We start from the raw sequence: 56098 nt of genomic DNA on the forward strand, positions 1-56098 counted from the left end.
CATAATCACGGGTGCCGCGCCGTCAAGAACGGGACCTCAAAACGAAACAGCCCGGGATCTCCCTTTCCTCTGCTGCTGGCGCCTCTCTCCGTACGACGCAGGTCAGGCAGCCGAGTTTGACAGGGCCAGGTTGCGGCCCAGGAACTCCACCTGTTCAGGCAGCACCGACCGCCAGAAACGGTTGGTGTGGCCGCCGGCCGAGGTGCCGAACGCGGCCGGCGGGCGCAACTGCGACGCCCACTGGCGGGTGTAGGTGTAGAACTGGTCGGCCGAGCCGATGGAGATCATCACCGGGATCTTGGCGAATCGGTCCTGCTGACCGAACAGCGAGTTGGCCGTGTAGTCGTCGTGGGAGTCGAAGGCCCGCGGCGGATAGGCGGCCGGATCGGCCCAGAGCGCGGGGGAACTGACGGCGATCGCGGCGACCCGCGGTGCGCCGACCAGGGAACCGATGCGCAGCGCGCCGTAGCCGCCCATCGACCAGCCGAACAGCCCGAAACGGTCGGTGCGCAGATCCAGTTCCTCGTTGCCGGCCAGCATCGGCAGGAACTCGTCCAGGATCATTGCGGCGCCGTCGGCCCCGTCGGTGCGGCGATGGAAGTAGTTGCGTCCCACGTCGACGCTGGCGATCGCGTACGGAGTGCCACCGCCGTCGACGTACTCCTGCAGCACTCCCTGCATGTTCAGGGCTTTGCCGAAGATCGACCGCTCATCGGTGTTGAGAGCGTGCGCGACGACGACCACCGGCAGGGTGCCGACGACGTCGTTGGGCCGGGCCAGCGCCCAGCGGGTGGGGCGCCCGGCCATCCGCGACGACGTGAACGATCCGGTGACCACCGCAGGTCCGCCCGGTGCCTCGGGTACCTGACTCTGGACGGGCAGCTCGTCGTCGCCGCCGACCAGGTCCCGGCCGTACGGGTCGGTGGCGGTGTGCGCGACGCCGCAGGCGGTCAGCCCGGTCAGCGATGCGATTCCGGCGGCGCCGAGGAGGAGGCGCCGCCGGCTCAGAGCTCCGAGATTCGCGCGGTCAACTGTCATATCGCAGGACAGTTTAGCGCGCTGAACCCCCGGTCGACGAAGCGTGATCGCTACAGGGAGTCGATCATCGCCTGCAGTAGGCCGGCCACCTCGTCGGCGACCTCGGCCAGACCGGGATTGTCCGGGACCACGGTGGTCATCAGCCGCGGATTCATTGCCTCCACCAGCACGGTGTCGGCCGCGGTCGGGTCACGGCGGACCACCACGTTGCACGGGAGTAGCAGGCCGATCTGCTTCTCGGCGGTCACCGCGCGGTGGGCTGCGGGCGGGTTGCAGGCGCCGAGGATCACGTAGTCCTCCATGTCGACGCCGATCTTGGATTTGAGCGTCGCCGCCATGTCGATCTCGGTGAGGACGCCGAAGCCGTGCTCGGCGAGGGCGGTGCGCACGCGTTCGGCGACCTCGGGGACGTCGCCGGTCACTGTGGTGGCCAATGCGAGTTGCATGATCTCTCCTAGGGGTCGATGTCGGATGGGCAGGTCAGGCGAGGGCCAGGAACAGCTTCTCCAGTTGTTCCACGTCGAGGCTTTCGTTGCCGGTCTTCGCGTCCTCGTCCAGGCATTCGCGCAGCCCGGTCGCGACGATCTTGAAGCCGGCGCGGTCCAGGGCGCGCGACACCGCGGCCAGCTGGGTCACCACGTCCTTGCAGTCGCGGCCGTCCTCGATCATGCCGATGACCCCGGCGAGCTGACCGTGGGCGCGTCGCAGTCTGTTCAGGATGGTGCCGATGGCTTCTTCGTCGCCGATCATGGGAGACGTCCTTTCGTGCGGTTACCGTCATTGTATACCCATCGGGGTATTAATCGGCGTCTGCTGATCAGTGTTTGAAGCTGATCTCGGGCAGCATTCGGTCGAGCCAGCCGGGGCTCCACCAGGCGCGGGAACCGGAGATCCGCAGGATCGCCGGCAGCAGCACGAGGCGGATCAGAACGGCGTCGAGCAGCACCGCGACACCCAGGATGATTCCCATCTCCTTCGGCGGGAGCGGCTCGGCCAGGGCGAAGGTGAAGAACACCGCGACCATGACCGCTGCCGCGGCGAAGATGATGCGGCCCGAGTGGGCCATCGCATCCACCTGTGCCTGACGTGGATCCGCGTGGTGCTCGTAGTGCTCCTTGGCGGTGGCCAGCAGGAACACGGTGTAGTCCATGGCGATGGCGAAGATCATCGCGAAGAAGAACACCGGGCCCCAACCGTTCAGGAAACCCTGCGGCTCGAAGGCGAGCAGGCTCGAGCCGTGGCCGTCCTGGAAGATCAGTTTGGCCACGCCGAATGCCGCGGCGGTCGACAGCAGACTGACGACGGTGCCCAGTAGGGCGATCACCGGAGCGCGCAGGGCGATCAGGAGCAGCGCGAATCCGAGGACCAGGATGGTCACAGCCACCCGCGGAAACCACGTGTTCAGGGCGTCCTGCAGGTCCACGTTCTCGGCGGCCGCACCGCCCACCAGGGCGGGCCGGGGCAGGTCTGCGCGCAGTTGTGCCAGGGCGTCGGCCGTCTGCTCGTCGGAGGGATCGGCCTTCGGCATCGCCTGGATCAGTATCCAGTCGGAATCGTCGGCCGCGGCCTGCGGCGGCATCACAGCGGCGATGTTCGGATTCGCTGCGGCGATGGCAGCGGCCTCGTCCGCGGTGGTCTCGGTGGTGACGATGGCGATCATGCCGGGGGCGCCGTCGCCGAACTGTTCGGCGACCACCTCGTAGCCCTGCCGGACGGGGGCATCGTCGGGGACGACGGCGATGGACGGCATGGCGACCTTGAGCCCGAAGACCGGGAGGGCCAGGGCGATCAGGATGCCGAGGGAGACGATGGCCGGGACCCACGGGTGACGGTTCAGGAACGAACCCCACTTCCCGAACAGCGGCGAGGCACCGTGCTTGCCCTTGGCCCACGGCAGTGAGCCGGCGTTGATCCTGCTGCCCAGGCCGGCCATGACCGCCGGGAGCAGCGTCAGGCTGGCGGCCAGTACGAAGGTGACGGCGAGCATGATCCCGATGGCCATGGTGCGCACTGCGGGCGCCGGCACCATCAGGACCGCGGACAGGCTGATCAGCACGGTCAGTCCGGACAGCAGGATGGCCTTGCCCGCGGTGTCCATGGTTTCGGCGGCCGCTTCGTGGCGGATCCGGTGCGAGTTCTGGTCGGCGGGCGGCAGGCCCCGGTTCTTGGTCGCGATGGCGGTCCGGAACCGGGACACCATGAACAGCGCGTAGTCGATGCCCAGGGCGAGCGCGAACATCATGGCGAAGTTCATCGCCCATACCGAGATCGGAGTGATCTGATTCAGGATCACCAGGCCGCCGGCGGAGGCGACGAGGCCGGCCAGCGTCAGCAGCAGCGGCAGGCCGGCGGCGACGACGGACCCGAAGGCGACGATCATGATGGCCAGGGTGATCGGCCAGGAGATCATCTCGGCCTTGATCATGGCGTCGTGATTGGCCGCGTTGAAGTCGCTCCACAATGCCGATGAGCCGGTGGGGAAGACGTCGTACCGGTCGGTGGACAGCGCGGTCAGTTCGGCCTTGTGGTCGTCGACGGCCTTGACCATGTCGTCGGTGCTCGCGTCGGCGCCGATGATCGCGATGGCCGTGGTGGCGTCCCGGCTGATCGTGGTGCCCGGAACCGGCGCGATGATCCGGTTGTTCAGCCGGGTGTCGGCGGCGGTGATCTCGCCGACCCGATGCACGACGCCGTCGATGGCCTCCTGGCTCAGCGGCCCGCTCCTGGAGTCGATGACCACCTGGATCGCGGCCGACGAGTTGCCGCCGAAGTGCTCTTGGGTGATCTCGCGAACCTGCACCGATTCGGTGCCGTCGGCCTGCCAGCCGGCGCCGGCGAGGGAGTTGAAGACAGCCGGTGCGGCCAGGCCGAAGCCGACGACGATGATCGCCCAGATCCCGTAGACCCAGCGGCGGTGAACGGCGGTCCAGGTGCCGAGTCGGGCCATCGGCCCGGGGCGGGACGGGGCGTCGACCGGTGCCGGAGTCGGTGGCCGCGGTGGAACGTCAAGACTCATGCGAAGCACCTTTCTAGATACCCATGGGGGTATATTTCGTTTGCAACGGAAGATACCTGCGGGGGTATCTTGATGCAAGACCGTGAACGATTGGCACTAGACTTTGGGCCGTGGGAAAATCTGCCATCAGCAACGTCCTGGCCAGCCGCTACGCCTCCGCCGATCTCGCCGAGATCTGGTCGCCGCGGAACAAGATCATTCTGGAGCGCCGACTCTGGATCGCGGTGCTGAAGGCGCAGCGTGAGCTGGGCATCGACGTGCCCGAAGAGGCGATCTCCGACTACGAGCGGGTGATCGACGACGTCGACCTGGACGCGATCGCCGAGCGTGAGCGGATCACCCGGCACGACGTGAAGGCGCGCATCGAGGAGTTCAGCGACCTCGCCGGCCACGAGCAGATCCACAAGGGCATGACCAGCCGCGATCTGACCGAGAACGTCGAACAGCTGCAGCTCCTCAGCTCACTCCAGTACATCCGGCGGCACGGCATCGCTCTGCTCGCGCGGATCACCGAGCGCGCCGCCCAGTACTCGACCACGGTCATGGCCGGGCGCAGCCACAACGTCGCCGCGCAGGCCACCACCCTGGGCAAGAGGTTCGCGTCGGCGGCCGACGAGCTGATGATCGCGCTCACCCGCCTCGACGAACTGATCGCGCGCTACCCACTGCGCGGCATCAAGGGGCCGATGGGCACCAGCCAGGACATGCTCGATCTGCTCGACGGCGACGCCGCCAAGCTCGACGCCCTCGAGACGAAGGTGGCCGATCACCTCGGTTTCGCGAACGCCCTGACCTCGGTCGGCCAGGTGTATCCGCGCTCGCTCGACTACGACGTGGTCTCGGCGCTGGTCCAGCTCGCCGCCGGCCCGAGCTCGCTGGCCACCACCATCCGTCTGATGGCCGGGCACGAACTGGTGACCGAGGGCTTCCAGCCCGGCCAGGTCGGCAGCTCGGCCATGCCGCACAAGATGAACACCCGCAGCTGCGAGCGCGTGAACGGCCTGGCCGTGATCCTGCGCGGCTACGCCTCGATGACCGGCGAACTGGCCGGCGCCCAATGGAACGAGGGCGACGTCTTCTGCTCGGTGGTGCGCCGCGTGGCCTTGCCGGACGCCTTCTTCGCGATCGACGGCCTGATCGAGACCTTCCTGACCGTGCTCGACGAGTTCGGCGCCTACCCGGCGGTGATCGCCAACGAGCTGGACCGGTATCTGCCGTTCCTGGCCACCACCAAGGTGCTGATGGCCGCCGTGCGCGCCGGGGTCGGCCGCGAGACCGCGCACGAGGCCATCAAGGAGAACGCCGTCGCCGTCGCCCTGGCCATGCGCGAGGAGGGCCGCGAGCCCGATCTGCTCGACCGCCTGGCCGCCGACGACCGCCTCCCGCTGGACCGCGGCGCCCTCGACGCACTGATCGCCGACGAGTCGGCGTTCGCCGGTGCCGCCGAAGCGCAGGTCGCCGCCGTGATCGCCGCCGCCGCCGCGTGGATCGAGACCGATCCGGAGGCCGCCGCCTACAGTCCGGCCCCGATTCTCTGAGACACCGGTTCGGCGACGGCCGTCGCATCGTCGTCGACCGGGCGTGGCGCGGCTAGGGTGAGCGGTTCGGTGGACGCGGTCGGCACTACAGTCGACAACATGCGTCCAGCACTTTCCGACTACCGGCATGTCGCGTCCGGCAAGGTCCGCGACATCTACGCGATCGACGACGAGACCCTGCTCCTGGTCACCTCCGACCGGATCTCGGCCTACGACTTCGTCCTCGATACCCCGATCCCGGACAAGGGTCGGATCCTCACCGCGGCCAGCTTCTTCTGGTTCGACGAACTCGGGGTGCCCAACCACCTGGCCGGCGGTCCGGAGGACGACCGGATCCCGGCCGAGCTGGTGGGCCGCGCAATGGTGGTGCGCAAGCTGCCGATGGTCCAGGTGGAGTGCGTCGCCCGCGGCTATCTGACCGGTTCGGGGCTGGCCGACTATCGGGAGACCGGTGCGGTCTGCGGCGTGCAGTTGCCCGACGGACTGACCGAAGCCGACCGGCTGCCGAAACCGATCTTCACCCCCGCCACGAAGGCGGCGTTGGGCGATCACGACGAGAACGTGAGCTTCGAGCAGGTCGCCGCCGATGTGGGCGACGACCTGGCCCGCACCCTGCGCGACCTGACCCTGGACATCTACTCCCGGGGCGCCGACCTGGCGCGTGAGCGCGGCATCATCCTGGCCGACACCAAATTCGAGTTCGGGCGCGCCCCGGACGGTTCGCTGGTGCTGGCCGACGAGGTCCTCACCCCGGACTCCTCCCGCTACTGGGAGGCCGCCTCGTGGACGCCCGGGCGGGTGCAGCCCAGTTTCGACAAGCAGATCGTCCGCAACTGGCTCACCTCCGCCGAGTCCGGCTGGGACCGACACGGCGATGTGCCGCCACCGCCGCTGCCGGACGACGTCGTCGACCGCACCCGGGCCCGCTACATCGAGGCCTACGAACGCATCTCGGGCCGCAGCTTCGCCGATTGGCCGGGGGCCTCGGATGCCTGAAGCGCTCACGCCGCCGGTCGCCAAGAAGATCCCGGCCCCGCGGGAGTTCCACGGCGACGTCTTCGTCGACCAGTACGAGTGGATGCGCGACCGTGATGATCCCGAAGTGATCGCCTACCTGGAGGCGCAGAACGCGTACGTGGCCGCGCAGACCGCCTCGCAGGAGCAGCTGCGCACCGACATCTTCAACGAGATTCGTTCGCGCACAAAGGAAACCGATATGTCGGTGCCGGTGCGGTCGGGACGCTACTGGTATTACCTGCGCACCGAGGAGGGGAAGGCGTACGGCATCCGCTGCCGGTGCCCGATCGACGGCGACGACGACTGGACGCCACCGGAGGTCTCCGGGGATCAGTCGCTTCCCGGTGAGCAGGTCCTGCTCGACAGCAACGCCGAAGCCGAAGGGCACGACTTCTTCGCGCTCGGCGCCTACTCGATCAGTCACGACGGCCGCTGGCTGGCCTACTCCACCGACACCGTCGGCGACGAGCGGTACACGCTGCGGGTCAAGGACCTGGAGACCGGCGAGTTGCTTCCGGACGTGGTCGAGAACACCGCCGGCGGCGCCACCTGGTCTAAGGATGCGCGGCACCTGTTCTATCTGACGGTCGACGAGGCCTGGCGGCCGGACACGGTCTGGCGGCATGACATCGGCTCCACCGAGCCGGACACCCGCGTCTACACCGAGCCGGACGAGCGATTCTGGGTCGGCTTCGGTGCCTCGCACAGCGACGAGTACCTGATGATCGTCGCCGGTTCCAAGGTGACCACGGAGGCCTTCGCGCTCTCCATGGACGATCCGACGGGGGAGTTCACCTCGATCGCCGGCCGCACCGACGGGGTCGAGTACTCGGTCGAGCACGCGCGGCTGGCCGGTAGCGACTATTTCGTGATCGTTCACAACGGCGACACCGGTGATGGCCGGGCCGTGAACTTCGCGGTGGACGCGATGCCGGTCGACGATCCTTCGGCGCGGCGCACCATCGTCGCGCATCGGCCCGAGTACCGCGTCGAGGACGTCGACTGCTTCGCCGACTACCTGGTGCTGTCGTACCGGTCGGAGGCGCTGCCCAGGATCGCCATCGCCGACCTCCGCGGTCGCACCGACCTGCCCGGCGCCGATGACTTCGTGCCGGTCGCTTTCGACCAGGAGCTGTGCTCGGTGGGTCTGGGCGCCAACCCCGAGTGGAACGCTCCGCACCTGCGGATCGGCTACACCAGTTTCGTCGACCCCACCGAGATCCTCGACTTGGACGTCAGCACCGGCGACCGCAGGCTGCTCAAGCGGGCGGTGGTGCTCGGCGACTACGACCCGGCGGACTACGTCGCCACCCGCGAGTGGGCCACCGCCGCCGACGGTACCCGGATCCCGGTATCGATCGTGCGCCGCGCCGACGCCGATCCAGCCGCCCCGATGCCGTTGCTGCTCAACGGTTACGGCGCCTACGAGATCAGCTCCGATCCCGGCTTCTCGGTGCAGGCGCTGTCGCTGCTGGACCGCGGCGTGGCCGTGGCCACCGCGCACGTCCGCGGTGGCGGTGAGATGGGCCGGGAGTGGTACGAGCAGGGGCGTCTACTCGCCAAGCGGAACACCTTCACCGACTTCATCGCGGCCGCCGAGCACCTGATCGAGGCCGGGTGGACCAGCCCGGACAAGCTGATCGCCGACGGCGGCTCGGCCGGCGGACTGCTGATGGGGGCGGTGGCCAACCTGGCACCCGAACTCTTCGGCGGCATCCTGGCCGCGGTGCCGTTCGTCGACCCGCTCACGTCGATCCTGGACCCGTCGCTGCCGCTGACGGTGATCGAATGGGACGAGTGGGGCGATCCGCTGCACCACCGGGAGATCTACTCCTACATCCGTGATTACGCCCCGTACGAGAACGTCGCTGAGCTCCCGTATCCGGCGATGCTGATCCTCACCTCGTTCCAGGACACTCGCGTGCTGTTCACCGAGGCGGCGAAATGGGCTGCGCGACTTCAGGAGTCGACCACCTCTGGCCGTCCGGTGCTGTTGAAGACGGAGATGAACGGCGGGCACGGCGGCCCGTCGGGCCGCTACCGCCAGTGGGAGGAGGCGGCCTTCGAGCTCGCCTGGATCCTGTGTCAGTCCGGGGCCGTCTCGCCGTGACGTCCGTGCGGCGTCGGTGAACGAACGGCGGCCGCGTCGTCGTCGTGGTGGTTCGTGCTCAGGATCCCAGTGACACGTACGTCAGTGCCAGGCGGTCGGCGATCCCCATCAGCGTGTCCACCATGCGGTCGGCGGTGAGGTCGAGGGTTCCGGAGCGCCACGCGACCGTCGTCTCGACGAAGCCGCCGATGCCGACGAGCAGGACCAGGCGGTACTCGGTCTCGTCGACGCCCGGCAACAGCTGTGGCCGGCTCAGTTCCACGAACAGGTCGACCACCGAGTCGATCACGGTGCGCCGCAGACTCTCGAGGGCCTCGCTGCCACCGTGGTCGCCGAAGAAGATCTGCGCGTTGCCCGGATCGTTGGCCACGAACTCGACGATCGCTTCCAGCGCGGCTCGCAGTCGGTCTCGGGGCGACTCGTCCTCGTGTGCCGCCACGGCGGCCAGGATCGTCGCGAGCGTCTGGTCGCGGACCATCTCGCCGACCGCCACCAGCAGCGCATCCCGGTCGGCGAAGTTCTCGTAGAAGTACCGATCGGTCAGGCCGGTGTGCGCACACACTCCACGCATCGTGACCGCCGCCCATCCGCGCTCGCACCACAGTTCACGTCCGGCTTCAAGCAGCGCGCGACGACGCTGAGCGCGCCGTTCGTCAGCGGAAAGGCCACGGTAAGAACGTTTGGGCGTGGCGGTTCCTGACATGGCCGCCATTCTTCCATCCCGGGGGGCATTGACAGGACGCACCGAGTGGTGAACCATCTGACGGCATGCGACTTCAGAATTGGTCGGCGCCGGGAACCTCCCTCCGCACCCGCGTGGTGATCGAGGCGCTCTCGGCTGTGTGGCGGCCGCTGTCGTCTCGCCTGCCGGTCGATCCGGGCGGCATCGCGATCGGTCGCGCGATGTTCGAGTTCGCCCTGGGGCGGGTGTCGCCACCGGTGCCCGGCGCCACCTTCGCCCCGGTCGACGACCGGGATCTGGACGGTCGGTGCGTGCGCGGCGAATGGGTTCGGGGCCCGCGTGTCAGGCAGCAACCGGGCGTGGTGCTCTTCTTCCACGGGAGCGGCTATGCGATCTGCTCGACGCGCACCCATCGGGGGCTCGCCTCACACATCTCCGACCGGAGCGGTGCGCCGGTCTTCTCCGTCGACTATCGCCTCGCTCCGGAGGCGCGGCACCCTGCCGCGCTGGAGGATGCGCGCGCCGGCTGGGACTGGTTGATCGCTCGCGGGCATGCTCCCGAGACGGTCGTCCTCGCCGGCGACTCGGCCGGCGGCCACCTCGCCCTGCTGCTGACCCTCGACCTGGCCCGCGAAGGCGCGAGTCTGCCCGCCGCGCTGGTGGGCCTGTCCCCGCTGATCGACATGGATCTCACGGCCGCTGCCGTCCGCGACCGTGTGGAACGTGATCCGTTCGCACATCCCGCTCTCGCTCGACGCGTCCTGGATCTGTACGCCGACGAGGCCGAGCGGCGGGACCTGAACGAGCGCCTGGTCTTCGAGGACCTGGATGCCTTCCCGCCGACGCTGATCCACAACGGCTCCCGAGAGATGCTGTCGGCCGATTGCACGGAACTCGCTCGGCGCATGGCGGCGGCCGGCCTACCGGTGCAGCACCGAGTCTGGCCCGGTCAGATGCACGTCTTCCACGCCCTGACGGCTCTGCTGCCCGAAAGTCACACGGCGCTCGACGAGGTCGCCGGCTTCATCGATCACCACCTGGCGGTGGCCCGTGCCCGCACGGCACCGGTCCAGGCCGGAGAGCACGGGGTGAGAACCGCATGATCGGATTCGGCAAGCGCGTGTCGCGAGAGGCGCGGGCGGTGGTCACCGGCGCCGGTAGCGGGATCGGCCGATCGTTCGCGATCGAACTCGCTGCGCGGGGAGGCAGCGTCGTCTGTTCCGACATCGACGAAGAACGGGCCCGGGAGACCGTGGCGCTGGTCGACGCGGCCGGCGGCACGGCGACGGCGGTGGTCTGCGACGTTCGCGAGTCAGACGACGTCGTGGCGCTCCGTGACCGCGCCGTGGAGTGGTTCTCCGCGCCGCCGACGCTGCTGATCAACAACGCCGGGATCGGAGCGGGCGGACACACTGTCGGGAACTTCGGCCTCGACGAGTGGGACCGCATCCTGCAGATCAACCTCTGGGGCGTCATCCACGGCTGCCACCACTTCCTGCCGCTGATGAAGGACGCCGGCGCCGGCGGCGTGATCAACGTCGCCTCGGCCGCCGGCTTCGCCGCCGGTCCTCGGATGGCGGCCTACAACGTCAGCAAGGCCGGTGTGATGAGCCTGTCCGAGACCCTCGCCGCCGAGCTCGCGGGAACCGGAGTGCGGATCTCCGTGCTGTGCCCCACCTTTGTGAAGACGAACATCTTCACCGGTGAGGACATCGAAGCCGGTGCCGCCGATGCCGCAGCCAGGCTCGCGAGGGTGGTGGGCATGTCGCCCGGCCGCGTCGCCAGGATGACCCTCGATGCGCACGATCGGGGCCGGTTGTGCGTCGTTCCACAACTCGATGCACGCGCCATCTGGCTCAGCAAACGCCTCACTCCGGCCACCCACGCACGACTGGGAGGGCTGGTGTCCCGGCTCGCCCCCTTCACCTCCGAGGATTGAGGAAGACACCATGAGCTACGACTTCGACGCGGCCCTTCAGACCATCAAAGACAAGCAATGGTCGTTGGCGGACATCGACTGGTCCGCGCCCGGCGCAGACACCATGACCCCCGAACTCAAAGCCAAGCTGACGCCCTTCATGGCCGATCTGGTGTGGATCGAACACATCGGTGCCCGCGGGTTCGCGGCTTTGGCGAAGAAGGCGCCGACCTCGACCATTCGTGAGATCTACCGTCACTTTCACGCCGAGGAACAGAAGCACGCCAACGCCGAACTGGCCCTGATGCGCCGGTGGGGCATGTTGGCGGGCGATCGCATCCCGGAGCCGAACATTCAGGTCAAACTCGCGATCAAGGTACTCGACAGCTACGGGGACGATCTTCCGCTGCACGGCCTCGCCGCGCTGATCCCGCTACTGGAGTGCGCGCTCGACGGTGCTCTGGTGAAGTTCCTCACCGACCAGGTCGAGGACCCGCTGTGCGGCGAGGTGTTCCGGCACATCAACTCCGACGAGTCTCGCCACATCACCGTGGATTTCGCGGTCCTCGAGCACATCGGAGCGAAGGGGCCCGTCACCCAGGTGATCGGCGCCGCAGAGCTCCTCGATCCGCGGGTCGTCGTCGGATTGATCGTCGTCTTCGTGCCGCTGATCAACAAGATGCGCGACAACGTGGTCGCGATGGGTTTGGACGAGGCGAAGCTGATGAATGCGGTGCGCCGCTTCGCCAAGATCGGCGATCGTGGCGAGCACACGCGACACCTGCTCGGCTACCAGGTGCTCAAACAGATGGGCGCCATGGTGGTCGACCGCGATCACGTCTACCACAGGTTGCTGGCCGATCCGATGGTTCGGATCACCAGTCGCATCCCGGCGAAAGCGCTCGGCAGACCGCAGTCGTGGGTGAACGGGCTGTCGCCGGAGGCGGTGGCATCGTGATCACGTCGCAGCAAGTCTTCCGGGGACGCCTGCTGATCGGTGCCGAATGGTTCGAGCACAGTTACACCGGCGAGCGGGTGGCCGTGCTCGCCGCGGGATCCGAAGCCGCGGCGATCCTTCCCGAGATCCTGGCCACCGCGGACGCGGTGACGGTCTTCGAGGAGTCCCCGGCATGGATCGTTCCGGTCTCCGTGCCGTCCGGTCGTCTCGCCCGACTGGCCGCCCGCTGGTACTTGCGGTCGTCCGTGCCCGACGCTTGGACCAGGCGGCAGCTGACGCCCCACGGTCGTTACGACAGCCGGCGAGTCACCGTGAATCCCAGCTATTACCAGGCGCTGCAGGACTCGCGCACGCGCCTGGTCCACTGGCCCGCGTATGCGATCGCCGAGGAGGGCGTCCGCGCCGTCGACGGCGTCGAGTACCGGGTCGACACCATCGTGGTCGGGGCGACGTCGAAGTTCGCCGGACCACTCGCCGACGGAGAGAACAGGAACCTCTGATGCCCACGACGTCATCGCAGACGGCTGCGACCGCGGACGTGGTCCGCACCCCGGACCACGAGGTCCTGATCATCGGCGGCGGACTGTCCGGCATCGGTGCCGCGATCATGCTCGATCGCGCCGGGTTCGACGACTACCTGGTGATCGAGGAGGGCGACGGGTTCGGCGGCGCATGGCACTGGAACACCTACCCGGGGGTCGGCGTGGACATCCCGTCGTTCGCGTACCAGTTCTCATTCGAGCAGGTCGCCGGGTGGTCGCGGATCTACGCGCCGGGCGACGAACTGAAGGCTTACGCCGAGCACTGCGTCGACAAGTACGACGTGCGACGCCGCAGCCGCCTCGCGACCGCGGTCGTCGGCGCCGAGTACGACGAGCGCAGCGACCTGTGGGAGATCCGGCTCTCCGACGGTGGCACGGTGACCGGACGATACGTCGTCTCCGCGACGGGGGTGCTGACCAAACCGAAGAAGCCGGACATCGACGGCGTCGACGACTTCGCGGGCACCGTCATGCACACCGCACGCTGGGACGACGACGTCGATCTGCGTGGCAAGAAGGTCGCGATCATCGGCACCGGCGCCTCGGCGGTTCAGATCATCCCGACGATCGCGCCCGAGGTCGGCCGACTCACCGTGTTCCAGCGAACCCCGATCTGGTGCCTGCCCAAACCCGATGCGGGGCTGCCCGAGTTGGTCCGCACCGGATTGCGCATGGTGCCGGGTTCGAAGGCCGCCGCCCGCCTGGCCAGCCAATCGTACGTCGAAGTCACGTTCCCGCTCGCCGCCCACTTCCACGGCTATCTGCCGACGGCCAAGGCCGGCGAGAAGCTCGGGCACCTCCATCTCAAGCGTTCGGTGCGCGATCCGGAGGTCAGGAAGAAGCTCACGCCCGAGTATTCGCTGGGCTGTAAGCGTCCCAGCTTCTCCAACACGTATCTGCGCACCTTCAACCGCGACAACGTGACCCTGGAGACGCAGTCGATCGACCGGATCACTCCGGGTGGTGTCCGGACCGTCGACGGCACCGACCACGAGGCGGACGTCCTGATCCTGGCGACGGGATTCAAGGTCTTCGAGAAGGGGAACATGCCGCCTTATCCGGTGACCGGCACCGCCGGCACCGGTCTGGAGGAGTTCTGGACCGAGAATCGTTTCCAGGCCTACCACGGAGTCAGCGTGCCGTCGTTCCCGAACATGTTCTTGATCCTCGGGCCCTACGGCTACAACGGCTCGTCCTACTTCAACTTGATCGAGACGCAGACCCACCATGTGATCCGTCTGCTGAAAGAAGCGCACAAGCGCCGGTCCACCCGGGTCGAGGTGACGGAGGAGGCGAACGCGGCCTACTTCGCGGCGGTCCTCAGGCGCCGCGGCAAGCAGGTGTTCTTCCGGGGAGACTGCGCCGGGGCGAACAGTTACTACTTCGACGACAACGGCGACGTGCCGTTGCGCCCGTCACCGACGCTCGAGACCATGTGGGACGCCAAGCACTTCCCGCTGCGCGACTACGTGTTCAGCGCGGCTGCGGCCGGGCGATGAGCGCCGACGCTCCCGCCGTCGCCTGACCGGTACGGACGCCGGTGGCGCGCCGGCCCGGTTCGTCAGCCCTCGCCGGCGAGGCAGAACAGGCCGTCGTCGGTGACGTCCACCAGCCCGTCGGTGAGCAACGAGTCCAGGGCGCGGGCGCGCTGGGCGGTGTCCCGGGTCCAGGCGACGTCGAGGGCTGCGCGCTCGACCGGAGAAGAACTGCCGCGCAGCACGTCCAGGAGCCGGCCGCGCGCCTGCCGGTCGGTGCCTTCGTACTTCTGGGTGCGGCGCGGCGGCCCGTCGTGGGCCGGGCGGCCCCGCGCCAGCCAGAGGCAGTCGCCGGCCAGCGGGCATTCGCCGCACCGGGGATTGCGTGCGGTGCAGACCAGTGCTCCGAGCTCCATCAGGGCGGCGGAGAACTCGGGGGCCTCCGGTGCCGGCCGCCCGTCGCCGTCGCGGGGCAGCAGTGCCTCGGCGTCGGCCAGGTCGGCCTTCGACGGATTCCCCGGCTCGCGTCCGTGCACCGCGCGGGCGATCACGCGGCGCACGTTGGTGTCGACCACCGGGACCGCCTGTCCGTAGGCGAAGCAGGCGACGGCGCGCGCGGTGTAGTCGCCGATCCCCGGCAGCGCCAGCAGGGTGTCGACGTCGTCGGGGACTCGATCGCCGTGCTGTGCGGCGAGGACTTTCGCGCACTCGTGCAGCCGCAGGGCGCGGCGCGGGTACCCGAGCTTGCCCCAGGCGCGCAGTACTTCGCCGGCCGGTTCGGCCGCCATGGCCGACGGCACCGGCCAGCGCTGGACCCACGCGGTCCACGGGCCGATCACCCGCGCGACCGGAGTCTGCTGCAGCATGATCTCGCTGACCAAGATCTGCCAGCCCGAAATGTCCCGATCACGCCACGGCAGATCGCGCCGCGCGGTCGCGAACCACGAGAGAACTTCGGTATTAATACGACCCGCTCGATTCTTATCCGGTGGGGGCGGTGTAACACTAGAAGGCATGAAAGACCTCACTCCGGCCGCTGCATGGCAGATCATCAAAGAAGGCAATGAGCGCTTCGTCCGGGATGAGTCGATACATCCCAGCCAGGGTATCGCCGACCGAGCCAAGCTGATCGACGGCCAGGCGCCGCACGTGGTGCTGTTCGGCTGCGGTGACTCCCGCGTGGCCGCCGAGGTGATCTTCGACCAGGGGCTGGGCGACATGTTCGTCGTGCGTACCGCCGGCCACGTGATCGACTCGTCGGTACTCGGCTCCGTCGAGTTCGCCGTCGAGATCCTCGACGTCCCGCTGATCGTGGTGCTCGGGCACGACAGCTGCGGTGCCATCTCGGCCACCCTCCGTGCCCTCGACGAGCTCGAGCTGCCGCCGGGTTACGTGCGCAGCATCGTCGAACGCGTGATGCCCAGCGTGATCGCCGGCCGCGGCGAGGGCCTGACCCGCGTCGACGAGTTCGAGATGCGGCACGTCACAGAGACCGGAAAACTCCTGGTGGAGCGCAGCCGGATCATCGCCGATCGGGTCGCCGACGGCCGGCTCGCGGTGATCGGCATGAACTATCACCTCAACGACGGGGCGGCCACGCTGTCCAGCGCGATCGGCGACATCGGGGTGGACGCCGCCGGGGTGTGACCGTACTCCGCGGATGTGAGAAGGGCGGCAAGTCGCGACACGCCGTCGCAGGTGGACTCCGGCCCTATGGTGCACCGATACCGTGGCAGATGTGATCGAACCACAGGGACCGCTGCCTACCGAGGTGTACTGGAAGCGTCGGCTGCTCGCCGTCGGCGCCGCCGTGGTGGCTGTCGCGCTGGTGATCGCACTGATCATCTGGGCCAGCACCAGCGGCGACGACGACCCTGCTGCGACGCCCGCCGCCGCCACGTCGTCGGCCCTCGACGCCGATCCGGTCGAGGAACCGGCGGAGTCGAGTGCCGCCCCCGAGAGTGGTGAGACGCCGGTGCCGCCCAGCAGTGCACCGGAATCCGAGAGTGAAGGCGCGCCCGCGCAGACGCCGCCCTCGGAAGGTGCCGAGGCGGCCCAGTGTTCGGATCAGGCACTGTCGGTGGTGCTCTACACCGACAAGCCGACCTACACTAAGGGTGATCAGCCGGTGTTCACGGTCGTGATGACCAACGGCGGCCTGGCCCCGTGCTCGCGCGACGTGGGCAAGGCGGCGCAGAACGTGGTGGTGCGGTCGCTGGACGGCACCAGGACCCTCTGGTCGGCGCAGGACTGCGCCCCGGACAAGACGGTGAACAACCAGGTCCTGACGCCCGGCCAGCAGGTGAGCGACAACATCACGTGGTCGGGCACTACCAGCAGCCCGGGCTGCGACAAGCCGCGCGTGGCCATCCCGGTCGGCGCGTACCAGGCCATCGCGAAGGTGGGAGCCAAGGAATCGGCGCCGATCACCTTCAACGTGGTCGCCCCTGCCCAGCAGTAGTCGCGCAGTCGAGATCCCCCAGAGAAATTTGGCGCTTTGAGCGACCCTCAGGGTCGGTACGAGCACCGAAGTCGGTCCGCCCCCTCGGCGAGCCCGCCCGTCAGAGGGCGAGATCGGGGGCGGCGTGCGGAGCCAGATTCAGCGAGGCGATCTCCAGGGGGCCGGCGGGGGAGCGGACCACTCGGCTGATCGACGTGTACACGGGCTCGAAGAACACCCCGGGTTCGGCGCCGGCGAGGTCGCACAGGAAGACGTTGAGGACGCCGCCGTGGCACACCACCACGGCGGGGCGGCCGTCTGCGCCGGCGGCGATGTCGGTGAAGGCGTTCAGCACCCGCTCGCGGAACTCGTGCGGATCGAAGCGGTGACTGCCCCATTCTCCGGTGAGCAGAGCCTTCTCGACTCTGGCGATGCGGTCACCGGGCATGGCCTCGATCGGAACGTACTCGGACGCGCCGATGTCGAACTCGGCCAGCCGTGGGTCGACATCGATCCCGATTCCGCTGATCGCGGACAGCGGTTCGGCGGTCTCCCGGGCCCGGAGCATCGGGCTGCTGACGATACGGGTGGGCAGGCGGTCGGGATCGCCCGCGAACCACTCGGCCAGCGCCGCCGCCTGGCGTCGTCCGAGTTCGGTCAGGGCCGGATCGGCGCCGCCGGTACCCGCACTGATCCGGTGCGGTTGCGCATGGCGGACGACGTACAGATCCATCGCCTGAGCGATCCTCACCGAGCGGTGGCCGGTGCCGCATGCAGCTCCGCCTCGATCGCGGCCGCCGGATCCGCCCGGTCGTCCGGGGCGCCTGCGGCCGTGGCCGGTACCAGACTGAGCGTCACGTATCCCTGACGGATCAGATCGGCGTCGGTGCCGAGGCCCAGTCCCTCCGAGTTCTCGAAGCGTTCCAGAGTGATCGCCTCATCGGACCGACTCAGCTTCAAACCCATCAGTCCGCGCGGGGCCAGCCCGCAGGCGCGCACTCCTCTGAGGTCCTCCAGGTCGCTGTCGGGGACGTTGACGTTCAGGACCGTTCGCGCCGCGCTGTGCTCAACCATCCACCGCGTCGCGTGCACGGCGACGTGTGCCGCGGTGTCCACGCGGCCGGCCGGGGCGAAGCCCGCGCTGACTGCGAGACCTCGCGCGCCGAGGGCGCCGGCGGCCTGCGCCGCGCTGACGGTGCTGGACGTCATCAGCATCCGGCCGGTGTTGAAGCCGTCGTTGATCCCGCTGATCACGAGGTCCGGACGCGGACCGAACAAGCCGGTCATCGCGGCCAGAACGGCGAACACCGGGGGTGCGTCGACCGCGACGGCGGGCCGGGCGAGGCCGGGAAGACTCAGCTCCCGGCACCCGACCCGCCGCCCATGCTGGATCGATCCCAGCCCTGAGCCCGAGCCGGAGTAGTCGGCCGACGGGGCGACCACGTCGAGAGTGAAACCCGCGGCCGTGAGCGCTTGAGCCACCGCCAGCAGGCCGGGAGCATCGACTCCGTCGTCATTGGTCACCAGGATGCGCATGAGTCCTCCTAATCCTCGGACAAGTGTGACTGATAAGTCGCGTTAGTGTCCACCCTCTGACGTGTATTCGGCGAATATACGCTTGTATGAGTGTCGCACGCCTCTTGACAGATGATGTGGATCACATAAGAATGTGACTACACAATCATTTTGCCCACCCGACAACTATCCACCCGAGCACTAGGAGTCACCATGGCCACGTGGCCCATCAACGACGAGGTCTCACAGGTCTTCCCGCTGTACTCGCGGGCGAACGTCGGTGAGATCTTCCCCAACCCGATTAGCCCGCTGAACGCCTCGGCCGGCTTCCAGAAGAACCTGGAGCCGGGCTGGCGGGACGCCTTCGTGGCGTGCCGGGTCTGGGACGACGACCTCTACGACAAGTCCGGCGTGCCGATCACCGTGTTGCCCGCGTTCGGCAGCTACCTGTACATCAACATGTCGCTGATGCGGCTGTTCGGCGTGCGCGTTCCCGGGATGTCTCCGGAAGCGGTCGATCTGCAGTACTTCGGAGACATGCCCGGAATCCCCAGCTACGAAAGCGAACGGCGCGACTTCGACGAGGATCCGGCGTACGAGGAGCAGGCGGGCGCCTGGCTGATGAACGAGGTCCTCGGTGCGACGGGGCTTCCCGAGTACGACAAGGATCGCGAGGACGTGCTGAAGATCCGGCGCGACCGCCCCGACCTGACTGCGCTCAGCGATCAGGAGCTGCGTGACCGCATCACCTCCTTCGACTACATCCTCCGGCCGCTGTTCAAGCGCCACATCGAGGCCTCCCTGAAGTGCGGGGTGGGACTCGGCGGCGTCGCGCAGTTCAGCGAGGCGATCGGCCGTCCGGAACTGTCGCTGGTTCTGGTCGGCGGGCTGGGAGACGTGGATTCGGCCATCCCCTCCACGCGCATGTGGGCGCTCAGTCGGGCCGCACAGGCGCCCGCCGTCGCCGCCGCCTTCGACGCGGGAGTTCCCGGCCTGCTCGACCGCCTGCACGCCGCCGACGATCCCGCGGTGTCGGCGTTCACCGCCGACCTCGACGAGTTCCTGCGGGACTGGGACTTCCGCGGGCCTGCCGAGTGGGAGATCCGTGCCAAGACCTGGGGAACGGTGCCGGAGATCGCGCTCGGCGCGATCGACAACATGCGTCGGGTGCCCGACGCCGAGGGCCCCGACACCAAGAACGCGGCGCGTGCCGCGGAGCGTGAAGCCGCCGCCGCAGCCATCCGCGAAGCCGTCGCCGCCGACCCGGAGGCGACCGGACAGTTCGCGGCTGTGATGAACGGCGCGGCGATGTGGATGCGCGGTCGCGAGCGCGCTCGCACCACCGCCGCCATGGTGATCCACGAGATCCGGCTCCCGGCGATGGAACTGGGCCGCCGGGCCTTCGAGGCCGGTCACCTCGACTCCGCGGACCACGTCTTCATGCTGTTCGCCGAAGAACTCGACCGCTTCGTCGCCGATCCCGCTTCATTCCGCGACGTGCTGGCCGACCGGGAACGGTCCTACCTGGAGCTGTTCGACTACGTCCCACCGTTCGTGGTGGCCGGCGAAGCCCCCGACCTGTCCACGTGGGCGAGGGTCGACGCCTCCGAAGCGGTCGAACTGGCTGCAGGCGGCGAGATCCAGGGCGTGTCCGGATGCAACGGGGTGGCACGGGGCCGCGCGCGTGTACTGACCTCGCCGGACGACCCGTCAGCGCTGGAAGCCGGCGAGATCCTGATCGCTCCGATCACCGATCCGTCGTGGACTCCGCTGTTCGTCGCGGCGACCGCCGTGGTGGTCGACGTGGGTGCGCCGTTCTCCCACGCCGCGATCGTCAGCCGCGAACTCGGCATCCCGTGTGTGGTGTCGGCGACTCAGGCCACCAAACGGATCCCCGACGGCGCACTGATCGAGGTCGACGGCACATCCGGCAAGGTGACGATCCTCGAGGACGCCTCCGTCTGACGTCGGCGAGCAACACTGAGATCCAGATCCACCGGAAAGGAAATGGCGTGTATCCACCGTCGATCGCCCGAGACGCCCCCGGCGCCGTCGCCTATGTGATGGCCGGATCGGGGGAGAGTCTCACCTACGGCGACCTCGACAGCCGGTCCAACCGGCTGGCCCACTACTGGCGCTCCCGGGGCATCGTCGCCGGCGACTCGGTGGTGCTGGCGATGGAGAACAACGTGCACTGGCCGGTCGCCGTCGCGGCCGGGATGCGCAGCGGTCTCTGCGTGACTCCGGTGAACTGGCATCTCAAGCCTGGTGAGTTCGCTGCAATCGTCGCCGCAGAGAAGCCGGCGGTGATCGTCACCAGCGTCGGCATGGCCCCGCTGGTCGGTGAGGCATTGCGCTCGATGTCGCCCGGCCCGCGCCCGGTGGTCGTCACCGTCGACGGTCCTGTCGAGGGCTGCGTGCCCCTCGACGAGGCTCTCGCCGGTCAGCCGAGCGGCCCGATCGAGGGCGAACTCCTCGGGGCGCGGGTGTTGTACAGCAGTGGGACCACCGGGCGTCCCAAGCGATTCGCGCAACCTCTGCTGGGTGTTCACCCGGACCAGGCGCCGCCGCGGCATTCGGAACTGGTCTCCCGGCTCGGAATGGACGGCGACACCGTGCTGCTGTCTCCGGCCCCGAGTTATCACGCTGCGCCGTTCACGTTCCAGCTGATCGTGCTGGCCGCGGGAGGCACCGTGGTGTGCATGGAGAAGTTCGATACACGGGCGGCGCTCCAGGCGATCAACACCTATGACGTCACCCATTCGCAGTGGGTGCCGACCATGCTCAACCGTCTGCTGGCGCTGCCCGCCGATGAGCGGATCGCGCTCGCCGACCACCATCAGGTGGCGGTCACGTCCGGCGCTCCTTGCCCGGTGCACGTCAAGGAGCGCATCGCCGATTGGTGGGGGCCGGTGCTGCACGAGTACTACGGCGCCTCCGAGGGCTACGGCCACACCTACATCTCACCGGCCGAGGCGGCACAGCGGTCCGGCTCCGTCGGGCGGCCGCTCGGGGCGGCCCGGGTGCGCATCGTCGACGCGGACGGACGGGAGGTGCCTGCGGGAACCGACGGCACCGTGTGCTTCGTCTCCGGCGGAGACGTCGGCGCGCCGCTCAAGGAGATGGGCGACATCGGCCACCTGGATCAGGACGGCTACCTGTACCTGGTCGGGCGGCGTGGCTTCATGATCATCTCCGGCGGAGTCAACATCTATCCAGACGAGGTGGAGGCCGCATTGCTGGCCCACCCGGGGGTCGCCGACGCGGCGGTGATCGGTGTGCCGGATGCCGATCTCGGCGAGGCCGTCAAAGCCATCGTCTGCCTGTACCCCGGAGCCGAAGTCACCGAACGCGACATCATCGACCACGCCCGTGCCGGGCTCGCCCACTTCAAGGCGCCCCGCGCGGTCGAGTTCACCAACGATCTACCACGCCTGCCGACCGGAAAGCTCGACAAACGAAGCCTGGTAAGGCATTACCGACAGGGAGAAAGCTCATGACCACTACCGCCCCGGCAGCCCGCTTCGAGGTGCTGCACGCTCTCAAGGTCAAAGGTCTCGCTTCCGATGACGTGCTGTCGGCGATGTCGGGCCTGACCGCCGACGAACTCACCACGGTCCTGGAGTCGCTCACCGGGGACGGCCTCGCGCTGCGCCGTGACGCCGGCCGGATCTCGGGCACCATGCTGACCCCGGCGGGACGTGACGAGTACGACCGTCTCGGTGCCGGGCGGGCGGTCTCCCCGGAGGCGCAGCAGGCGGTGGCGGACTTCTACGACTCGTTCACTCCGGTCAACACCGACTTCAAGGCGGTCTGCGCGGCCTGGCAGATGCGGCCGGACGGCGCCGCGAACGATCACACCGACGCCGACTACGACGCCGGTGTGGTGAGCGACCTCGGTGCGATCCACGAGCGGATCGCCGTGCTTCTCGATCGCGTGGGGCCGGCCGTCCCGCGGCTGGGTCGCTATCGCGACCGGCTCGCCGGGGCCCTGGGGCGCGTGCAGGCCGGCGATCAGGGCGCCTTCGCGCGGCCCATGTACGACAGCTACCACGACATCTGGATGGAACTGCACCAGGATCTGCTGCTGACCGCCGGCCGCGAACGCGGCGCGGGTGACGAGTAGAACGCGGAGACGACGATCATCATGAGCACAGCACTCGGCATCGATCTGATGGATCTCGATGCCTTCGAACAGGGTCGGGACCACGAGTTGTTCGCGGCCCTGCGGGAGAACGATCCGCTGCACTGGAACGCCGAACCCGACGGCGGCCCCGGCTTCTGGTCGGTGACGCGCTACGCGGACGTGCAGGCCGTCGCCAACAACCACTCGGCCTTTACCGTGGTCGACGGAACCCAGATCCCCAGCAGGCGGGCCGAAGGCGACAGCGCGCGCAGCATCCACCACGTGGACCCGCCGGATCACGGACCGCTGCGTCGGGTGTCCACACCGCACCTCCGTCCGGTACGGGTCAAGGCCCTCGAGCCCGACATCGTCACCGTCATCGACGACCTGTTCGACCAGCACGTCGGGCAGGGGACGTTCAACTTCGTCCGCGAGGTCTCCGCACGCCTTCCCGTGGTGATGATCTCGCGCCTGCTCGGTGCACCGCTGACCGACTGCGACAAGATCATCGACTGGACCAACCGGATGTCCCCGGACGATCCGGATCACTCCCCGGGGCCCGAGGATGCGGTGGCCGCGCGCAACGAGATCTTCGAGTACTTCCGGGGACTGGAGGATCTCCGCCGGTCCGATCCGCAGGACGATCTGATCAGTGCACTGATCGCCGGCCGCGTCGACGGCGAACCGCTGACTCGCGGGCAACTCGATGCCTACTATCTGATCCTGATGGTCGCGGGGAACGAGACCACCCGCAACCTCCTCTCCGGCGGGACCTGGGCGCTGCACCAGAACCCGGCGGCCGGCGCACTCCTGCGCAGTCAGCCGGCGAAGACCCGCCTGGCCGTGGAGGAGATGATCCGGTGGGTGTCGCCCATCATCTGCATGCGGCGCAACGCCACCCGGGACCAGGATCTGCACGGCAAGACCATCCGGGCCGGCGACAAGGTCGTCATGTGGTTCACCTCCGCCAACCGCGATCCGCGGGCGTTCGACCGTGCCGACGAGTTCATCGCCGACCGCCAGCCCAACGATCACCTCGGCTTCGGATGGGGTGAACACGGCTGTCTCGGCTCCAATCTGGCGCGGCTCGAGGCCCGCCTGTTCTTCGCCCGGCTCGCCGAACGCGGCCTGGAGATCAATGTCGAGGGGGAGCCTGCCCGTTTGCGCAGCAACTTCTTCCGCGGCATCAAGCGGCTCGACGTCCGTCTGGAGAAGCGCAATGGCTGACCCGCTCGACCCGGTTGCCTGCCTGATCGACGGCGACACGCTCGTCGCCGACGGACCGCGGCACGTGATCATCGACCCTTACACCGAGCTGCCGATGGGTGCCACACCCGAGGCCGGTGCGGAACTGGTCGACCGCGCCGTGCACAGTGCGGCCCGTGCCCAGACCGATTGGGGCACAGTCCCGGTCGACGAGCGCGCCGACCTCCTCGACCGCGTAGCGGCTCGCCTCGACGACGAGGCCGAGGCGATCGCCGCCCTGGTGACCCGGGAGATGGGCATGCCCGCCGGTCTGGCCCGCGTCACGCAGGCCCAGCTGCCGGCCAACGTGCTGCGCGCGACCGCGGCCATCGCCCGTGATGGCTTCCCGTGGCGCGAGGACGGCCCCGAGGCGGTCCTGCTGCGGCGCGGAGCCGGAGTGGTCGGTGCGATCACGCCGTGGAACATGCCCGTCCACCAGATCATTGCCAAAGTCTCCGCGGCCGTCGTCGCCGGCTGCACCGTGGTGCTCAAGGCCTCCGAACAGACCCCTTACGACGCCCTGCGCGTCGCCGAGATCTTCACCGCCGCGGGCGCCCCGCCCGGAGTGCTGAACGTGGTCACCGGGACCGGCCCGCAGACCGGTGCGGCCCTGACCGGGCACCACGCACTGAGCCGGGTGTCGTTCACCGGAAGCGTGCGGGCGGGCCGGGACGTGGCCCGCCAAGCCGCGGGCGCGCTCACGCGCGCCTCCCTGGAACTCGGCGGCAAGTCACCGGCCGTGCTGCTGCCGGATGCCGACCTGGACACCGCCGTCCCGGCGGTGGTCGGCTCCGGGCTGGTCAACTCGGGCCAAGCGTGCAATGCGACGACGCGCCTGGTGGTGCCGACCGACCGCATCGACGAGGTCGCCGACCGGATCGCGGCCGCCGCAACGACATTCGTGCTGGGCGATCCGGCCGATCCCGCGACCACGCACGGACCGCTGGTCACCGCCGCCGCCCGAGACGCCGTGCTCGCTCGCATCGGGACCGCACTGGCCCAGGGGGGTCGGCTGATCACCGGCACCGGACACAAGTCCACAGTCGCCGATACGGGGTTCTTCGTCGACCCCACCGTGATAGCCGGGTTGGCCGAAGACGCCGAGGCGGTGCGCGAAGAGATCTTCGGGCCCGTCCTGGTACTCCAGGGATACTCCGGCATCGACGACGCCGCGCGGATCGCGAACGACAGCCGCTACGGGCTGTCCGCCGAAGTGTGGTCCGCAGATCCGGAAGCCGCGCAGCACTTCGGTGCGCGGCTGGAGGTGGGACAAGTGAAGATCAACGGCGTACGGACCCGGGATCGGGTGTCCGTGCCGTTCGGCGGCATGCGCGATTCCGGCTACGGCCGTGAACTCGGGCCGCTGGGGATCGAGGAGTTCACCGATGTGACGGCGGTGATGGCATGAGTACGCACGCACCCGTCGTCGTGACCGGCGCCGCCTCCGGTATCGGTGCCGCCACCGCGAGCCTGCTGCGCCATCGCGGCCACGAGGTCGTCGGTGTCGACCGCGCCGACGGGCCGGGCATCATCGGCTGTGATCTGGCCGACCCGGCCGCGATCGACGCGCTGGCACAACGGCTTCCGGCTGTTCTCGGTGGACTGGCCAACATCGCAGGTGTCCCCGGCACGGCCGACGCGTACACGGTCCTGGCCGTCAACGTGCTGGCACCGCGCCACCTGACCGCCCTGGTCCTGCCGCGGCTGGTCGCCGGTTCCGCCGTGGTCAACGTGGCGTCGGTGGCCGCCCACCGGAATACGGCCCCGCCCGCGGCGCTCGAGGAGCTGATCGCCGCCACCGGACCCGATGACGTCCGCGCGTGGCTGGCCGCCCATCCGACCGACGGTCCCGCCGCCTACGACACCTCCAAGCGGGTCCTGGTCGACTGGACCACCCGCCTCGCCGGCGCCCTGGTCTCCCGCGGGGTTCGCGCCCTGTCCGTCAGTCCCGGCCCCGTCGAGACGCCGATCCTCGGCGACTTCACCGCCAGTATGGGGGCGGAGTCGATGGACCGCTCGATCGCCACGGTCGGCCGGCACGGCAGACCGGACGAGGTCGCGGCCGTTGTCGACTTCGCGCTCTCCGAGGAAGCCTCCTGGCTCAACGGGATCGACCTGCCCGTCGAGGGTGGACTCCTGGCGGCCCGGACCGCCTCCGCATTCCCGGCAGTGCCGGTACCCGCCGGACCTGCCCTCACGGCCCAGCACAAGGAGGACCAGTCATGAATGATCATTCCACCGTCAGCGCCAACGTTCTGCTGCTCGACGGCTCGCAGCCCGGAGACCGGGAACTGCTGGGCGGCAAGGCGTACAGCGTCAACCGCATGCACGGTCTCGGACTGCCGGTCCCACTCGCCTTCGCTCTTCCCACCAGCATGTGCGGTGAATACCACCGCAACGGCCGGGCGCTGCCCGAGCCGGTGTGGCAGGAGGTTCGGGAGGCGGTGACCGCCCTCGAGACCGACACCGGCCGCACCTTCGGCTCTGGTCCTTCGCCGCTGCTGGTGTCGGTGCGCTCCGGCGCGGCGCAGAGTATGCCGGGGATGATGGACACCGTCCTGAACCTGGGCCTCACCCGAGACCTGGTGGAGGTGCTGGCCGCCGAGAGCGGCGATGAGGCCTGGGCCCGGGACACGTGGGAGCGGTTCCGCCGGTCTTATGCCGACATCGTGCTCGGGGAGGCCGGCGGGGAACCGCCCACCGACCCCTGGGCGCAGCTGCGGGCCGCCATCGGCGCGGTCTTCGACTCCTGGACCAACGACCGGGTGCGTTCCTATCGCGAGCGGCACCGTCTCGGTGACGGGGGCGGCACCGCCGTCACCGTGCAGGCGATGGTCTTCGGCAACCGCGATCAGACCTCTGGGACCGGAGTCTTGTTCAGCCGCAACCCGAACTCGGGTGAGCCCGAACTCTACGGCGAGTGGCTCACCCGCGCGCAGGGCGAAGACGTGGTGTCCGGCGAGGCCACCCCGATCCAGATCGCCGATCTGGCACGCGACCAACCGGATTTGTACGCCGAGCTGTGCCGGGTGGCGCAGACCCTCGAAGCCGAGTACCGAGACATGGTCGACATCGAGTTCACCGTGGAGAGTGGACGCCTCTACATGCTGCAGTGCCGTGCCGGAAAGCGGGCGCCGCGCGCTGCGGTCCGGATCGCCGTCGATCTGGCCGAATCCGGCCGGATCAGCGCGACCGAGGCACTGGACCGAGTCACCGTCGAACACATCGATGCGCTGGCCGGAGCGACCCGGGTGGAGCACCATGCCGACTCCCTCGCCCAGGGGGTCGGGGCCTCCCCCGGAGTGGCACACGGGCACGTCGCACGCGACTTCGACGAGGTCGCTGCGCTGACCGCAGAGGGAAAGAACGCGATCCTGGTGACCGCCTTCACCGCACCGGAAGACGTGCCGACGATGTTCGCCTCGGCAGGCGTGCTGACCGAGGTCGGCGGCGCCACCTCGCATGCCGCGCTGGTCTGCCGCGAGATCGGCTTGCCGTGCGTCGTCGGCGCGGGCGCTGGTCTCGTCGAGAGACTCGCGGGACGGGCGATCACCATCGACGGTGACACCGGCAAGGTCTACGCGGAAGGCGCCGTGGGCACCACGGCCGCGGTCGAGGACCGGAGCGTCTCCGCTTTGATCGCCTACGCCGAATCGGCCGGCGACTCCGCCCATCCCGTTCTTCGCCTGGCGCAGACGTGAGTGCCCTGGCCCGTGCCGACTACCGGAGTGATGAAATGACCAGTGATCTCACCAACCGCCGCGACTTCGATTCGCGGGACACGGCGGCGCCGCTGATGGGTGAAGTACTCACCGTCGACCGCGTCGTCGCCGAGACCGCCGAAGCGATCACCGTCGGGTTCGCGTTGCCCGACGAACTCGCCGAGGACTACCGATTCGCCCCCGGGCAATTCCTGACCCTGGCAGTTCCCAGTGACCGCACCGGGTGGGTGGCGCGCTGCTATTCGGTGTCCAGTTCGCCCGACCAGCCGGGGCTGGCGGTAACGGTGAAGCGGACGCGCGACGGGTATGCGTCGAACTGGTTGTGCGACAACATCTCTGTCGGGGACTGCCTGCGGGTGCTGGCGCCGAGCGGGTTGTTCTCGCCGCGCTCGCCGGAATCGGATCTACTGCTGTGCTCCGCCGGTTCGGGTATCACTCCCGCGATGTCGATCCTGCGCGCCACGCTGGAGTCCATCACCGGCCGGATCGCGCTGTTCTACGCCAATGTGACCGAGGAGTCGATCATCTTCCGCGACGAGCTCGCCGAACTCGGTGAGCGATACGGCGAGCGGCTGGTGGTGAAGCACTGGCTCGAAGCCGAGCGCGGACGGCCGGGCGCAGAGGATTTCTCCCGATGGGCCGCCCCGTACCGGGATCGGGAGATCTTCATCTGCGGTCCCGCACCGTTCATGCACATGGTCCGCGCGGGTGCCGCACAGGCCGGATTCGACACTTTCCGGATCCGGACCGAGGAATACCGATCACTCACCGGTGATCCCTTCGAACCGATCGCGGAGATCACCGACGAGGACCTGTCCGACGCCGCCCAGACGGAGGTGGTGATCGACGGGGAGACACATCATCTCGTCTGGCCGACGACGCACACCCTGGTCGATCTGATGGTGCTCAACGGTATCGATACGCCCTACGCCTGCCGCGAGGGAAAGTGCGGTGCGTGCACGTGCCGCCTCGCCGAGGGCGAGGTGGACCTGGGGCGCACCGATGCCCTCGAGCCCGAAGACATCGCGGATGGATACATCCTCGGGTGCCAAGCGCATCCGGCGGCGAAGGTCGTCAAGATCGAGTTCTGAGTGATCGGCCGTCGAACCTCGACGCGACAGTCGAGTCGCTAAGCTTTCAACGCGAGGGGAAGGTACATGGAGATGCAGAGCGTCGATTCTGCTGGGGCCAGCGGCTTCATCACCGAGCTGTACAGCGAAGCGGGTCTGGCCGGAGACAGCTCCACCAAACGCTCGAACAAGCGTGGGCTGCTCACCCGTGACAAACTGATCCAGGCGGCCACCGAATGCTTCTCCGAGTACGGCTACACGCGCACGCGTGTGTCCGACATCGTTCATCGCGCTGGTACCGCCCAGGGCAACTTCTACCGGCACTTCACCTCGCTCGACGACATCTTCCTCGCCGTGCTCCGGCCCGGACTCGAAGAACTGTCCGGGGCGCCGCGGAACAGTTCGTCCGGCACCGGCGACCTGGCGGGACTCGTCGCTGCCAACACCGCCTACCTGCACGTCTACGCGCGGCATCGGCACATTCTGCGGCTCCTGCGCGAAGCCGCCGCAGCCAGTCCCAACGACGGATTCCAGTCGTTGTGGTTGCGCCTGCGCGGTGACTACGTCGCCCGTACGCAGCGCTGGCTCGAACGGCTCGCCGAGTCCGGCGAGGTCGTGCCCGACGGCCTCGATCTGCTCGCCGAATCCCTCGGCTGTCTCACCGAACAGCTCGCCTACGTGCACGTCGGCCTGCCGGATCAGACGCCCCGCAGAGAGCGGATCGACGAACTCGGCCGCGCACTCGGCGAGGCCTGGTACCGGATGCTGCCCCGACGCAGCGGGACAGCCGAATCGGCGGACTAGTCGTACCGTTCCAGGCTGGCCTCGGCCAGTCGGGACAGGCCTTCACGGATGTGGCGCGCCCAGATGCTGCCGATACCCTCCACCGCCTGCAGGTCGGCGGCGCTGGACGCCAGCAGCGCCTGCAGCGAGGTGAACTCGCGGACCAGCCGGTCGATGTGACCGAACTGCAGCCGGGAGATGCGGGCCAGGAGCCGGTAGCCGCGCGGATTCATCGACAGATCCTGCGCTTCGATGGTGGTGGGGTAGCCGAAGGCCCCGGCGACCAGGGTCAGATCCAGCAGGTCGGCGTTCGACAGGTTCTCCAGGGCGTCCAGGATCTGCCGGACCTGCTCGGTGCTCGCCGCCTCCGGCGCCGAGTGGTAGTCGCGGACCAGCAGCTCGCGCATGATGTCGTTGTCGCTGATCAGCTCCTCGAGCTGCAGTGCCACCTGCCGGCCGTAGATGCCCAGTTCCAGGACGTACTCGTCGATCTCTGCGCCCACACGACGGACCATCTCCATGCGCTGAGCGGCGCTGCACGCATCGCGCAGCAACACGTAGTCTTCGATCTCTGCGCGCGACAGCTGAGCACTGACCTCGTCGAGCCGGGACTTGTAGCGTTCCAGGGTCGCCAGGGCGACGTTCGCGCGGGACAGCAGCGCATCCGGGTTCTCCACCACGCGCCGACTGCCGTCGACGTACAGGCTCACGATCGACATCGAGGCGCTCACGGTGATCACCGGTGTCCCGGTCTGGATCGCGGTGCGTTCGGCCGCGCGGTGCCGGGTGCCCGATTCTGCGGTCGGGATGGTCGGGTCCGGCACCAGCTGGACGTTGGCTCGCAGAATGCGTTTGCCGTCGTCGGTGAGCACCACGGCCCCGTCCATCTTCGCCAGTTCCCGCAGCCGGGTCGGGGCGAACTCGACGTCCAGGTGGAAACCGCCGTCGCAGATGCGCTCGGTGTTCTCGTCGTAGCCGAGGACGATCAGTGCGCCGGTGCCGCCTCGCAGGATCCGCTCCAGACCGTCGCGCAGCCGGGTTCCGGGGGCCACGCGCTGCAGGACTGCGCGCGTCTGATCGGAGGTGGGTTCGGTCATGATGATCTCTTCCGGTCGCGGCCCTTCGGCCGTGGTCGCCGGATCCAGCCTAGTTGTTCCCGGGATCACCTCCGGGCCGCGCCGGGCGCGGGCTCAGCGCAGCGAGCGCGAGATCGACGGCCAGGAGGCGTGCAGCTCGCGCTCCCAATAGCCCCAGGAGTGCGTGCCGGTCGGCCGGATGATCACCTTCGCGGGGATGTTCAGCTCGGCGAGCCGGCCCGCCATCTGCTGCGTGCACACGTTGGTGACGGCCTCGATGGCACCGCCGAGCACCACGCGGTCGGCCATGCCGAGACCTTCCTGGGCGGTGCTGCCCGCCTCGATCGACTCGTCCTGACCGGGCAGACCGCTGTTGGACGACAGGTAGATTCCGGTGCCCCGGAGCTTCGCCGCGTTGACGTAGGGATCGTTCTTCACCCAGCCCGGGCCGCCGTAGGGGCCCCACATGTTCCGCGCATCGGCCTTGCCGCGATCTTCGATCACGGTCCGGATGTAGCGTTCACCGGCCGGGTCGCTGGTGCGGGCGCAGCCGCTGTACGAGGCGGCCATCGTGTACAGCTTCGGCGCGGCGATGGCCAGATTCAGCACCGTGGTACCGGCCATCGAGATCCCCGCGACCGCGTTGCGGCCGTTGGACCCCAGGTACTCGTCGAGCACCGGCGGAAGTTCTTCGGTGAGGAAGGTCTGCCATTTCTGCACGCCGAGAACGGGATCGGTCTTGATCCAGTCGGTGTAGTACGAGAAGGCGCCGCGCAGCGGGGTCACCACGTTGACGTGCTTGTCGGCGAAGAAGTTCTGGTAATCGGTGCGGTTGGCCCAGCTCGCGCTGTCCTCGCCGCCACCGGCACCGTTGAGCAGGTAGAACACCGGGGCCGGTTTGGTCCGATCGGCGGGACGCAGGACGTCCAGTGGAATGTCGCGTCCCATCGCCGCCGAGTAGACCGTGATCAGTTCGCGCTGCGACCCGTACTCGGTGGAGGCGGTGACGCGGGACTGGCCCTGCGGGGCCGCGGTCGCGACGGCGGCCGGGGTGCCCAGACCGATGGCGACCGCAGCCACCACGGCGAACAGGCGCCGCGCCGATCGTGTGATGTTCATGAATGCGTGTCTTTCTTGCTGTGTAATGACCGGCACCGAAAGGGCGGCGCCGTTGTTCGATCTCTCCGCGATCAGGAGAAAGCGCCGCCGAGGCTGCCGAAGTCGAGGCTGCCCGCAGCGCCGCCGTCATTGCCGCCGTTGCCGCCGTTGCCGGACGAAGACACCGTGATCGACGGGCCCTTGTCCGAGTAAGTGCCCGAGCCGAGGGAACCGCCGTAATGCATCCCGGTGCCCTGTGTCTGGCCGGTGGCGCAAGCGGGCGTCACGGAGAACTCCATCGACACGGTGCGCGCCTGGCCCCAGCTGTCGCCGACCCCGGGAACGCTCCAGGAGGTGACATTCGGTGCACTGACCTTCACGTAGGCCTGATCGCCGGGCTCGGTGGCCTCGTGGGGATCCACTTTGCTGACCGGTGAACTCTGCCAGTAGCTGCTGCCGCCCTGATAGCTGAGGCAACTCGGGACCAGCACCTTGACGTCGTAGATGAACTCGACCGCCCACTTGCGCTGGAACTGCGTGGTGATGGTGACGGTATCGCCGACGGCCGGGGTGGCGTCGCTGACGGTCATCGTGAAGCGGGAGTTGCCGTCGGTCCACGTCGAGTCGGCGGACGCTGCCGAGGCGTGCGGGGCGATGGCCCCGAGCCCGGCGACGGCGAGTGCGCCTGCGCCGGCCACGGCGGCTGCACGGATGAATTTCGGGTGAGCGGTCATGAGCAGTCCTTGTCCCGATCAGCCGACGAGGCCGCTGAGGCTGCCGAAGTCGAGGCTGCCGGAACCGCCGTTGTCCCCGCCGTTGCCGTTGTCGTTGCCACCGTTGCCGTTGTCTCCGCCGTTCCCGTTGCCGTTGTCTCCGCCATCACCATCACCGTTGCCGCCGTCTCCGTTGCCGTTGTCGTTGTCGGCTTCGGCGACGGTGATGGATGGGCCCCGGTTCTGGTAGGTGCCGGACCCGAGGGAGCCGCCGTAGTGCAAGCTGGTGCCTTGCGCCTGGCCGGTGGCGCAGGCGGCGGTGACGGTGAATTGCATTGTGACGGTGCGCTTGGCGCCCCAGCCGGAGCCGAGTCCGGGGACTCGCCAGCTCGTGACGTTGGGTGCGCTGGCTTTGACGTAGGCCTGGTCGTCGGCGCCGGAGGCGTCCTCGACTTTGCTGACCGATCCGCCCTGCCATGTGCTGCTGCCGTCGACGTACTGCAGGCAGCGGGGTACCAGTGTCTTGACGTCGTAGATGTATTCATCGGCCCATTTGCGCTGGAAGTCGGTCGAGACGGTGATGGTGTCGCCGACGGCGGGGGTGGCGTTGCTGACGGTCATCGTGAACTGGGCGTTGCCGTCGGTCCAGGTGGTGTCTGCCGGTGCGGCTGCTGCGGTCGGGGAGGTGAGGGCGAGTGCCGCCAGCGCAAGCGCGCCGGCGCCCAGGCCTGCCGCTGCGCGGACACGATTCTGGTTTCCGGTCATGGGGGTTCTCCTGAGGATCATCGCGGCTGCCGGATGAACGACGCCGCTGGTCGATGGTTGGTGAGCGGCGAGTCAGCCGGCGAGGCTGCCGAAGTCGAGGCTGCCGGATCCGCCATTGCCGCCGCCGTTCCCGTTATCGCCGTTCCCGTTGCCGCCACCGTTGCCGTTGTCGCCACCGTTGTCGCCGCCGTTGCCGTTGCCGTTGTCACCGTTGCCGTTGTCGCCGCCGTTGCCGTTGCCGTTGTCACCGTTGCCGTTGTCGTCGCCGTCACCGTTGCCGTTGTCGCCACCGTCACCGTTGCCGTTGTCTCCGCCGTTGTCGCCGTTGTCTCCGCCATCACCATCACCGTTGCCGCCGTCTCCGTTGCCGTTGTCGTTGTCGGCTTCGGCGACGGTGATGGATGGGCCCCGGTTCTGGTAGGTGCCGGACCCGAGGGAGCCGCCGTAGTGCAAGCTGGTGCCTTGCGCCTGGCCGGTGGCGCAGGCGGCGGTGACGGTGAATTGCATTGTGACGGTGCGCTTGGCGCCCCAGCCGGAGCCGAGTCCGGGGACTCGCCAGCTCGTGACGTTGGGTGCGCTGGCTTTGACGTAGGCCTGGTCGTCGGCGCCGGAGGCGTCCTCGACTTTGCTGACCGATCCGCCCTGCCATGTGCTGCTGCCGTCGACGTACTGCAGGCAGCGGGGTACCAGTGTCTTGACGTCGTAGATGTATTCATCGGCCCATTTGCGCTGGAAGTCGGTCGAGACGGTGATGGTGTCGCCGACGGCGGGGGTGGCGTTGCTGACGGTCATCGTGAACTGGGCGTTGCCGTCGGTCCAGGTGGTGTCTGCCGGTGCGGCTGCTGCGGTCGGGGAGGTGATGGCGAGCGCCGCCAGCGCAAGCGCGCCGGCGCCGACGCCGGCGGCCACGCGCGCACGGGAACGGGTGTTGATCATGGGTCCTCCTGGAAGGGCGTGCTCAGCCGGTACGTAGCGGTGCCGGAAGAGGTGTGGTCGGGGAAAAGTCTTGGGGCAGAGGCGAAGTGATTGCAGTACGCGTCAGAATCCGATGCTGCCGGTGTAGACGCTGCCGGAGTCCATGGGAAGGTCGACGCTGCCGCCGCCGGGGCTGTCAGCGACGTGGACCCGTCCGGTCACCGTCACCGGATGGTCGCTGCCGATTTCGGCCTTGAGCGGGTACTCGCCCGACTTGGTGGGGACCCACGTGCACGTGGCATGCCGGTTTCCGTCGAGGGTCAGGTTTCCGCAGCCCGGCAAGGTCTTGCCGTCGGAGGTGAGGGTCACCGGAGCGCCGGGATTGCCTTCGGGGTGCTTGATGGTGATCCGCACGTCGTTGGCCACGGTCGGGTCGGTGGGCGACACCGAGATCGATGGGCGACCCGCGTTGACGGTGAGCGCCGGGCCGACGTTGGGGTTGCTGTTTCCGCTCTCGAAGGCGTAGGTCGACGACCACTCGAGGCCACCGGTGTTCAGCGTGCCGCTGGAACACTTGACCAGGTAGTCCTGTGTCCAGACCAGCGGAGCAGCCTCCCAGGAGCCGCCGGCGGCGGGCTTGATCTGCGCCCAGCCGGGACCGGCGGTCACTTCACCCGGCTTCTGGGTGCCCTCGGCGTCCGGATTGTTGGTGTAGGTCTTTCCCGACACCTTCCACGTCGAGGTGTTCGGCACCGCTTCCATGCACGTGGGATGGGTGTCCTTCACGTAGTAGATCAGCCAGCCGAGCTTGCGGCTGATCTTGTTGGTCACTGTGATCACGTCGCCCGTGGACACGGCCCCGCCGACCAGGTTGACGCCGCTGACCGACCGCTCGAACGAGGCGGCGCTGGACTGTCCTGTCACAGGGCCCACGGTGTCGGCGTGGGCGTTGGGTGCCGACACGGTTGCGCCGACGGAGAAGGCGACAGCGGCGGTACTCAGGGCGATCGCGGTACGACGGAATGTGTTCTTCACGGGGGTGGGATCTCCTGGAATGAATGATCAGAGATGAACTTTTGTCAGATTACGATTCCGCTCCCTATCTGTCTATTGATTGCTGAAAATCTGCTGAAACAATGGCTGACTAAGGGGTGGTGATAACCGTGAATTGAGGTCTGCTATCGCGTGCCCACGCGCGCGCGTAAAGGAGGTGTCGCTGAACGATTCCGCAGCCGGCGGCACCCCGCCTCGGCCAACTGTCGACTGATGGTCGAGAGTCCCTGTCCGGAGCGATGCTCGGTACCGATCGTCCGGAGTTGTAACAAGTTCTAGTTTGTGAAACTGCAGGTAACAGCAATATTTTGGGCACATCCACAGGCTGGTGTCACGAATCTGGGGGACAAAACTGTGACGTGCTTCGCAACGGGTAACGGACTGTGGTCCACGTCATCTGACACGAAGTTGTGTCCGTTGAACAGGCGATGAGCGCAGGTAGATGGATAAAGCGAACTATCAGGACACAGTCTGTGCCAGATAGGGGGAGTGGCACAAACTTGTCGTTCAGCGGGATTGTCTGCGAATTGAACCCTGAAGAATTGCTGAACTTCTGCGCGAAGTGGGTCAAGATACGCCGCATGGACTTGAACCTTTCGAAGCGCTCTATTGCGCTACGCGTCTCCGCCGTCGTATTCGCCGGCGCGGCTCTTTCCACCCTTTCCGGATTCGGTGCGGGGTCTGCACATGCCGCTCCCGGCGGCAATCTCCCGAATGACTGCCGGCAGTTCTCACAGGACGGCGGCACTACTTGGGGAAGCCAGAACGTCGTTACGTGGAGCGCGGATCGGCCGGTGCCGGGGGGCGAGGTGACGCACGCCAGGTTCCTCGTGAAGAACGTCTGCGAGGAGCCGGCGAAGCTCCAGGTCTTCCTCGGCAACTGGTCGATATCCGGCAACGGCTCGGCCAACGTCCGCGCCAACGCCGGGGCCGCTAAGAGTGTTGTGGTGCCGATGAACGGCACGCCCGGCAAGCTGGTGGTTGAGACCGGTCGGTTGACCCAGAACACCCCGGTCGCCGTGGAACTCTTCATCGGGATTCCGGCGAGTGAGACCAGGCAGGGCTTCACAATCACACCGGACTGGGGCATCGCGCTGGAAGAAGTCTCCGGTGACGCACCCGTCGATCCGGGCGATCCGGATCCCGGCAACCCCGGCAACCCCGGTGACGGCGACGGTAGCAGCGCCGGCTCTCTCGACCTCTTCGGCAGCCTGGGCGGCGCCACCGGCAGTCTCGACAGCCTGCTGGCCGCTCAGACCCTGCAAGCCCCTGCGGTCCAGGCCGCCGGGCGCTGACCCCAAGAACCAGCCGTGATCGCGGCGGGCCCCAAGAGGCCGCCGCGATCCGGCAGCAGTCTTCGGCCACCACCTCGAACTCTCAGGGGCCGTAGACGGTCGCACGTCACGTGCGACCGCCCCGCGCGGGCACCCCGCCCGCACGGACCTTCTCCCATCGCACTCCGACCGGAGTGTTCTGAACCCCAAGGGGAACAAACCACATGAATAAGAAGACCAAGGGCGCTCTCGCCGCAGCAGCCGGTGCAGCCATCCTGGTAGGCGGCGCCGGCACCATGGCCGCCTGGAACGACAATGCGAGCCTGGGCTCGGGCACCGTGTCCGCCGGCACGCTGAACATCGACCAGGTGGGGACAGGCACGTGGCACTGGGACAACCCTGACGGGGAGGTCTTCACTCCAGGCAGTGACCTGCTCGTCCCCGGCGACTCCGTCGTCTACGTCGGCAAGTACAAGATCAGCGCAGCCGGCACGAATCTCAAGGCAACGCTGACCCCGGAAATCGGCGGTGTGACCGGCAATCTCAAGGATTACCTCGAGGTGGCAGACGTCAACGATGCTCCCACCACGATCACCCCCTCGAACGATGACCAGATCCTGACGATCGGAACCAAGGTGACCTTCGATCCCGATACCGGTGGCGAGGACGGGCAGGGCGGTACGGCGAGTCTCGCCGGTGCCTCGGTCCTGCTCCAGCAGACCCTCAACTGATTTCAGAATCCAGAGGACTGACACGTGAAGGCCCAGTACAAATGGGCGCTCGCGGCGGCGGCGGTGCTGCTGGTGGGGTTCGTCTCCCTCCAGCAGACCGGCGCGCTGTGGCGCTCGGACGCCAACAACGGCGGTGGCGGCACCATCACCGCCGGCACCCTCGACATCTCGGCCGGCCAGGACGGGGTCAAAGAGTTCACGCTCGACGGCCTGACCCTGGACGACGCCGATGCCGGCGACAGCGTGCAGAAGCCGCTGCCGGTGATCAACTCCGGCAACGTGACCATGGGCTACAAGCTGAACTCCGTAGCCGTGAACGGTGACGTGCCACTGCTGCTGCGTGTGGCCGTGGTCCCGGATCAGGCGGCGTGCACGCCAACCGGTGACGTCGGTCAGCAGCTGTACAGCGGTCCGGCCGCCACCGGCTTCACCAATCCGCAGAACGTCCCCGCCGGCGCCACCCAGGTGCTGTGCCTGCGGATGACCATCGCCAGCGGTGCCGAGCAGGCAAAGGAAGCGACCGCGGCGTTCACCTTCGGCGCAGAATCGGTCGCACGGACATGACCGCCGGCCGCGGGACCCATCACGACGCAGCCGACACCCGGGTGTTCGGCAGCGGACCGCAGCACGACGGCGACGATCAGGAGTCGACCCCGGTCTCCTGGTGGATCAAGACCATCGCCTCGTGGACTCTGCTGATCGCCGCCATCGGCCTGCTTGCGCTGCTCGTGGTGGTCCCGCGGCTGACCGGTTCCACCGCCTATACGGTGCTGACCGGATCGATGGAACCGTCCTATCCGCCGGGCACGCTGATCGTGGTTCAGCCGACTCCGGGCGACCAGCTGGCCGCCGGTGACGTCATCACCTTCCAGCCCGAGTCGGGGAACCCGGCCGTGGTGACCCACCGAATCGTTAGCAGCTTCTACGACAACCAGGGGCAGCGGCGCTTCGTCACCAAGGGTGACGCCAACACGGTGAAGGACGAGACCATGCTGGTCGAAGCCCAGATCCGCGGGAAGCTGATCTATTCAGTTCCCCACGTCGGGCGCATCAACTCGGTGCTGTCCGGCTCCACCCGCAGCGTCGCAGTGTTCGTGATCGCCGGCGGACTCGGCGCCTACGCGCTCTGGATGTGGATCAGCAGCTTCCGCGACCGATCCCGCAGGGCCCCCGGAGCCGGCGCTACGGCCGATTCCGAGCCGGCCGGAGGCGTGGACACAGCGGACATCCCGCTGCAGGGCAGCCCGCTGCCACCACCGCGCCGACCCCTGGCCTACTCCCAGTGCCCGGAACCGCGGACGGCCTACTCCGACGACACCCGACCGTTTCCCACCATCGAATGACCCACCACCGAATCACAGAGGCAGAGCAGATGTCTTCACCCACTCCCACTCGTAGCCCGGTATCCCGCCTGCGCCAGCAGCTCGGCGAGACCGGCTGGACCCGCACCCGCGCAGTCCTGTCCCTCGGAATGGTCTTCGGCCTCGGCGCCGTCGGCACCATGGCCGCGTGGTCGGACACCGCCACCGCCACCACCGGCATGTTCTCCACCAGCTCGGTGAACGTGCAGATGAAGCTGAACAGTCAGCACCCCACCTACAACTTCGCCGCACTCAACAAGATCAACCTGGCGCGCGGAGCTTCGGTCGCCGGCATGCTCCCGGTCAACAACACCGGCGACGCCGACTTCGACTACACGACCAAGGTGAACACCGCCGACGCCGGCACCGCGACGTACGGCTCGGCCAATGCCGGCACCTTCGCGCAGAACCTGACCGTGAACGTGTTCGCCGGCGGCTCGTCGGACGGAACCACCTGCAGCGGAGGTCTCCAGATCGTCGATCACCCGCTCTCTCTCGGCTCGGCGAACTTGATCGACACGGCCCGGCGGGTCGCCGTCGGCAACTCCGATCCACTGTGCTTCCAGGTGACCGTGAATCCGAACGCACCGCTGGCCGCCCGCATGTCCGCGGTGAGCGTGGACTTCCAATTCGCGGCGACCCAGGCGTAGCACCGTCATGAGTCAGCACACCGATCCGCCGCGTCCGCGCCGGTCCCGCCGCGAGCTCGCGCTCAACGCCGGCGCCGTCGCCGGAGTGATCTGCTTGGTGGCCGCCTGCGCATCCCTACTGTTCGGAATCACGCCGCTGGTCTTCCGGTCCGGGTCCATGTCGCCCGACATTCCGACCGGGTCGTTGGCGCTGGCGCGTACCGCCGACGCCTCCGACCTCCGGGTCGGCGACGTGGTGAGCGTCGACAACCAGGCCGGCACCCGTATCACGCACCGGGTGGTGTCGACCGAACCCGCCGGCGATCAGGTGGTGCTGACCCTCAAGGGCGACGCGAACCCGGCCGCCGATCCGGTCACCTACACCGTCAGCGAGGCCGATCGCGTTCTGGGATCTGTTCCGCTGCTCGGCTACGTCGCCGCGTGGCTGTCGAGCAAGACGGCGATCTTCCTCGGCGGGATCGTCGCCGGAGCGCTGCTGATGCTCGCGTTCGGGCCGATCCGCCGCCCCGGCGGTGTGCAGCCCGACACCGAACCCGCAAACCCGGAGAACCTCGCCTCCACCGAGGCTCCCGCTACCCAGGACGCCGCGGCTACCCCGGCGCAGTACCAGGAGAAAACCAATGTCTGATCATCCGTCCCGCCGGTTCCGCCGGCCGTCACTGCGGGCGCTGCTCGCCCTGGGTGGAGCTGCCGCCGTGGTGGTGTCCGGTGCGATCGCCACCACCGACACCCTCGCCGCCTCCACCGACGAGGCGAACGCCCAGGTGTCTCAGATCGCGACGCAGAACTTCTTCCCGACGCCGCTCCCTGCGACGATCACCTGTAGTAATAGCGGAGTTTGGGGATCGCGCAGCGCCAACATCTCATGGACGAGTGCCGGGCCGGGGCACTCGTACCGAGTCAATGTGATGAAGGGCAACACCTCGCGGCAAGAGGACTACCTTGAAGGCACCTCGATCAGGATCAAGATCGGAAATGTCGGTGACACGCTGACCACACTCTGGGTTCAGGTGCGGACGCTCAATGCGGCAAGTAGTGCTAATCCGGCCGACCGGGTCGCCTCGTCTGGCTTTGTGAGATTCCCGATCTATGCGGGGAGCATCGCAGACACGTATTGCAATGGCAGTGCCGACTACAGCTCCCCAAATCAAACCTGGGAGAACGCCGGCTCTTGGGAACCTCAGTCGCCGCAACTGCTTGCGCGCCGCGGGCCTGCAGGACGGGCGTTGTCGCCGGAGACAACCACGGCCCCGTCCGAGGTTCCGGATGAATCAGCAGAACCTTTGACCACTTCAACACCGTCCGAGCCTCCCGCTCTGGCGGAGCCCGAGGCCACCGACGTTCCAACCACGCCGAGCAGTACCGAGCAGCCCGCACCGTCGTCGACCGAGCCGGCCGAGGACGACACGGAGGTCACCATCGGCATCGGCGTCGCCGGTGACAAGAAGGCGCTGATCGTCAGTCGCGACGGTGAAGAGGTCTGCCACACCCCGCTCGAGCCCGGCGATCAGCCCTCGATCAACGGCAACACGGTCGTGATCCAGTCCGGAGACACCGTCAAGACCGTCGACACGACCACCTGCGCGGTGTCGTAGCCGGCTACGACCCCCCGAACCGTGACGGGGCGAATCCTGCGTCACGCCAGCAGTCCCAAATCAACGCATAGTTTCATCGAACGGAGCACCACCATGTCCCCTCATCCACTGCGACACCGCGTCGTCAGCGCGGCTGCGGCCGCCGCCATGGCCGGCGTCGGTCTGGTCGGCATCAGCGCAACCACCGGTGCCGGTACCGCTTCGGCCGCCGAGTGCAAGCAGGAGTCCACGCAGAAGAAGACACTGATCGTCGACTACCTCTTCAACAAGTCCGTTCCGGCCTCGGTCGGTCAAGGTACCGAAGTGACGTACACGATCGCCGTCAGCACCACGTCGATCGGCAATCCCTACGTGCAGGGCGTCTGGGACACCCCGCCCACGGCCCTCAAGGACGTGAAGCCGACAGTCAAGGTCGAGGCATTCACCCTGGTCGGCGGCATTCTCGGCGGCGGCGGCGCTTTCGGCAAACTCCTGCAGGAGAAGGCCGTAGCCCCGGGTGAGGTCCACAAGGACGGAAGCAGTTGGCGGATCAACCACACCGGCTGGGCGATCTACTCCGGTCAGGCGTACGCCGCGAAGTACACCTACAAACTTCCGAGCAGCATTCGCCCCGGCGCTCAGCTCACCAGCGGCGGCGCGAATGTGCAGGCCACACCGAGCCCCCCGCTCGGGCGCGTCAACATGCCGAACCTGACGGCGTGCACCACCGTCCGCGCGCCGAACGCCGGTGAGGCGGTCCTCGGCAGCCTCGACTCGGCCGGTCTCGGTTCCGCCGAAGGTCAGCTGTCGAGCACCGGGTCCCTCAATGACGTGCTCCCGGGCATCATCGGCGGCGTCATCGGCGACATGGCCGGCTGACCTCCGGGTCCCGCAACCGGCCCGGTCCGCCACGTACGTGGCGAGCCGGGCCGGTCTCGTCCGCGCCCGATACCGGGCGCACCTTCCTCGCTCTCAAGGAAATCGTTACTGCCATGTCGTCTCGAATCCGGCGCCGACGCGCCCCGGCCGGACCCGCGCGCCCCCGTTCGAAACGGATCCGGGGGCTCCTCGCCGTGGCCGCGTCCCTGCTCGTGATGGGGCTCGCCGCCGTCCCCGGCCAGGCGTACGCCGCCGCCCCGACGTGCCCGGCGACCATCGAGTTCGCGGTGGGCGGTGTCGGCGACCCGCTCGGCATCCGCGTGCCCGGCACCGACGATGCCCGCGGGATCGTGTATCCCGCCTCGCTCGCCCCGGTCGGGCCGATCACCGGAGACGTTTCGGCGGTCACCGGCGAGGTCGCGGTCGAAACGACGGTGCGCAGTTTCCGGCTGCGCTGCCCGCAGACCGCGATCCACATCACGGGCTACAGCTTCGGCGCGCTGGTGGCCGGCAACATCCGAGACCGCTGGACTCACGACCCGGTGATGCGCCGCAACATGTCGTTCACCCTGATCTCTGACCCGCGCGCAGACGAGGGGGCGATGGCGCGACTGCCGTCGCTGATCCCGGGCTTCACACACTCCGGCAAGAGGCCCCGGTCGACCATCCCCACCAGCACGGTCTGCCGCAACGAGAGCGACTTCATCTGCCACACCGGCAATCCGTTGCGCCGGCCGCTGCACCTGGTCAACGGCGTCCTGGGGTATCTCCTGGGCGATCACGGTTACCGCGACGACGAGATCACGCATGAGCCGGGCGATCACCAAGTGGGTGGCATCACCCGGGTCGTCGAGCCGGAGGTGCCCGAGGCGAGCGAGCTGCCCCCAGCCGCAGCAGAGACGGCTCAGCAGCTGCGGAGCGAGGTCGACGCGGTCGCCGCCGCGGTGATCCCACCGGCCCGCCTGTCGCTGACCGAATACATACCGACCCCGCTCTGCGACTATCTGCCGCCGATTCTCGCGCCCGCCTTGCCGGACCATCTCGCGGGCATCGTCCTACCGGCGCTCCCGCCGCTCCCGCAGCTGGAACGGCCGCGCGTGGCCGCGGTCGCGACCACCGTGCTGCGCCCGGCTCCCCGGGAGCAGCACGATCAGGATGCTGCGGACAGCGAGGCCGACTCCGCCGCACCCCCGTGCGGGACCAGCCTCCCGTCCCGAGTGAAAAGCCCCGGTCGGTAGGCGCCGACCCCATCGTCTAGCGTGGTGACACGTGGAGAACGCTTTCGACCTGCCCGCCGTCTCCGATCCGATGTCCCGGCATCCGAAGATTCCCGGACCCGGTGAGCCGATCCGGCTGCACCACTCGCTCTGCTACGGCTGCGGCGACGACGCCCCGATCGGCCTTCGGCTCAAAGTGATCGCCGGTGAGGGATTCACGGTGAGCGCCCAGATGGTCGTCGAGCAGTGGATGCAGGGCGGCCCCGGAGTGATCCATGGCGGCGTCCTCACCGCCGCCTTCGACGAGATCCTGGGCACCGCGCCGCTGACGATCGGCGCTCCCGTGGTGACCGCCCATCTGGAGGTCGATTTCGCCAAGCCGATCCCGCTCGGATCCACCCTTCACCTCGATGCCGAAGTGCTCGCCAAGGAACGGCGCAAAGTGTTCGTGCGCGCCTCCGCGCACCTCGGCGACCCGGAGAATCCGGTCGCCACGGCGCACTCGATCTTCGTGGAGATCGACCTGAAGAAGCACTTCGCGGCCTACCGCGACGACGCCGCACAGTCACGCCCCTGACCGGAGCCTGCGGATCGGGACGATCGGGCCGAATCGTCTTACCTGCCCGAATCGGCTATCCGGGCCGGTCAGAGTGCGGATACTGGGGATACGTCCGATTCTGGAGGTCCCCAAATGAACAGTGTGCGCTCGCATAAGGTCTGGCTCGCGGCGCTGGCGGCGGTGGTCTTGGCGCTCAGCGGTTGTTCGGCGAGTGTGTCGCTCGGCGGCGGCGGAATCTCGCAGAGCGACTTGGAACGGGAGTCCGCCCGGCAATTGGCCCTGGATCCCGAGCGTGAACCCGAGGTGCGCTGTGACGGCGGACTGGACAACGAAGTGAACGCCACCCAGAAGTGCCAGGTGCACACCGCCGGGAATTGGGTCGACTACACGGCGACGGTCACCAGCGTCGACGGCAACAATGTGAAGTTCAACATCAAGGCCGACGATCCGGCGCAGGTGAGCGGAGACGCCGGGACCGATTCGGCTGCCGAGCCGAGCGAGGCGCCGACGGCGGAAGCCAAGAGCGCGCTCGAGCAGAACTTGAACCGCTCGCTCCAGGAGACCACGGGCAGCACCCCCGACGACCTCCGGTGCGCCGGACCTCTGGATGCGACGGTCGGCGCCGAGCAGCAGTGCGCACTGCTCGACGGGACCCGGTGGTTGCCCGTCACGGTGACGGTGACCGGCGTCCAGGGCGACGACATCGCCTTCGACTGGGAGGTCGGCACCGAAGCCATCCCCGAACCCGCCTACTAACCCTCGCAATCACTCACCGGGCCGCCGGCTGGGGAAACTCATTTCGACACGGTCTCGGCTGGCGCCTCGCCCGGCTCAATGAGCGGGTGGGTCAGTGCCTCGGCTGCGCCTCGCCCGGCTCGATGAGCGGTGGAGGTGGTTGTTCATCGCAGGCTGAGCCGGGGCCGGAGCTTGCGGAGGGTCCGTGTCGAAGCCGGGGACGTGGGTTGGGGACGCTCATTTCGACGCGGTCTCGGCTGGCGCCTCGTCCGGCTCAATGAGCGGGTGGGACAGTGCCTTGGCTGCGTCTCGTCCGGCTCGATGAGCGGTGGAGGTGGTTGTTCATCGAAGGCTGAGCCGGGGCCGGAGCTTGCGGAGGGGCCGTGTCGAAGCCGGGGTCGTGGGTTGGGGATGCTCATTTCGACGCGGTCTCGGCTGGCGCCTCGTCCGGCTCAATGAGCGGGTGGGACAGTGCCTCGGCTGCGCCTCGACCGGCTCAAGGAGTGGGGGAGTTGGAAGCGGCGAGCGTGCTTCGGCTTCAGAACGGGGCCTGCTCGTCGTCGGAGTCGCGGACATCGGTGCCGGTCGCCTCGCCCGCTTCGGCCAGGTTGGCCACCTTGGTGACCCGGATGCCGTGGGGCATCTCCTCGTCGGTGCCCGCCGGGACGACCGCGTGCGTGAATCCCAGGCGCTTGGCCTCGGCCACGCGCCGTGCGGTGGAAGGGACCCGCCGGACCTCGCCGGTCAGCCCCACCTCGCCGATCGCGACCGTGCCCGTCGGCACCGGCCGGTTGCTCTTCGACGACTTCAAGGCCAGGAAGATCGCCAGATCGGCGGCGGGCTCGGTCACCTTCATGCCGCCGACGGTGGAGACGTAGACCTCATGCTCGGCGGTCTTGACCCCCGCGTGTTTGGCGGCCACCGCGAGCATCATCGACATCCGCGCCGAGTCGAGCCCGGACGCCGCCCGCCGCGGCATGTTCGCCTGCGTCGGGTGCAGCAGCGCCTGGATCTCGCCGACCATCGCCCGACGCCCGTCCATCGCCACCAGGTTGACGCTGCCGGCGACGGCGCCGCCGCGGGAGTGCACGAAGATCCCCGAGGGATCGGCCACCTCGTGGATGCCGTCGGAGCGCTGCTCGAAGCAGCCGACCTCGTCGGAGGCGCCGAAACGGTTCTTGATGCCGCGGACCAGACGCAGCGACGAATGCCGGTCGCCTTCGAACGACAGCACCACGTCCACCAGGTGCTCCAGCGAGCGCGGACCGGCGACGTTGCCGTCCTTGGTCACATGGCCCACCAGGATCACCGCGACGCCGCTGGTCTTGGCCAGGGACACCAAGGCGGTGGTGACCGCGCGGATCTGGGTGACTCCACCGGAGACGCCGTCGGCGCCGGTGGCCGCGACTGTCTGCACCGAGTCGACGATCAGCAGCGTCGGACGCACCTGCTCGACGTGGCCGAGGATGGTCGCCAGATCGGTTTCGGCGGCCAGGAAGATGTTCTCGTGCACGGCGCCGGTGCGTTCGGCCCGCAACCGGACCTGCCCGGCGGACTCCTCGCCGGTGACGTACAGCGCGGTGCGGCCCGCCTGGGCCCACGACTTGACCGTCTCCAGCAGCAGCGTCGACTTGCCGACGCCGGGTTCGCCGGCCAGCAGGATCACCGATCCGGGGACTACACCGCGGCCGAGCACCCGGTCGAACTCGCCGATTCCGGTCGGGGTCGCACCGGCGGCATCGGCGTCGATCTCGGTGATGCGGACCGCCGGGCTGCGCGGAGCCACCGAGACCGCGCCACCCGGGACGGCCGGGGGAGCGCCTTCTTCGATGGAGCCCCATTCGCCGCAGTCCGGGCAGCGGCCCACCCACTTGGGTACTTGGTGCCCGCAGGCACCGCACCGGAAGACCGCTTTCGTTTTCGCCACGCGCTCACTCTAGTGGCGACCCCCGACGCCGGAAGTGCGGTCAGTGACCGCCTTCGCCGTGCGGCGGCTGGACGTCGCGGACCACGTCCTGGCGGCCGGCCAGGGCGGTGCCGTCGACCGGCGCGTTGATGGTGACCGACTTGGTGTCGATCGGCGCGTTGCGCGGCTGGCCGTTGGCGTTGCGTTCGAGGTCGTAGATCTCGAAGGTGAAGGTCAGTGGGGTGGTGAGCCCGGCGGCGACGGTATCGCCGGTGCCGGTCAGCTCCACGCCGATCCGCTCGATGCCGTCTTCCTTGGCCTGGGCCTCAGTCACGTTGGCCGGCACGCCGGCGTTCAGCACGCTGTTCGGCCGGATCAGGCCGGCGTTGCCGGGCGAGGCCGATCCGCTGTCGGAGTCGCCGGACGCGGAGAACTCGACCTTGCCCTGCTCGGCGGTGATGCCGGTGAGCTTGACCGTGCGGACCACGCTGTCGTTGGCGATGCTGAAGACCAGCTGGAAGGGGCCGCCGTCGCCGAAGACCTCGGCGGCCTTCTCCGACGGGTACATGATCTGCAGATTGCGGATGGCGATCGAGCCCGGCAGGACGGCCTGGTCGCCTTCCTGCTCCGGCGGATCCAGGGCGATGCTCCCGTAGGCGCCGTTGACGGCCGCGTCCTGATTGTTGGTCTGGGAGATCTTGCCCGAGCTGCACGCGGTGGAGCCCAGCGCGACCGCGATGCCGAATGCGCTGATCACGGTGCCTTTGGCGATGCGGCGGGTGGTCCGAGTGAAGACTGACACCTGAATCCTCCGAAATGTTCTCTACACGCACCCCGCGTGGTGCCGCGCGGCGCTTCACTACGCAGCGTAGTGGGCGGCGAGGGCAAAAGTCAGACGGGGTGGTCAGATTGGTCGGAAATCGGTTCCCCGCCACTCGTCTGCGGGCCGATGGCCAGGGGGGATCACCGGCTGACCGGTGCGGGCTCCGCGGGGGCGTCCCAAGGCTCTCAGTGCGCTGACCTGCACCGTCGAGAAGTTCGTCAGTGGGCGCGTGTTAGACTGGTAACACTCGAAAGGGGCAGGGAGCATTGAACTTTAAAGTTGGCGACACCGTTGTCTATCCACATCACGGTGCAGCTCGGGTTGAAGACATCGTCGTACGGACCATCAAAGGTGAAGAGGTTGAGTACCTGGTCCTGAAGGTAGCGGACGGTGACATGACAGTGCAGATCCCGTCCAGCAAGCTCGATTACGTCGGTGTGCGCGACGTCGTCGGTGCGGAGGGGCTCGACGAGGTTTTCGATGTGCTGCGTGCGCCGCACACCGAGGAGCCGACGAACTGGGCTCGCCGATTCAAGGCGAACCAGGAGAAGCTGATCTCCGGAGACATCATCAAGGTGTCCGAGATCGTGCGCGACCTCTGGCGTCGTGAGCAGGACCGCGGCCTGTCGGCGGGCGAGAAGCGCATGCTGACCCGCGCGCGGCGCGTGCTGGTCGACGAGCTGTCGCTGGCACAGGACACCGACGGCGAGCGCGCCGACATCATTCTCGATCAGATTCTGGCTGCGGCGTCCTGACCGCAGACCGCCGGGGGCGCGTCGTCGCCCTCATCCCGGCTGCGGGAATGGGTACCCGTTTGGGCCTCCCGCAGCCTAAGGCGTTCGTGGACGTAGCCGGTGCCACGCTGCTGAGCCGCAGCGTGGCGGCGGCCCGCGAGAGCGGCGTGGTGGACCAGGTGGTGGTGATCGTGCCGCCGGACCTGGTCGACGACGTGCGCGCCGACTACCCGCCCGGCGGATCGCCGGATGTGACCGTGGTGGCCGGCGGCGCCGAGCGCAGCGATTCGGTGCGCGCGGGACTGGCCGCCGCCGAAGACGGGACCGACCTGGTGCTGGTTCATGACGCCGCCCGGGCCCTGGTTCCCCCGGAACTGTTCCGCCGTGTGGTGACCGCCCTGTTGGACGGCGCCGAGGCGGTGGTGCCCGGACTGCCGGTCGCCGACACCCTCAAACGTGTGGACGGAGCCGGCCTGGTCCTCGGGACTCCGGACCGCAGTGAACTGCGGGCGGTGCAGACTCCGCAGGGCTTCTCCGCCGTTCTGCTGCGGCACGCGCACCGCGACGGCGCCGATGCCACCGACGATGCGGGCCTGATCGAGGCCCTCGGCGTCGACGTGCAGGTGGTGCCCGGCGATCATCGCGCCTTCAAGATCACCACGCCCTTCGACTTGGAGGTCGCGCGGTTGTTGCTGGGCGCCGGGAGCGAAGCGAGCGGGCCCGAGGTGCTGGGCGCCGGGAGCGAAGCGAGCGGGCCCGATGCGCTGGGCGCCGGGAGCGAAGCGAGTTCAGGAGAATCGTTGTGAGAGTGGGGATCGCCACCGACGTCCACGTGATCGAGTCCGGCCGGGACTGCTGGCTGGTCGGTCTGCTGTTCCCCGACGACGACGGGGCGGCCGGCCATTCCGACGGTGACGTCGGCATCCACGCGCTCTGCGATGCACTGCTGTCAGCGGCCGGCCTGGGCGATCTGGGGTCGGTCTTCGGGGTGGACCGCCCGGAATGGGCGGGGGTGACCGGTGCCCGCATGCTGGAGCATGTGGCGGCTCTACTCGGCGAGAACGGCTTCGCGCCGGTGAACGGCGCCGTGCAGGTGATCGGGAACCGGCCCAAGATCGGTCCGCGTCGCGCGGAGGCGCAGGAGGTGCTGTCGCAGCTGCTGGGGGCGCCGGTGTCGGTGTCGGCGACCACTACCGACGGCCTCGGGCTGACCGGCCGCGGCGAGGGCATCGCCGCGGTGGCCACGGCGCTGGTCGCGCTGAAGTAGGATCGCAGGTCGTGACTCTCCGCCTGTACGACACCGCGGCCCGCGAAATCCGCGAGTTCGTTCCGCTGCGCCCCGGCACCGCCACCGTGTACCTGTGCGGTGCCACCGTTCAGGGCATCCCGCACATCGGCCACGTGCGCAGCGGCATCGCCTTCGACGTGCTGCGCCGCTGGCTGGCCCACAGCGGGCTGGACGTGCTGTTCGTCCGCAACGTCACCGACATCGACGACAAGATCCTGCGCAAGGCCGCCGAGCACGACCGCCCCTGGTGGGAGTGGGCGGCGACGCACGAGCGCGAGTTCACCGCCGCCTACGACGCCCTCGGCGTGCTGCCGCCCTCGGCGGAGCCGCGTGCGACCGGCTTCATCACCCAGATGGTCGAGTACCTGGAGCGCCTGATCGACCGCGGGCACGCCTACACCGCCGACGGCAACATCTACTTCGACGTGCAGAGCCTGCCCGACTACGGCAGCCTCTCGCACCACAAGCTCGACGACGTCCACCAGGGCGAGAGCGCCGGTACCGGCAAGCGGGACCCGCGCGACTTCACGCTGTGGAAGGCCGCCAAGCCGGGGGAGCCGTCCTGGCCGACGCCGTGGGGCCCGGGGCGCCCGGGCTGGCACCTGGAGTGCTCGGCCATGGCCACCTCGCTGCTCGGCGGTGAGTTCGACATCCACTGCGGCGGAATGGATCTGATCTTCCCGCATCACGAGAACGAGATCGCCCAGAGTCACGGCGCCGGGGACGCCTTCGCCCGGTACTGGCTGCACAACGGCTGGGTCACCATGAGCGGCGAGAAGATGAGCAAGTCGCTGGGCAACGTGGTCTCCATCCCGGAGATGCTCAAGAAGGTCCGGCCGGTGGAGCTGCGCTACTACCTGGGCAGCGCCCACTACCGGTCCATGCTCGAGTACTCCGACGGCGCACTGGTGGAGGCCGCGGCCGGTTTTCGCCGCATCGAGTCCTTCGTGCACCGGGTCGCCGAGCGGGCCGGCGATGTCGAGGTCGGTGCGGTGACCGCGGACTTCGCGGCCGCACTCGACGACGACCTCGGTGTGCCCGCCGCCCTGGCGGTGGTGCACAACGCAGTCCGGGAAGGCAATACGGCGCTGGAAGCCGGCGACGGCGAGCGAGCCCGCGAGATCGCCGGGCAGGTGCGCGCCATGATGGGCATCCTCGGCACCGATCCGCTCGACCCGCGCTGGAACACCGCCGGCGGTGCCGGTGCCGGTGAGGCGGCGACCACAGCCCTCGATGTGCTGGTCGGTGCGGAGCTGGAGCGTCGTGCCACGGCCCGCGCGGCCAAGGACTGGGCGACCGCCGACGAGGTGCGTGACCGCCTGGCCGCGGCCGGCGTCGAAGTGACCGATACCCCCGACGGCGCCCAGTGGGCGCTGGGACAGAAGGACTCCTGATGGCCGGCAACTCCAAGCGCAAGGGCGCAGTCCGCAAAGACGGGACGAAGAAGGGCCAGGTGGTGGGCTCCGGCGGGCAGCGCCGCCGCGGCCTGGAGGCCCGCGGGGCCACCCCGAAGGCCGTCGACCGCACCTACCATCCGGCGCACAAGAAGGCGAAGGCGGCGGCCAAGTCCCGCGCGGTGGCCGGGCGCCAGCGCCGCAAGGACGACGGCCCCGAGTACGTGGTGGGCCGCAACCCCGTCGTGGAGTGCCTGCGCGCGGGCGTTCCCGCCACCGCGCTCTACGTGATGACGACGATCGACGCGGACGACCGCGTCCGCGAGGCGATCGCCGAGGCCGGTGACAAGGGCATCGCGATCCTGGAGGCGAGCAAGACCGAACTGGATCGCCTGACCGTCAACGGCCTGCACCAGGGGCTGGCGCTGCAGGTGCCCGAGTACAGCTACACCCACCCCGAGGACCTCCTCGCCGACGCGCTGGCCTCGCCGCACCCGCCGCTGCTGGTGGCGCTCGACAACATCACCGACCCGCGCAACCTGGGCGCGGTGATCCGCAGCGTCGCCGCCTTCGGCGGACAGGGCGTGCTGATCCCGCAGCGGCGCAGCGCCAGCGTCACCGCAGTGGCCTGGCGCACCAGCGCCGGCGCGGCCGCCCGGCTGCCCGTCGCGCAGGCCCCGAACCTCACCCGCACCCTGGTCGACTGGGCCAAGGCCGGCTGCCAGATCGTCGGCCTGGACGCCGACGGCGACGTGACCCTCGACGACTACGACGGCACCGGTCCCACCGTGATCGTGGTGGGCTCGGAAGGCAAGGGCCTGTCCCGGCTGGTCCGCGAGACCTGCGATTCGGTGCTGTCGATCCCGATGGCGGGCAACGTGGAGAGCCTGAACGCCTCGGTGGCCGCGGGCGTGGTGCTGGCCGACTTCGCGCGCCAGCGCCGTATCGCCGGCGTCTGACCCCGCGGGTCGCTACAGCGGCATCTCCTCCGGCGGCAGCAGTTGCGATCGCCGGGCTTTGGCGCGCGAGCGGCTGGTCAACAGGGCGTCGGTGGTGAGCACCAGCAGGGCCAGCCACACGATCCCGAAACCGATCCACCGGGCCTGTGAGACGTGCTCGCCCAGCAGCGTCACCGCGCAGACCAGCTGGATAACCGGGGTGATGAACTGGATCAGGCCGACCGTGGACAGCGGAATGCGCCGCGCGGCGGCGGCGAACAGCAGCAGCGGCACCGCCGTCGCCACACCGCTGAACACCAGCAGGCCGGTGTGCACCGGTCCCTGCGTCCCGAACGACAACCCCGTCCCGACGCCGATCACGACCAGGATCAGCGCAGCGACCGGCAGCAGGATCAGCGTCTCCAGGGTGAGACTGTGCAGGGCGGGCAGGGTGGCTCCCACCTTGTTCTTCACCAGCCCGTAGAGCGCGAACGACGTCGCCAGCGTCAGCGCGGTGAGTGGGAAGGCCCCGCCGGCGACGGACAGGTAGATCGCCGCCACCGCGCCGATGGCGACGGCCGCCCACTGCAGCGCCCGGAGGCGTTCGCGCAGCACCACCACGCCCAGCGCCACCGTCATCAGCGGGTTCAGGAAGTAGCCGAGGGCCGCGTCGCTGGTGTGCCCGGAGGTCACCGCGGCCACGTACACCACCCAGTTGATGCCGATGAGGATCGCGGCGGCGGTGACGCCCAGCATCAGCTTCTTCCGGCGGAGCAGCGGCGGCAGCCACGACCAGTCGCGGCCGATCCCCAGGATGATCAGGCACAGCACCGCCGTCCAGACGATCCGGTTGGCCAGGATCTCCCAGGGGCCGGTGGGCCGCAGAGCGTCGAAGTAGAGCGGGAACAGCCCCCAGATTCCGTACGCGCCGAAGCCCGCGGCGATCCCGCGGGCGGATTCGGCGGCGAAGCGCCGGCGGATCATCGGGCGCGCACGCTGATACCGGCGCCGGCCAGTGCCTCCCGGACCGCTCGCGCATGACCCACCGCGCCGGGGGTGTCCCCGTGCAGACAGATCGAGTCGGCGCGCACCGCGATCTGCGAGCCGTCGACCGCGGTGATGTGCCCCGAGGTGACCAGTCCGACGACGCGCCGGGCCACCGCGGCCGAGTCGGTGAGCTCGGCTCCGGCCTCGGTGCGCGGCACCAGGGTGCCGGCCGGCGTGTAGGCGCGGTCGGCGAAGGCCTCGGTGAGCACCGGGATCCCGGCCGTGCGCGCCAAATCGATCGCCACCGAACCCGGCAGCGACATCAGGGGCAGGCCGGCCTCGGCGACGGCGCTCACCACGGCCTGCGCCTGGCCGCGGTGGTGCACGATCGCGTTGTAGAGGGCGCCGTGCGGTTTGACGTAGTCGACGGTGCCGCCGACCGAGCGGGCGATCGCGCTGAGGGCGCCGATCTGGAACAGCACGTCGGCGATCAGGTCGTCGGGCTCCACTTCCATGAACCGCCGGCCGAAGCCTTCGCGATCGGGGTAGGAGACCTGCGCGCCGATCCGCACGCCCGCGGCGACGGCCTGCTCGCAGGTGCGGCGCAGCAGCAGCGGGGTGCCGGCGTGGAAGCCGCACGCCACGTTCGCGCTGGAGACCAGCCGCACCATCGCCGCATCGTCGCCGACGCCCTCGCCGAGGTCGGCGTTCAGATCCACCACGCTCGGCGAACCGGCGGGCCGAGGGGCGGAATGGGCGGGGACGGACATGGCTCCATGGTAGGTCGGCGGCATCGGCTCGGCGCTGCGGCGTTAGGGTCGGGTGCATGGCACAGATGGACACCCTTGTCGCTACCGCCGAAGGTCGGGTCGACGGGAAGCGGGGGCGTCGCAGCCGCCGGGGGACGATCGGCTGGTTCGGTATCCCGTACGCGGCACCACCGGTGGGCCCGCTGCGATTGCGGGCACCGCAGCCGGTGACGCCGTGGGACGACACCCTCGAGTGCCACGACTACGGTCCGGTCCCGATTCAGGAGAAGCTGTTCACCGCGCGCGGCAACGGCCGATATCAGCCGCGCAGCGAGGACTGCCTCACCCTGAACGTCTTCGCCCCGGACGGCGTCTCGGCCACCCCGCGCCCGGTGATGGTCTTCAACTACGGTGGCGCCTACATCCTCGGCGGCTCGTCGACGCCCATCTACGACGGAGCCTTCCTGGCCCGCGCCCGCGACGTGATCGTGGTGACCGTCAACTACCGGTTCGGGCCGCTCGGGTTCCTGGATCTGAGCGACTACTCGACGCCCGAGCGGCCGTTCGACACCAACTGCGGCCTGCGGGACATGGTCGCCGGGCTCGAATGGGTGCAGCGCAACATCGCGGCCTTCGGCGGCGATCCCGAGCGGGTGACCGTCTTCGGTGAGAGCGCCGGCGGGGCCGCGGTGCTGACGCTGCTGTCCACCCCGGCGGCGGAGGGCCTGTTCTCTCGGGCGATCTCGCAGAGTCCGGCCGCCGACCTGGTGGTGCACCGCGACAACGCCGAGATCCTCGCCGACGAATTCCTCCGCCAGGTGGTCGACCCGGATCGGCGCAGCGGCCCCGAGCGCACCGAGCCGCGCCTGGATGCGGCGGAGGTGGCGCGCATCGTCGACGAAGCGGGCCCGTACGACCTGCATGCCGCGGGTAATCGGTTGCTCAGCTTCAGTAAGCACGCGCAGCTGTCGGATCCGATGCCCTTCGCCCCGGTGATCGACGGCGACTATCTGCCGCAGTCCCCGGTGGAAGCGGCCCTGGCCGGACGTACGCACCGGGTGCCGCTGATCACCGGCAGCAACCTCGACGAGGGAGAGCTGTTCGCGCGCTTCTGGAACATCCTGCCCGAGCCGACCCACCACCTGGTCGGCGTGCACGACCCGGAGGTGCGCGAGGAACTGTCGCGGCTGTACCCGGGCACCCGCGACGAAGTCCGGCTGGCCGCCGACGCGGTGTTCTGGATTCCGACGACGATCTTCGCCGAGAACCACGCCAAGCATTCACCGACTTACGTCTACCGGTACGACTACGCGGTCCGGGTCCTCAAGGCGAGCGGGATCGGTGCCACGCACGCCACCGAATTGCTGGCCGTCTTCGGCATCTACCGCCATCCGATCGGCGCCGGTCTGGCGCTGGCGGGCAGCTGGGGCTCCACCAAACGCATCACCGCCACCATGCAGTCGCTGTGGACCTGGTTCGCCCGGACCGGGGAACCGGCGCCGAGCTGGCCGCGGTACAGCATCGCCGACCGGCGCGTGCTGGTGATCGACGACCCGGTGCGCGTGGAACTCGATCCGGACGGGCCGCGCCGGGCGGCCTGGGAGCGCGTGCACCTGGAGTTGCGGCGGTCGTGAGCCGCCGGCGAACACTGCGGGCGGCGGCGGTGCTGCTGGCCGCCGCAGCGGTCCTGGTCGGCTGCGGCGACGACCCCGCCCCGGAGGTGCCGACCCGCTCGCCGAGTCTCCCGGTGTCATCGCCCACGACGCCCTCGACGGCCGAATCGTCCGTCACCGAGGAGTCGGCCCCGCCGACCCTGCCGCCGCCGTACGTCGAGGCGACCGAGTGGGTGCAGACGCAGGTGGGCCCCAGTCTGCAGATCCATCCGACGCAGGCAGGCCGCACGGTGAGCGGCGACGGCGTCGAGGACACCGCCTGGGAAGAAGTCCTGGCGCTGAGCCCGGACGCCGACACCCCGGGCATGCGCGCCCAGTTCGACTGCCACTGGTCGTTCGCGCGGCTGGTGGAACCGGACAAGCCGAGCTGGAATCTGGAACCGGGCCGCCCGGTGGTCAGCGATGCGGACATGATCGCCGCTCGCTGCAACCCCGGCTTCGCCGAGGAGAACTAGCCCGCGAGCAAGTCCGCGGATCGGGCCCACGGGTCGTTTGCCTGTGCAACTATTCCGTCATCTGATGTCGTTCGAACAGGGGACACGATGCGGAATGCTGCGCGGGGCTTCGTCTGTGCTCTCGCCGTCGCCGGCCTCGCGATCGGCGGCGGGGTGTTCGGCGGACCCGCGGCAGCCGCACCGACCGACGAGCTGTCCGCGAAGCGCGCCGAGTTGGACGCCTACCGTGCCGCGGGCTCGCTGGAACTGTCGTTTCCCGGCCTGCCGTGGCCCGCGACGCTGCCGCCCCCGTACATCGACCGCGTCGAGTGGGCCCAGACCCCGGCCGGACCGAGCCTGCCGGTCTATCCGACGGCCGCGGGCCGCCGGGTCACCGGCTGGGGCGTGCCGCAGGCGGCCTGGCGGGAGGTGCTGGCCTTGGACGCCGACGGGAACACCGCGGGCATGCGGGCGCAGTTCGACTGCCACTGGGTGTTCGCCCGGCTGGTGGAGCCCGGCAAGCCGAGCTGGAACCTGGAACCCGGGCGTCCGGTGGTGGGGCCGCTGGAGATGATCGCCACCGCCTGCAACCCCGGCTCAGCTGCGAGCGCGCATGCCGACGGCCCGGCAGATCAGGTAGATGATGAATGAGATGGTGGTGACCAGCACCGACACCGGCAGTTCCGGTGCCAGCGACAGGATCAGGCCGCCGACGGCGGCGATCTCGGCGAAGACCACCGACAGCATCACCTGACGCAACGGCGACGCGGTGAGCCGGCCCGCGGCGGCGGCCGGGGTGATCAGCAGGGACATCACCAGCAGGGCGCCGATGATCTGCACGCCCTGGGCGGCGGCCAGGCCGACCAGGATCGCGAAGACCACCGACAGCAGGCGCATCGGCACGCCGGTGGCCGTGGCCACCCGCGGGTCGAGGGAGGCGAACAGCAGCGGCCGGTAGATCAGCGCGAGCACGGCGATCACCACGGCCGCGGTGATCGCGACGGCCACCAGCCCCGACTTGCCGACGCTGACCACCTGTCCGGTCAGCAGCGCGAAACCGGTGCCGGCCCGGCCGTACAGGTGCAGGAAGAGCACACCGAGACCGAGGCCGAAGGCCATCACGACGCCGATCACCGAGTCGCGCTCGCGGGCGCGGTTGCCCAGCCAGCCGAAGACCGCCGCGGCCAGGACCGCACCGATCACCCCGCCCAGGTTCACGCTGAACCCCAGCAGCAGTGCGGCGGCGGCGCCGGTGAACGACAGCTCGGCGGCGCCGTGCACCGCGAAACTCATCTGCCGGGCCACGATCATCGGTCCCAGCAAGCCGCCGACCAGGCCCAACAGCGCCAGCGCGACCAGCGACTGCTGCACGAAGGT

57 protein-coding genes (1 of these 57 cut by a window edge) are annotated in these 56098 nt (G+C 68.8%); 38 read left to right on the plus strand and 19 right to left on the minus strand.

What is annotated here, in order from left to right:
- Positions 1 to 102 precede the first annotated feature (102 nt).
- The 4 genes from ABD732_RS02715 to ABD732_RS02730 all read right to left on the minus strand — a co-directional run bounded on the left by ABD732_RS02715 (position 103) and on the right by ABD732_RS02730 (position 4054).
- Positions 103 to 1038, minus strand: a complete 936-nt coding sequence (locus ABD732_RS02715; RefSeq protein ID WP_344780365.1) for an alpha/beta hydrolase — start codon at positions 1036 to 1038, stop codon at positions 103 to 105.
- Between the two features lie 50 nt (positions 1039 to 1088).
- Positions 1089 to 1484, minus strand: a complete 396-nt coding sequence (locus ABD732_RS02720; protein WP_344780367.1) for a DUF302 domain-containing protein — start codon at positions 1482 to 1484, stop codon at positions 1089 to 1091.
- Between the two features lie 34 nt (positions 1485 to 1518).
- A complete protein-coding gene (locus tag ABD732_RS02725) occupies positions 1519 to 1788 on the minus strand; it encodes a metal-sensitive transcriptional regulator (protein WP_344780369.1) in 270 nt (89 codons plus the stop codon).
- 67 nt (positions 1789 to 1855) lie between these two features.
- The gene (locus ABD732_RS02730; RefSeq protein ID WP_344780371.1) at positions 1856 to 4054 is read right to left on the minus strand and encodes an MMPL family transporter; all 2199 of its coding nucleotides are present in this window, start codon (positions 4052 to 4054) and stop codon (positions 1856 to 1858) included.
- Between the two features lie 110 nt (positions 4055 to 4164).
- On the opposite strand from ABD732_RS02730, the gene purB reads away from it, so the two are divergent.
- From purB to ABD732_RS02745, 3 genes are all read left to right on the plus strand, one after another.
- A complete protein-coding gene (gene purB, locus ABD732_RS02735) occupies positions 4165 to 5592 on the plus strand; it encodes an adenylosuccinate lyase (protein ID WP_344780373.1) in 1428 nt (475 codons plus the stop codon).
- A 99-nt stretch (positions 5593 to 5691) separates the two neighbouring features.
- The gene (locus ABD732_RS02740) at positions 5692 to 6588 is read left to right on the plus strand and encodes a phosphoribosylaminoimidazolesuccinocarboxamide synthase (RefSeq protein WP_344780375.1); all 897 of its coding nucleotides are present in this window, start codon (positions 5692 to 5694) and stop codon (positions 6586 to 6588) included.
- The gene (locus ABD732_RS02745; protein WP_344780377.1) at positions 6581 to 8719 is read left to right on the plus strand and encodes a S9 family peptidase; all 2139 of its coding nucleotides are present in this window, start codon (positions 6581 to 6583) and stop codon (positions 8717 to 8719) included. The genes ABD732_RS02740 and ABD732_RS02745 overlap by 8 nt, the downstream gene beginning before the upstream one ends.
- A gap of 58 nt (positions 8720 to 8777) precedes the next feature.
- Here ABD732_RS02745 and ABD732_RS02750 read toward each other — a convergent pair whose 3' ends face one another.
- A complete protein-coding gene (locus ABD732_RS02750; protein WP_344780379.1) occupies positions 8778 to 9479 on the minus strand; it encodes a TetR/AcrR family transcriptional regulator in 702 nt (233 codons plus the stop codon).
- Positions 9480 to 9487: 8 nt separating this feature from the next.
- Between ABD732_RS02750 and ABD732_RS02755 the strand changes: the two genes are divergently transcribed.
- From ABD732_RS02755 to ABD732_RS02775, 5 genes are read left to right on the plus strand one after another with little or no spacing between them, the layout of a single operon-like run.
- Positions 9488 to 10504, plus strand: coding sequence for an alpha/beta hydrolase (locus ABD732_RS02755; RefSeq protein ID WP_344780381.1), 1017 nt, complete (start codon positions 9488 to 9490; stop codon positions 10502 to 10504).
- The gene (locus ABD732_RS02760; RefSeq protein WP_344780383.1) at positions 10501 to 11340 is read left to right on the plus strand and encodes an SDR family NAD(P)-dependent oxidoreductase; all 840 of its coding nucleotides are present in this window, start codon (positions 10501 to 10503) and stop codon (positions 11338 to 11340) included. The genes ABD732_RS02755 and ABD732_RS02760 overlap by 4 nt, the downstream gene beginning before the upstream one ends.
- A gap of 10 nt (positions 11341 to 11350) precedes the next feature.
- Positions 11351 to 12277: a ferritin-like domain-containing protein gene (locus tag ABD732_RS02765; protein ID WP_344780385.1), complete on the plus strand. Its 927-nt coding sequence runs from the start codon at positions 11351 to 11353 to the stop codon at positions 12275 to 12277.
- Positions 12274 to 12777, plus strand: a complete 504-nt coding sequence (locus ABD732_RS02770) for an NAD(P)/FAD-dependent oxidoreductase (RefSeq protein ID WP_344780387.1) — start codon at positions 12274 to 12276, stop codon at positions 12775 to 12777. The genes ABD732_RS02765 and ABD732_RS02770 overlap by 4 nt, the downstream gene beginning before the upstream one ends.
- On the plus strand, positions 12777 to 14318 hold the full coding sequence (locus tag ABD732_RS02775) for a flavin-containing monooxygenase (protein ID WP_344780389.1): 1542 nt from the start codon (positions 12777 to 12779) through the stop codon (positions 14316 to 14318). The genes ABD732_RS02770 and ABD732_RS02775 overlap by 1 nt, the downstream gene beginning before the upstream one ends.
- A 62-nt stretch (positions 14319 to 14380) precedes the next feature.
- Here ABD732_RS02775 and ABD732_RS02780 read toward each other — a convergent pair whose 3' ends face one another.
- A complete protein-coding gene (locus tag ABD732_RS02780) occupies positions 14381 to 15310 on the minus strand; it encodes an HhH-GPD family protein (RefSeq protein WP_344780391.1) in 930 nt (309 codons plus the stop codon).
- Here ABD732_RS02780 and ABD732_RS02785 point away from each other — a divergent pair.
- Both ABD732_RS02785 and ABD732_RS02790 read left to right on the plus strand, forming a co-directional pair.
- Positions 15309 to 15941 (plus strand): carbonic anhydrase, encoded by a 633-nt coding sequence (locus ABD732_RS02785; protein WP_344780393.1) that lies wholly within the window; start codon positions 15309 to 15311, stop codon positions 15939 to 15941. The two genes, ABD732_RS02780 and ABD732_RS02785, sit on opposite strands and share 2 nt — an antisense overlap.
- A 91-nt stretch (positions 15942 to 16032) precedes the next feature.
- Positions 16033 to 16755, plus strand: a complete 723-nt coding sequence (locus tag ABD732_RS02790) for a hypothetical protein (RefSeq protein WP_344780395.1) — start codon at positions 16033 to 16035, stop codon at positions 16753 to 16755.
- Between the two features lie 100 nt (positions 16756 to 16855).
- On the opposite strand, the gene ABD732_RS02795 is transcribed toward ABD732_RS02790, so the two are convergent.
- Together ABD732_RS02795 and ABD732_RS02800 are read right to left on the minus strand one after the other, a co-directional pair.
- The gene (locus ABD732_RS02795; RefSeq protein ID WP_344780397.1) at positions 16856 to 17467 is read right to left on the minus strand and encodes a histidine phosphatase family protein; all 612 of its coding nucleotides are present in this window, start codon (positions 17465 to 17467) and stop codon (positions 16856 to 16858) included.
- Positions 17468 to 17481: 14 nt separating this feature from the next.
- A complete protein-coding gene (locus tag ABD732_RS02800; protein ID WP_344780399.1) occupies positions 17482 to 18270 on the minus strand; it encodes a 5'/3'-nucleotidase SurE in 789 nt (262 codons plus the stop codon).
- 192 nt (positions 18271 to 18462) lie between these two features.
- Here ABD732_RS02800 and ABD732_RS02805 point away from each other — a divergent pair, with 192 nt between their 5' ends.
- From ABD732_RS02805 to ABD732_RS02845, 9 genes are all read left to right on the plus strand, one after another.
- Positions 18463 to 20214: a PEP-utilizing enzyme gene (locus ABD732_RS02805; RefSeq protein WP_344780401.1), complete on the plus strand. Its 1752-nt coding sequence runs from the start codon at positions 18463 to 18465 to the stop codon at positions 20212 to 20214.
- 47 nt (positions 20215 to 20261) lie between these two features.
- Positions 20262 to 21749 carry an AMP-binding protein gene (locus ABD732_RS02810; protein WP_344780403.1) on the plus strand — a complete coding sequence of 496 codons (1488 nt, stop codon included), beginning with the start codon at positions 20262 to 20264 and terminating at the stop codon, positions 21747 to 21749.
- The gene (locus ABD732_RS02815) at positions 21746 to 22375 is read left to right on the plus strand and encodes a MarR family transcriptional regulator (protein ID WP_344780405.1); all 630 of its coding nucleotides are present in this window, start codon (positions 21746 to 21748) and stop codon (positions 22373 to 22375) included. The genes ABD732_RS02810 and ABD732_RS02815 overlap by 4 nt, the downstream gene beginning before the upstream one ends.
- Positions 22376 to 22396: 21 nt before the next feature.
- Complete coding sequence (locus ABD732_RS02820) at positions 22397 to 23602, plus strand: cytochrome P450 (RefSeq protein WP_344780407.1); 1206 nt, start codon at positions 22397 to 22399, stop codon at positions 23600 to 23602.
- Positions 23595 to 25028 carry an aldehyde dehydrogenase family protein gene (locus tag ABD732_RS02825; protein WP_344780409.1) on the plus strand — a complete coding sequence of 478 codons (1434 nt, stop codon included), beginning with the start codon at positions 23595 to 23597 and terminating at the stop codon, positions 25026 to 25028. Before ABD732_RS02820 ends, ABD732_RS02825 begins: the two co-directional genes overlap by 8 nt.
- On the plus strand, positions 25025 to 25846 hold the full coding sequence (locus ABD732_RS02830; protein WP_344780411.1) for a coniferyl-alcohol dehydrogenase: 822 nt from the start codon (positions 25025 to 25027) through the stop codon (positions 25844 to 25846). The genes ABD732_RS02825 and ABD732_RS02830 overlap by 4 nt, the downstream gene beginning before the upstream one ends.
- Entirely contained in the window at positions 25843 to 27321 is a 1479-nt protein-coding gene (locus tag ABD732_RS02835) for a pyruvate, phosphate dikinase (RefSeq protein ID WP_344780413.1), read from the plus strand. Before ABD732_RS02830 ends, ABD732_RS02835 begins: the two co-directional genes overlap by 4 nt.
- Before the next feature lie 95 nt (positions 27322 to 27416).
- Positions 27417 to 28433, plus strand: coding sequence for a 2Fe-2S iron-sulfur cluster-binding protein (locus tag ABD732_RS02840; RefSeq protein ID WP_344781242.1), 1017 nt, complete (start codon positions 27417 to 27419; stop codon positions 28431 to 28433).
- Positions 28434 to 28499: 66 nt separating this feature from the next.
- Positions 28500 to 29216 (plus strand): TetR/AcrR family transcriptional regulator, encoded by a 717-nt coding sequence (locus tag ABD732_RS02845; RefSeq protein ID WP_344780415.1) that lies wholly within the window; start codon positions 28500 to 28502, stop codon positions 29214 to 29216.
- Here the strand turns inward: ABD732_RS02845 and disA are convergent.
- The 6 genes from disA to ABD732_RS02875 form a co-directional block, all read right to left on the minus strand.
- Positions 29213 to 30292, minus strand: a complete 1080-nt coding sequence (gene disA / locus ABD732_RS02850; RefSeq protein WP_344780417.1) for a DNA integrity scanning diadenylate cyclase DisA — start codon at positions 30290 to 30292, stop codon at positions 29213 to 29215. The two genes, ABD732_RS02845 and disA, sit on opposite strands and share 4 nt — an antisense overlap.
- A gap of 93 nt (positions 30293 to 30385) precedes the next feature.
- Entirely contained in the window at positions 30386 to 31390 is a 1005-nt protein-coding gene (locus tag ABD732_RS02855; protein WP_344780419.1) for an alpha/beta hydrolase, read from the minus strand.
- 71 nt (positions 31391 to 31461) lie between these two features.
- A complete protein-coding gene (locus tag ABD732_RS02860; protein WP_344780421.1) occupies positions 31462 to 32103 on the minus strand; it encodes a hypothetical protein in 642 nt (213 codons plus the stop codon).
- Between the two features lie 18 nt (positions 32104 to 32121).
- Positions 32122 to 32847, minus strand: a complete 726-nt coding sequence (locus ABD732_RS02865) for a hypothetical protein (RefSeq protein WP_344780423.1) — start codon at positions 32845 to 32847, stop codon at positions 32122 to 32124.
- A 72-nt stretch (positions 32848 to 32919) separates the two neighbouring features.
- A complete protein-coding gene (locus tag ABD732_RS02870; RefSeq protein WP_344780425.1) occupies positions 32920 to 33783 on the minus strand; it encodes a hypothetical protein in 864 nt (287 codons plus the stop codon).
- 102 nt (positions 33784 to 33885) lie between these two features.
- On the minus strand, positions 33886 to 34797 hold the full coding sequence (locus ABD732_RS02875) for a hypothetical protein (RefSeq protein ID WP_344780427.1): 912 nt from the start codon (positions 34795 to 34797) through the stop codon (positions 33886 to 33888).
- A 518-nt stretch (positions 34798 to 35315) separates the two neighbouring features.
- On the opposite strand from ABD732_RS02875, the gene ABD732_RS02880 reads away from it, so the two are divergent.
- From ABD732_RS02880 to ABD732_RS02930, 11 genes are all read left to right on the plus strand, one after another.
- Complete coding sequence (locus ABD732_RS02880; protein ID WP_344780429.1) at positions 35316 to 36110, plus strand: hypothetical protein; 795 nt, start codon at positions 35316 to 35318, stop codon at positions 36108 to 36110.
- A 203-nt stretch (positions 36111 to 36313) separates the two neighbouring features.
- Positions 36314 to 36820, plus strand: a complete 507-nt coding sequence (locus ABD732_RS02885) for an alternate-type signal peptide domain-containing protein (protein ID WP_344780431.1) — start codon at positions 36314 to 36316, stop codon at positions 36818 to 36820.
- Between the two features lie 24 nt (positions 36821 to 36844).
- Positions 36845 to 37384: a hypothetical protein gene (locus tag ABD732_RS02890; protein ID WP_344780433.1), complete on the plus strand. Its 540-nt coding sequence runs from the start codon at positions 36845 to 36847 to the stop codon at positions 37382 to 37384.
- The gene (locus ABD732_RS02895) at positions 37381 to 38163 is read left to right on the plus strand and encodes a signal peptidase I (RefSeq protein ID WP_344780435.1); all 783 of its coding nucleotides are present in this window, start codon (positions 37381 to 37383) and stop codon (positions 38161 to 38163) included. Before ABD732_RS02890 ends, ABD732_RS02895 begins: the two co-directional genes overlap by 4 nt.
- Positions 38164 to 38192: 29 nt before the next feature.
- Positions 38193 to 38831: a SipW-dependent-type signal peptide-containing protein gene (locus ABD732_RS02900; protein WP_344780437.1), complete on the plus strand. Its 639-nt coding sequence runs from the start codon at positions 38193 to 38195 to the stop codon at positions 38829 to 38831.
- Between the two features lie 7 nt (positions 38832 to 38838).
- Positions 38839 to 39459, plus strand: coding sequence for a signal peptidase I (locus ABD732_RS02905; RefSeq protein WP_344780439.1), 621 nt, complete (start codon positions 38839 to 38841; stop codon positions 39457 to 39459).
- Complete coding sequence (locus tag ABD732_RS02910; RefSeq protein ID WP_344780441.1) at positions 39452 to 40426, plus strand: hypothetical protein; 975 nt, start codon at positions 39452 to 39454, stop codon at positions 40424 to 40426. The genes ABD732_RS02905 and ABD732_RS02910 overlap by 8 nt, the downstream gene beginning before the upstream one ends.
- A gap of 93 nt (positions 40427 to 40519) precedes the next feature.
- Positions 40520 to 41284, plus strand: coding sequence for a hypothetical protein (locus ABD732_RS02915; protein WP_344780442.1), 765 nt, complete (start codon positions 40520 to 40522; stop codon positions 41282 to 41284).
- A gap of 194 nt (positions 41285 to 41478) precedes the next feature.
- Positions 41479 to 42522 (plus strand): cutinase family protein, encoded by a 1044-nt coding sequence (locus ABD732_RS02920; protein WP_344780443.1) that lies wholly within the window; start codon positions 41479 to 41481, stop codon positions 42520 to 42522.
- Between the two features lie 70 nt (positions 42523 to 42592).
- Positions 42593 to 43078 carry a PaaI family thioesterase gene (locus ABD732_RS02925; RefSeq protein ID WP_425552978.1) on the plus strand — a complete coding sequence of 162 codons (486 nt, stop codon included), beginning with the start codon at positions 42593 to 42595 and terminating at the stop codon, positions 43076 to 43078.
- 114 nt (positions 43079 to 43192) lie between these two features.
- Entirely contained in the window at positions 43193 to 43816 is a 624-nt protein-coding gene (locus tag ABD732_RS02930; RefSeq protein ID WP_344780447.1) for a DUF4333 domain-containing protein, read from the plus strand.
- Between the two features lie 517 nt (positions 43817 to 44333).
- On the opposite strand, the gene radA is transcribed toward ABD732_RS02930, so the two are convergent.
- Both radA and ABD732_RS02940 read right to left on the minus strand, forming a co-directional pair.
- Positions 44334 to 45722 carry a DNA repair protein RadA gene (gene radA, locus ABD732_RS02935; protein ID WP_344780449.1) on the minus strand — a complete coding sequence of 463 codons (1389 nt, stop codon included), beginning with the start codon at positions 45720 to 45722 and terminating at the stop codon, positions 44334 to 44336.
- Positions 45723 to 45762: 40 nt separating this feature from the next.
- Positions 45763 to 46503, minus strand: coding sequence for a copper-binding protein (locus ABD732_RS02940; protein ID WP_344780451.1), 741 nt, complete (start codon positions 46501 to 46503; stop codon positions 45763 to 45765).
- Between the two features lie 287 nt (positions 46504 to 46790).
- Between ABD732_RS02940 and ABD732_RS02945 the strand changes: the two genes are divergently transcribed.
- The 5 genes from ABD732_RS02945 to rlmB are packed head-to-tail and all read left to right on the plus strand — an operon-like array spanning position 46791 to position 50899.
- Complete coding sequence (locus tag ABD732_RS02945) at positions 46791 to 47279, plus strand: CarD family transcriptional regulator (RefSeq protein WP_344780453.1); 489 nt, start codon at positions 46791 to 46793, stop codon at positions 47277 to 47279.
- The gene (gene ispD / locus ABD732_RS02950) at positions 47276 to 48064 is read left to right on the plus strand and encodes a 2-C-methyl-D-erythritol 4-phosphate cytidylyltransferase (RefSeq protein ID WP_344781244.1); all 789 of its coding nucleotides are present in this window, start codon (positions 47276 to 47278) and stop codon (positions 48062 to 48064) included. The genes ABD732_RS02945 and ispD overlap by 4 nt, the downstream gene beginning before the upstream one ends.
- Positions 48061 to 48525, plus strand: coding sequence for a 2-C-methyl-D-erythritol 2,4-cyclodiphosphate synthase (gene ispF / locus ABD732_RS02955; protein ID WP_344780456.1), 465 nt, complete (start codon positions 48061 to 48063; stop codon positions 48523 to 48525). The genes ispD and ispF overlap by 4 nt, the downstream gene beginning before the upstream one ends.
- Positions 48526 to 48536: 11 nt before the next feature.
- Positions 48537 to 49940, plus strand: coding sequence for a cysteine--tRNA ligase (gene cysS, locus ABD732_RS02960; protein WP_344780458.1), 1404 nt, complete (start codon positions 48537 to 48539; stop codon positions 49938 to 49940).
- Complete coding sequence (rlmB, locus tag ABD732_RS02965) at positions 49940 to 50899, plus strand: 23S rRNA (guanosine(2251)-2'-O)-methyltransferase RlmB (protein WP_344780460.1); 960 nt, start codon at positions 49940 to 49942, stop codon at positions 50897 to 50899. The genes cysS and rlmB overlap by 1 nt, the downstream gene beginning before the upstream one ends.
- A gap of 12 nt (positions 50900 to 50911) precedes the next feature.
- On the opposite strand, the gene rarD is transcribed toward rlmB, so the two are convergent.
- Together rarD and ABD732_RS02975 are read right to left on the minus strand one after the other, a co-directional pair.
- Positions 50912 to 51862, minus strand: a complete 951-nt coding sequence (gene rarD, locus ABD732_RS02970) for an EamA family transporter RarD (protein ID WP_344780463.1) — start codon at positions 51860 to 51862, stop codon at positions 50912 to 50914.
- The gene (locus tag ABD732_RS02975) at positions 51859 to 52635 is read right to left on the minus strand and encodes a LamB/YcsF family protein (protein ID WP_344780465.1); all 777 of its coding nucleotides are present in this window, start codon (positions 52633 to 52635) and stop codon (positions 51859 to 51861) included. The genes rarD and ABD732_RS02975 overlap by 4 nt, the downstream gene beginning before the upstream one ends.
- Before the next feature lie 56 nt (positions 52636 to 52691).
- Here ABD732_RS02975 and ABD732_RS02980 point away from each other — a divergent pair, with 56 nt between their 5' ends.
- The 3 genes from ABD732_RS02980 (at position 52692) to ABD732_RS02990 (ending at position 55372) form a co-directional block, all read left to right on the plus strand.
- Positions 52692 to 54248, plus strand: coding sequence for a carboxylesterase/lipase family protein (locus tag ABD732_RS02980; RefSeq protein WP_344780467.1), 1557 nt, complete (start codon positions 52692 to 52694; stop codon positions 54246 to 54248).
- Positions 54245 to 54742, plus strand: coding sequence for a DUF2599 domain-containing protein (locus tag ABD732_RS02985; RefSeq protein ID WP_344780469.1), 498 nt, complete (start codon positions 54245 to 54247; stop codon positions 54740 to 54742). Before ABD732_RS02980 ends, ABD732_RS02985 begins: the two co-directional genes overlap by 4 nt.
- A gap of 87 nt (positions 54743 to 54829) precedes the next feature.
- The gene (locus ABD732_RS02990; protein ID WP_344780471.1) at positions 54830 to 55372 is read left to right on the plus strand and encodes a DUF2599 domain-containing protein; all 543 of its coding nucleotides are present in this window, start codon (positions 54830 to 54832) and stop codon (positions 55370 to 55372) included.
- Here ABD732_RS02990 and ABD732_RS02995 read toward each other — a convergent pair.
- Positions 55319 to 56098, minus strand: partial view of a metal ABC transporter permease gene (locus ABD732_RS02995; protein ID WP_344780473.1) — the 3' portion only. Its footprint extends 72 nt past the window's final position; only the last 780 of its 852 coding nucleotides appear in the window; its start codon lies beyond the right edge, outside the window; its stop codon occupies positions 55319 to 55321. The genes ABD732_RS02990 and ABD732_RS02995 overlap by 54 nt on opposite strands.

The sequence above is a fragment of the Gordonia caeni genome (assembly GCF_039537105.1).
Classification (GTDB): Bacteria; Actinomycetota; Actinomycetes; order Mycobacteriales; family Mycobacteriaceae; genus Gordonia; species Gordonia caeni.

Bases quoted from the DNA above. Each gene is read 5' to 3' on its own strand.
- ABD732_RS02715 (WP_344780365.1), bottom strand. From the start codon at position 1,038: ATGACAGTTGACCGCGCGAATCTCGGAGCTCTGAGCCGGCGGCGCCTC.
- ABD732_RS02720 (WP_344780367.1), bottom strand. From the start codon at position 1,484: ATGCAACTCGCATTGGCCACCACAGTGACCGGCGACGTCCCCGAGGTC.
- ABD732_RS02725 (WP_344780369.1), bottom strand. From the start codon at position 1,788: ATGATCGGCGACGAAGAAGCCATCGGCACCATCCTGAACAGACTGCGA.
- ABD732_RS02730 (WP_344780371.1), bottom strand. From the start codon at position 4,054: ATGAGTCTTGACGTTCCACCGCGGCCACCGACTCCGGCACCGGTCGAC.
- ABD732_RS02740 (WP_344780375.1), top strand. From the start codon at position 5,692: ATGCGTCCAGCACTTTCCGACTACCGGCATGTCGCGTCCGGCAAGGTC.
- ABD732_RS02745 (WP_344780377.1), top strand. From the start codon at position 6,581: ATGCCTGAAGCGCTCACGCCGCCGGTCGCCAAGAAGATCCCGGCCCCG.
- ABD732_RS02750 (WP_344780379.1), bottom strand. From the start codon at position 9,479: ATGGTTCACCACTCGGTGCGTCCTGTCAATGCCCCCCGGGATGGAAGA.
- ABD732_RS02755 (WP_344780381.1), top strand. From the start codon at position 9,488: ATGCGACTTCAGAATTGGTCGGCGCCGGGAACCTCCCTCCGCACCCGC.
- ABD732_RS02760 (WP_344780383.1), top strand. From the start codon at position 10,501: ATGATCGGATTCGGCAAGCGCGTGTCGCGAGAGGCGCGGGCGGTGGTC.
- ABD732_RS02765 (WP_344780385.1), top strand. From the start codon at position 11,351: ATGAGCTACGACTTCGACGCGGCCCTTCAGACCATCAAAGACAAGCAA.
- ABD732_RS02775 (WP_344780389.1), top strand. From the start codon at position 12,777: ATGCCCACGACGTCATCGCAGACGGCTGCGACCGCGGACGTGGTCCGC.
- ABD732_RS02785 (WP_344780393.1), top strand. From the start codon at position 15,309: ATGAAAGACCTCACTCCGGCCGCTGCATGGCAGATCATCAAAGAAGGC.
- ABD732_RS02780 (WP_344780391.1), bottom strand. From the start codon at position 15,310: ATGCCTTCTAGTGTTACACCGCCCCCACCGGATAAGAATCGAGCGGGT.
- ABD732_RS02795 (WP_344780397.1), bottom strand. From the start codon at position 17,467: ATGGATCTGTACGTCGTCCGCCATGCGCAACCGCACCGGATCAGTGCG.
- ABD732_RS02800 (WP_344780399.1), bottom strand. From the start codon at position 18,270: ATGCGCATCCTGGTGACCAATGACGACGGAGTCGATGCTCCCGGCCTG.
- ABD732_RS02805 (WP_344780401.1), top strand. From the start codon at position 18,463: ATGGCCACGTGGCCCATCAACGACGAGGTCTCACAGGTCTTCCCGCTG.
- ABD732_RS02815 (WP_344780405.1), top strand. From the start codon at position 21,746: ATGACCACTACCGCCCCGGCAGCCCGCTTCGAGGTGCTGCACGCTCTC.
- ABD732_RS02820 (WP_344780407.1), top strand. From the start codon at position 22,397: ATGAGCACAGCACTCGGCATCGATCTGATGGATCTCGATGCCTTCGAA.
- ABD732_RS02825 (WP_344780409.1), top strand. From the start codon at position 23,595: ATGGCTGACCCGCTCGACCCGGTTGCCTGCCTGATCGACGGCGACACG.
- ABD732_RS02830 (WP_344780411.1), top strand. From the start codon at position 25,025: ATGAGTACGCACGCACCCGTCGTCGTGACCGGCGCCGCCTCCGGTATC.
- ABD732_RS02835 (WP_344780413.1), top strand. From the start codon at position 25,843: ATGAATGATCATTCCACCGTCAGCGCCAACGTTCTGCTGCTCGACGGC.
- ABD732_RS02840 (WP_344781242.1), top strand. From the start codon at position 27,417: ATGGGTGAAGTACTCACCGTCGACCGCGTCGTCGCCGAGACCGCCGAA.
- ABD732_RS02845 (WP_344780415.1), top strand. From the start codon at position 28,500: ATGGAGATGCAGAGCGTCGATTCTGCTGGGGCCAGCGGCTTCATCACC.
- disA (WP_344780417.1), bottom strand. From the start codon at position 30,292: ATGACCGAACCCACCTCCGATCAGACGCGCGCAGTCCTGCAGCGCGTG.
- ABD732_RS02855 (WP_344780419.1), bottom strand. From the start codon at position 31,390: ATGAACATCACACGATCGGCGCGGCGCCTGTTCGCCGTGGTGGCTGCG.
- ABD732_RS02860 (WP_344780421.1), bottom strand. From the start codon at position 32,103: ATGACCGCTCACCCGAAATTCATCCGTGCAGCCGCCGTGGCCGGCGCA.
- ABD732_RS02865 (WP_344780423.1), bottom strand. From the start codon at position 32,847: ATGACCGGAAACCAGAATCGTGTCCGCGCAGCGGCAGGCCTGGGCGCC.
- ABD732_RS02870 (WP_344780425.1), bottom strand. From the start codon at position 33,783: ATGATCAACACCCGTTCCCGTGCGCGCGTGGCCGCCGGCGTCGGCGCC.
- ABD732_RS02885 (WP_344780431.1), top strand. From the start codon at position 36,314: ATGAATAAGAAGACCAAGGGCGCTCTCGCCGCAGCAGCCGGTGCAGCC.
- ABD732_RS02895 (WP_344780435.1), top strand. From the start codon at position 37,381: ATGACCGCCGGCCGCGGGACCCATCACGACGCAGCCGACACCCGGGTG.
- ABD732_RS02900 (WP_344780437.1), top strand. From the start codon at position 38,193: ATGTCTTCACCCACTCCCACTCGTAGCCCGGTATCCCGCCTGCGCCAG.
- ABD732_RS02905 (WP_344780439.1), top strand. From the start codon at position 38,839: ATGAGTCAGCACACCGATCCGCCGCGTCCGCGCCGGTCCCGCCGCGAG.
- ABD732_RS02910 (WP_344780441.1), top strand. From the start codon at position 39,452: ATGTCTGATCATCCGTCCCGCCGGTTCCGCCGGCCGTCACTGCGGGCG.
- ABD732_RS02915 (WP_344780442.1), top strand. From the start codon at position 40,520: ATGTCCCCTCATCCACTGCGACACCGCGTCGTCAGCGCGGCTGCGGCC.
- ABD732_RS02925 (WP_425552978.1), top strand. From the start codon at position 42,593: ATGTCCCGGCATCCGAAGATTCCCGGACCCGGTGAGCCGATCCGGCTG.
- ABD732_RS02930 (WP_344780447.1), top strand. From the start codon at position 43,193: ATGAACAGTGTGCGCTCGCATAAGGTCTGGCTCGCGGCGCTGGCGGCG.
- rlmB (WP_344780460.1), top strand. From the start codon at position 49,940: ATGGCCGGCAACTCCAAGCGCAAGGGCGCAGTCCGCAAAGACGGGACG.
- rarD (WP_344780463.1), bottom strand. From the start codon at position 51,862: ATGATCCGCCGGCGCTTCGCCGCCGAATCCGCCCGCGGGATCGCCGCG.
- ABD732_RS02975 (WP_344780465.1), bottom strand. From the start codon at position 52,635: ATGTCCGTCCCCGCCCATTCCGCCCCTCGGCCCGCCGGTTCGCCGAGC.
- ABD732_RS02980 (WP_344780467.1), top strand. From the start codon at position 52,692: ATGGCACAGATGGACACCCTTGTCGCTACCGCCGAAGGTCGGGTCGAC.
- ABD732_RS02990 (WP_344780471.1), top strand. From the start codon at position 54,830: ATGCGGAATGCTGCGCGGGGCTTCGTCTGTGCTCTCGCCGTCGCCGGC.